Below are 57,588 nucleotides of genomic sequence, written 5' to 3'. Positions count from 1 at the left end.
TAGGCATAAAAAAAGCAGCCATAAGGCTGCTTTTTAGGGACTATAACGTCATTACTTAGTATGACGGTATTGTTGGATAGTACGTAGACGAGCTACCGCTTCCGCCAATTCAGCCGTTGCACGGCTGTAGTCCAAATCAGATTGTTGCTGATTCAACAGATCTTGAGCATGTTTCTGTGCTTCAAGTGCTGCTGCCTCATCAAGATCGTCCGCGCGTACAGCGGTATCTGCTAAGACAGTTACACGGTGTGGCTGCACTTCTAGGAAGCCGCCAGATACGAAGATAACTTCTTGCTCACCGTTTTGCTTAATCACACGAACAGGGCCTGGTTGCAACGTAGTCAACAAAGGCGCGTGACCAGGGTAAATACCTAGGTCGCCATAACTACCTGCAGCCACAAGAGTCTCAACTAAACCTGAGAAGATCTCTTGTTCAGCGCTTACGATATCGCATTGTACCGTGATAGCCATAAGTTGCCTCTTTCAAGTCAGGCGTTGTCAGCGAGCCAAGGCTCGCCGACACTGCGTGGATTATTAAAGTTTCTTAGCTTTCTCAACAGCTTCTTCGATGCTACCGATCATGTAGAACGCTTGCTCTGGAAGGTCGTCGAATTCGCCGTTTAGGATGCCTTGGAAGCCACGGATAGTGTCTTTCAAAGAAACGTATTTACCTGGAGAACCAGTGAATACTTCCGCTACGAAGAAAGGCTGAGACAAGAAACGCTGGATCTTACGAGCGCGGTTTACTGTCTGCTTATCTTCTTCAGATAGCTCGTCCATACCTAGGATCGCGATGATGTCTTTCAGCTCTTTGTAACGCTGAAGAACCATCTGAACGCCACGCGCTACGTCGTAGTGTTCTTGACCGATTACTAGTGGGTCAAGCTGACGAGAAGTAGAGTCTAGTGGGTCGATCGCTGGGTAGATACCCAAAGACGCGATGTCACGAGACAATACAACTGTTGCATCCAAGTGCGAGAACGTTGTCGCTGGAGATGGGTCAGTCAAGTCATCGGCAGGTACGTATACCGCTTGTACAGACGTGATAGAACCAGTCTTAGTAGACGTGATACGTTCTTGAAGTACACCCATCTCTTCTGCAAGAGTTGGCTGGTAACCTACTGCAGAAGGCATACGGCCTAGTAGGGCTGATACTTCAGTACCCGCTAGTGTGTAACGGTAGATGTTGTCGACGAAGAATAGTACGTCACGGCCTTCATCACGGAATTTTTCCGCCATAGTAAGACCTGTTAGTGCTACACGTAGACGGTTGCCTGGTGGCTCGTTCATCTGACCGTATACTAGAGATACTTTGTCGATTACGTTCGACTCAGTCATCTCGTGGTAGAAGTCGTTACCCTCACGAGTACGCTCACCTACACCTGCGAATACAGAGTAACCGCTGTGCTCGATCGCGATGTTACGGATAAGCTCCATCATGTTTACGGTTTTACCTACACCGGCACCACCAAACAGACCAACTTTACCACCTTTCGCGAACGGACATACAAGGTCGATTACCTTGATACCTGTTTCTAGCAATTCACTGCTGTTCGACTGATCAGCGTAAGATGGAGCTGAACGGTGGATAGACCAACGCTCTTCTTCACCGATTGCGCCTTTCTCGTCAATTGGGTTACCTAGAACGTCCATGATACGACCTAGAGTCTTAGTACCAACTGGTACAGACACTGGCTTACCAGTGTTTTGAACTTCTAGGTGACGCTTTAGACCTTCAGTAGAACCCATGGCGATAGTACGTACGATACCGTCGCCTAGCTGTTGTTGAACTTCCAACACTAGCTCTTTACCCTCGATAGTGAGGGCGTCGTATACTTTTGGCACGTTATCACGTGGGAATTCCACGTCGATAACCGCACCGATAATCTGTACGATTTGTCCGCTACTCATGTTCGGATCCTCTTAATACCTAAATACCTTAAACCGCTGCCGCGCCGCCAACAATCTCAGAAATTTCCTGAGTAATGGCTGCCTGACGTGCCTTGTTGTACACCAACTGCAATTCATTAATGATTTCGCCCGCGTTGTCCGTTGCGTTCTTCATAGCCAGCATTCGAGCGGCTTGTTCACACGCAATGTTTTCAACAACGGCTTGGTATACCTGAGACTCAATGTAACGAACCAAAAGATCGTTTAAGATCTCGACTGCGTCTGGCTCGTAGATGTAGTCCCAGTGGTGCTTCAGTTCTGCATTTTCTTCTGCTTGTAGCGGCAAAAGTTGCTCGACACCTGGTTTCTGAGTCATGGTGTTAACAAATTCGTTAGACACCAAAACTAGACGGTCGATGCGACCTTCATCAAACGCATCCAACATAACTTTTACGCTACCTACCAAACGCGATGCTTCTGGAGCATCACCTAGGCCAGTAACGGCTGCAGCTACTTTACCACCGTAGTTTTTGAAGAAAGACACAGCTTTTGAGCCGACTGCACAGATCTCAACTTCGACCCCTGCTTCAACGTATTGCTTCATGTCTTTAATCGCAGCTTTGAACACGTTTACGTTCAAGCCACCACACAAACCACGGTCACTGGATACGATGACGTAACCAACTCGCTTGATTTCACGCTCGGTTAGGTAACGGTGCTTATACTCAGGATTCGCGTTAGCCAAGTGACCAATCACTTGACGAATGCGATCTGCATACGGACGAGAAGAGGCCATACGATCCTGAGCTTTACGCGTCTTACTCGCTGCTACTTTTTCCATAGCACGGGTAATTTTTCGCGTATTGTTAATGCTCCCAATCTGAGCGCGTATCTCTTTTCCGACTGCCATATTAGACCTGCCCTTGTGAGAATGTTAATTCACAAACTGCAGAGATGATTGGTGGCTGGCGAGCCAGCCACCAAGTCATTACCAAGTTTGTGTCGCTTTAAACTTCTCAATCGCTGACTTAAATGTACCAGCGATTTCGTCGTTGTAGTTACCAGTCTTGTTGATGTCTTGCATCATGGCAGCGTGTTCGCTGTTCATGTAGCTCAACAATGCACTTTCAAAACTTGCAACTTTGCTTGTTTCAACATCCGCAAGGTAGCCTTCGTTGGCAGCGTAAAGGATTACGCCCATGTCACCTACTGACATTGGACTGAACTGACCTTGTTTCATCAATTCAGTTACTTGCTTACCGTGCTCAAGTTGCTTACGAGTCGCATCATCAAGGTCAGAAGCGAACTGAGCAAATGCTGCCAATTCACGGTACTGAGCAAGAGCAAGACGGATACCGCCACCTAGCTTCTTGATGATTTTCGTCTGCGCTGCACCACCTACACGAGATACCGATACACCAGCGTTCATTGCAGGACGGATACCCGCGTTGAAAGCACTAGTTTCAAGGAAGATCTGACCGTCGGTGATAGAGATTACGTTCGTTGGTACGAACGCAGATACGTCACCACCTTGGGTTTCGATGATAGGTAGAGCAGTCAAAGAACCTGTTTGACCTTTAACGGCACCGTTAGTGAACTTTTCTACGTAGTCAGCGCTTACGCGAGACGCACGCTCTAGAAGACGAGAGTGCAAGTAGAAAACGTCACCTGGGTATGCTTCACGACCTGGTGGACGACGTAGTAGCAATGAGATTTGACGGTAAGCCCAAGCTTGTTTCGTCAAGTCATCGAATACGATCAATGCGTCTTCACCGCGGTCACGGAAGTATTCGCCCATAGTACAGCCAGAGTAAGGAGCCAAGAACTGCATTGCTGCAGGATCAGCGGCACCCGCTACGACAACAGTGGTGTATGCCATTGCGCCGTTTTCTTCAAGCTTACGTACTACGTTCGCGATAGTAGATTGTTTCTGACCGATCGCAACGTACACACACTTAATGCCAGAGCTTTTCTGAGCGATGATAGTGTCGATTGCTAGAGCGGTTTTACCGATCTGACGGTCACCGATGATCAACTCACGCTGACCACGGCCGATTGGCACCATTGAGTCAATCGCTTTGTAACCAGTTTGTACTGGCTGATCAACGCCTTGACGAGCGATTACGCCTGGTGCAACTTTTTCAACTGCATCAGTAATTTTCGCGTTAACAGGACCTTTACCGTCTACTGGGTTACCAAGCGCGTCAACAACGCGGCCTAGTAGCTCAGGACCTACTGGTACTTCAAGGATACGACCAGTACATTTTGCTTTTTGACCTTCTACAAGGTCTTGGTAGTTACCTAGTACTACGGCACCTACAGAGTCACGCTCTAGGTTCAATGCCATACCAAAGACACCACCAGGGAACTCAATCATTTCCCCGTACATTACGTCAGCTAGACCGTGGATCAATACGATACCGTCTGCAACGCTGACAATTGTGCCCTCATTTTGGGCATCTGAAGACACATCAAGTGACTCGATGCGCTTCTTAATGATCTCGCTGATCTCAGATGGATTCAGTTGCTGCATGCTAAATTCCTCAACCCTGGTTTCACAGATGAAACCTTAGGAGTTTATCGCTTCGGCCAGTTTCGCCAGTTTTCCGCGTACTGAACCGTCGATGATTAAATCACCGGTACGGATTACCACGCCACCAATAAGGCTTGCGTCTGTTTCACTGGTTAAATTGACTTTACGGTCCAATTTTTTACCAAGTGAAGCGGCCAGTGTTTGCTCTTGTTCTGCTGATAGCGCAAAAGCAGAGGTAACTACTACATCTACTGCTTTTTCGTAATTCAGTTTGAACTGCTCAAATAACTCAGAAATCGCTGGAAGAAGCGTAAGTCGCTTATTCTCTGCAAGGCTTAGCAAGTAAGCTTTGCCCGCATCAGTGACCACTTCGTTACACACTTCCGCTAGAGCCGTTGCCTTCTCTTGCGCACTAAAAGCTGGGTTCTGAAGCGCTACGCTTAGCTTTGGCTCTTTTGTAGCAGTAGCCAATATGCTTAGCATATTGGCCCACTCAGCTACTTGGCCTTGCTCACGAGCGACTTCAAAAGCTGCTTTGGCGTATGGTCGCGCGACTGTTTTTAATTCAGCCATAGGACCCTCGCTTATAGCTCTTTGGCGAGTTGTTCAACGATCTCGCTATGTGCTTTTTCGTCAACGCTGGCGCCCAAAATCTTCTCAGCACCGGCAAGAGCTAGAGCTGAAACTTGAGTGCGTAGTGCTTCTTTAGCACGTACAACATCTTGTTCAATCTCTGATTGAGCTGCTTCACGTAGGCGTTTGCCGTCCGCTAGCGCTTGCTCTTTCGCTTCATCAATGATTTGGTTAGCACGTTTGTTGGCTTGTTCAATAATCTCGGCCGCTTGTTCCTTGCTTTCACGTAGTGTCTTAGTCGCTTGCTCTTGAGCTAGCTCTAGATCACGTGAAGCACGGTTAGCTGCTTCCAAACCGTCTGCAATTTTCTTGCTACGCTCTTCGAGCGCAGCAATCACTGGTGGCCACACGAACTTCATGCAGAACCACACAAAAATAGCAAACGAGATAGCTTGGCCTATTAGTGTGAGATTAATATTCACGCAAATATCCTCGCTCTAGTCGTTCAAAATTAATAAATCACTTTTCGTCAAAGCGAAATATTAGCCAGCAACCTGAGCAACGAATGGGTTTGCGAAAGTGAAGAACAATGCAATACCAACACCGATCATTGTTACAGCGTCAAGAAGACCTGCTACGATGAACATTTTAACTTGCAGCATTGGAACCATTTCTGGTTGACGCGCAGCGCCTTCCAAGAATTTACCACCAAGTAGACCGAAACCAATCGCAGTACCTAGGGCACCTAGACCGATAAGAAGGGCTACAGCAACAGCGGTTAGACCAACTACAGTTTCCATTTTAACTCCTAATTTTCACAGTTTTTAAGATTTCAAGGTTTAAAAAAATCGTTTTACAACGCGATCTTAGTGATCTTCGTGCGCCATACTCAGGTAAACGATTGTCAGCATCATGAAGATGAATGCTTGCAGTACGATTACTAGAATGTGGAAGATCGCCCAAGGCACAGACAACGCCCATTGAATGCCCCAAGGCAAGATCGCGATCAAGATGAAGATCAATTCACCAGCGTACAAGTTACCGAAAAGTCGTAGCGCTAGAGAAACAGGTTTAGCAAGCAGGCCTACACCTTCCAACAATAGGTTGAAAGGAATCATCCACTTACCGAAAGGTTGTAGCGTCAACTCACCAACGAAGCCGCTCACGCCTTTCACTTTGATGCTGTAGTAAATGATCAAAATGAAGACAGAAATCGACATGCCTAGAGTTGCGTTCAAATCAGTAGTCGGAACCACACGGAAGTATGGTACGCCTAGCAACGATGCTAGATGCGGTAGGAAGTCTACCGGTACCAAGTCCATTGTGTTCATCAAGAACACCCAAACAAAGATGGTCAACGCCAACGGCGCGATTACTTTGTTACGACCGTGGAATGTCTCTTTGACACTCTTGTCAACGAATTCCACCATTAGCTCAACGAAGTTCTGTAGACCAGAAGGCGTGTCAACCGACACTTTCTTCGCCGCTTTACGGAATAACCAAAGGAACAGGATACCCAGGCCGATCGAGAACAACATCGTGTCCAGGTGAATCGCCCAGAACCCCATTGCCGCAGCTTCTTCAGCACCGTGAGCAATACCCCACGTACCATCAGGATGTTGACCGTAGGTCAAATTCTGAAGGTGGTGCTGTATGTAGCTTGACGCTGTGAGATTTTCACTTGCCATATTTACATCCACACTCTTTCAATGATTAAAACCGTCCCCATCTACTACTTAGTATCAGTATTTAAGCAGTAGCGGGCTGAGCCAATGGCTCAAAATCGCAATTCCGAAGCCAGCGAACAATGCGCCAGCAGCAATAGGCTTGATCAAAATAAACACGGCCGCTAATAAAATCGCCGTGAGCACAAGCTTGCCTGCTTCACCTCGGTAGAAGGACCGAACTACGTCTTTCGCAGCGCGTGTCCCAGCATGTCCGAATACTCGCCATGCCATGTAAAAACTTGGAAGTACGCTGGCCAAAGCACCTGCTAAAAATGAGTAGGCGTGTAGACCATCGTAAATCACATAAATTCCAGCACTAAGGCAAAAAACTAGCACGAGTTGTATTGCAATAAAGCGAAACACGGCACGTTTTTTCGCGGCTAATAAAGCACTCGCCTTCAGCGGTTTGCTATGAGCCATCAATTTCCCCTAGCTTGATGCACCATTTCAATGCGTAAAAATACGCACACAATGTGATCAAATTTAAAATCCGACGCATTATATGGGTTATGCCAAAAGGGTTCAATACAAACACGGCATAGAAAGTGCACTATTAGCCTAATGTCTACCATATTCCGGTGCTATCGCACCAAATTGGCAATTAAACGCCAAAAAGCTCACTCATCATGGCCTCTAAATGGGCCTGATCACGGTACTCAATGACGAGTTTACCCTTGCCTTTCGCGCTTGGCTGAATATTGACTTTAGATTGAATCTTGTCCGAGATTCTCGATGCATGAGCAGAAAAATCAGGCAACGCTGGCGGTTCTGGTTTCGCCTCAGGATTTTGATAGGTTTTCACCAGTTTTTCCGTTTCTCGAACCGATAACGATTTGGTGATGACCTGCGATGCCGCCTGCGCCTGATGCTCAGCGTCAAGAGCCAACAAAGCACGTGCATGGCCCATTTCAATGTCGCCATGCTCTAACAAACGACGGACATCAGGGGTTAAGTTGAGAAGACGCAAAATATTGGCGACTGCGGAACGAGATTTACCGACGGTGTCAGCCACTTGCTGTTGCGTCAGACTGAATTCTTCCACCAAGCGTTGCAGCGCCATGGCTTCTTCCACTGGGTTAAGATCTTCTCGTTGAATGTTTTCGATCAGCGCCAACACCACAGCGTCGGAATCTTCCACATGGCGAATGATCACCGGCACCTTGTCTAGGCCGGCAATTTTCGCCGCGCGCCAACGGCGCTCACCAGCGATGATTTCGTAACGTTGCTCGCCTAATGGACGCACCACGATCGGTTGCATGATGCCTTGATTACGGATCGAATTGGCCAGATCGTCCAGATGACTCGGGTTCATATCACGACGAGGCTGGAATTTGCCTTTACTTAACCAGTCAACAGGCAAATATGTCAGTCCTTGAATCGTATTCTCAGGCTTAGCATTACTGCCTTCACCGGCGTCTGTCATATCCTGAGCTGGTGCCGCTTTAGGCGCCAATAAAGCATCTAAACCGCGACCTAATCCGCGCTTTTTCATCGTCATTCCAATCAACCTTTATTTTGCATCGGGCGTTACGCAGCCACGGCGCGTTTACGAATAAATTCTCCGGCGAGGGCAAGATACGCCACTGCACCACGGGACTGCTTTTCGTAATGCAGCACCGGCAAACCGTAACTTGGGGCTTCCGCTAAGCGAATGTTACGCGGAATCACCGTATCAAAGACTTTATCGCCAAAATACTCGACCAGCTGAGTCGACACATCATGGGTCAAACTCGGACGAGGATCGTACATGGTACGCAGAATCCCTTCGATGGCGAGGGCTGGATTCAAAGCCGTCGAGATGGTCTCAATGGTCTGCAGCAAGGCGGTTAAACCTTCTAGGGCGTAGTATTCGCACTGTACTGGAATCAACACCCCTTGTGCTGCGGCTAACGCATTAACGGTTAGCATATTTAGCGATGGCGGACAGTCGAGCAGGATGTAGTCAAAATCGTTTTCGACTTCATACAGGCCTGCACGCAAACGGGTTTCTTTGCTCGGCAAATCCAGCAGTACCACTTCGGCCCCCGTCAGATCACCGTTGGCCGGCAGTACTGTGTAGCCCGCCGTTTCACTGTAGGTCATGGCCTCTTTCACACCATGGGTACCGACTAGCACATCAAACACAGATTTATCGAGTTCTTCTTTGTGCAAACCACTGCCAGTGGTCGCATTTCCCTGAGGATCGAGGTCAATCAAAAGTACGCGGCGCTTCATAGCGCCTAATGAAGCAGCCAAGTTGACACAGGTTGTCGTCTTGCCAACACCACCTTTTTGATTGGTCACTGCGATGATTCGCGCCATAGTTTTACTATCCTTTGCGGGTCATGATCACCATATGACGTTCAGCATCAATGGTGGGAACACTCAATGGTTGGATCTCTTGTACCGTTACCGTGTCCGGAAGTTGCTCCAGTTCATCGTGCGGATACACGCCTTTCATGGCTAGGAAATTACCACTTGCCGACGGTAATGGTAAGCACCAATTAATCATGTCTTCCAAGGAAGCAAACGCACGTGAGGTCACATGATCGTAGACCCCTTGATGGGCGTGGTTTTCCACTCGTTCATTGGCAACGGTGACGTTTTTTAGACCCATTTCCATTTTCACTTGGGTCAGAAAACGTGTCTTTTTGCCATTACTGTCGAGTAAGGTAAAGTCATGGTCCGGTAAACAGATTGCTAAGACCATGCCAGGTAAACCTGGACCTGTGCCCACATCAATGATTTTTTTACCGGTAATGAAAGGAAGTGTCGCTAAGCTGTCCAATAGGTGCAAAGACACCATCTTGTCAGCGTCGCGAATGGCGGTCAGGTTGTAGGCCTTGTTCCATTTTTCCAGTAGACCTAGATATTGAACAAGACGCTCAACCGTCTCATCAGAAAGCGCGATGCCCATGTCACCGGCACCACGCTTGAGGGTATCAAAATAACTCACAATGATTCCTAGAAATGCATACTATTGGATGCTGATTCTAGGCACTTTTGCTGCTTATGGCACGTTTTTTCAAGTGAACCAACAGTAAAGATACCGCCGCAGGCGTCACACCTTGGATACGCGAAGCCGCCGCCAAAGTTGCAGGACGTGCCTCGCTTAACTTCTGTTTCACTTCGTTCGACAAGCCATCAATCACAGAGTAATCAATGTTCGCTGGTAACGGCGTATTTTCTTGACGACGTAGACGCTCAATGTCTTCCGCCTGACGTGAAATGTAACCCGCATATTTCACCGAAATTTGTACCTGTTCCGCCACTTGCTCAGGCACTGGCTGTTCTGGTGCATTTTTCAAGTTCGCCACATCAGCGTATTCCACATTTGGACGTTTCAACAGATCTAACAGACTGTATTCATGGCTAATCGGCGTTTCAAGCTTCGGATTGATCGCCTCCGCTTCTGGCGTGTTCGGTACAATCCAAGACGACTTCATACGCTGAGTTTCTTGTTCGATTGCTTCGCGTTTTTCGCAAAAAGCGGCCCAACGCTGTTCCGATACCAAGCCCACTTCATGCGCTTTTTCAGTCAAACGCATATCCGCGTTGTCTTCACGTAAGATCAAACGGTACTCCGCACGGCTAGTAAACATGCGGTACGGTTCTTTGGTGCCCATGGTGATCAAATCATCGACCAATACGCCCAAGTAGGCTTCGTCACGGCGTGGCGTCCAAGCGTCTTTGCCTTGGGCTTGCAAAGCCGCGTTCATACCGGCCAACAAACCTTGTGCACCGGCTTCTTCATAGCCAGTAGTACCGTTAATTTGTCCAGCAAAGAACAGGCTTTCCATGTGTTTGGTTTCCAGCGAGTACTTCAGATCCTGTGGGTTGAAGTAATCGTATTCAATGGCGTAACCCGGGCGCGTAATGTGGGCATTCTCCAAACCTTTCATGGAGCGGATCAAATCCAACTGCACATCAAATGGCAACGACGTAGAGATACCATTTGGATACAGCTCATGGGTCGTTAGACCTTCTGGCTCGATAAACACCTGATGGGAATTCTTGTCGGCGAAACGCACAATCTTATCTTCAATCGATGGACAGTAACGTGGGCCAACCCCTTCAATCACACCGGCATACATGGGCGAACGATCCATACCCGAACGAATAATGTCGTGGGTTTGCTCGTTAGTATGGGTAATAAAACAGTTAATCTGCTGTGGGTGCAATGCACGACTGCCCATGTAGGACATCACAGGAGTAACATCATCGCCTGGCTGCGTTTGCATTACTGAAAAGTCTACCGTACGGGCATCGATACGCGGCGGTGTTCCGGTCTTCAAACGGTCAATACGGAATGGCAGCGCACGTAACTTCTGCGCTAAGCCAATTGACGCTGGGTCACCCGCACGACCGCCAGAATAATTCTGCATTCCTACGTGGATAATGCCACCAAGGAAGGTACCGGTCGTTAATACCACGGTTTTACCTAAAAAGCGGATACCACTTTGTGTCACCACACCACGCGCAGCGCCATCTTCGACAATCAGATCTTCACAAGATTGTTGGAACAACCATAGGTTCTCTTGGTTCTCCAACATATGACGAATCGCCGCTTTATATAAAATACGGTCGGCTTGGGCACGAGTGGCGCGCACCGCAGGTCCCTTGCGGCTGTTTAGTGTACGAAATTGAATCCCTGCCATATCGGTAGCCAAAGCCATGGCGCCATCTAAAGCATCAATTTCTTTGACTAGGTGGGACTTCCCAATGCCACCGATCGCAGGGTTACAAGACATTTGCCCCAGCGTTTCAATATTGTGAGTAAGAAGAAGGGTTTTGACACCCATACGTGCTGCAGCAAGAGCGGCTTCGGTACCAGCATGGCCACCGCCGACTACAATCACATCAAAGCGAGTTGGGAAATCCACACAAACCTCGGTAATGAATAAAAAACGAACAGTTGATTTAACAAGGGCGCTAAGTATATCGGGTAAATTCCAAATTGAAAGAGACGCTCCACCCCATTTTCCCGGTCATCAAAAATAAAATAAGAAGTATATATAGTGTTTATTTATGTTTGAGTTATTTATATACCAAGCCAAATTCTGTTATTAACTAAAAAAAACTTATATATTTCATTATCTTATGCGTATAAGAACTTGTTAAACAATAGCCTGTATTCCTGTAGTGTGGATAACCTAAGCTTGTGCATAAAGGTGTGAGTTATACAGGCTCGGTTTTTACGCATGAAATTGTCCCAACCTGTGCAAAACTTCTTATGCACTTATTACCGTCTTTGTCCACAAGCATAACCTAAAAAAAATAACTGTATAACCAATTGAAATTGTTAATAATTATGTCTTTTTTTGGTTATACATACAGGTAAAATCTAAAAAAATAATCCACAGACGGAAAGTTGGATTTTTTTTCATCTTCCGCCATTTATCTCAAAAAAATTGTGAATAAAATTTCTTGACAGATCGATTGCTAGTTAACCTACATTGTGAATAAAGCAAGAAAGCCACTTTTCTCGTCTTCTGTGGATAGCTTAAGCGCCTGATTACTTGTGCTTTTGTGCACAACTGCCTATTTTTAGACGAGTGGTCTAAAAGTGAGGTGATGAATGGACGCTGGACAACCCCGTCGCGGACGACCAAAACAAAACGATTTGAATTATTTCGATACACGTGAGGCGCTATTACAGGCTGGAGTGGTTTGGCTGACACAATCGGGCTTTCAAGGCACAGGGCTAGAGCCCATGTTACGTTCGGCGCAGGTACCCAAAGGCTCTTTTTACCACTACTTTGATAGTAAAGAAGCGTTTGCGTTAGCCGTGTTGCAGCGTTATCGCGATTACTTTGAGAACAAGCTGGATCGCCATCTATTAGATGAACAATTGCCGCCGTTGACACGCTTACGCAATTTTATCGAGTCGGCCAAAGCGGGTATGGAGAAATACGCGTTTAAGCGTGGTTGCTTAGTGGGCAATTTGGAACAGGAAGCGACCGCATTGCCTGAGGCCATGCGCCAAGCGGTGTTAGCCACCTATCAAAGTTGGCAAAACAAGGTGGCGCAATGTCTGACGCTCGCTCAACAACAAGGCCTGTTGAGTGCCGATGCCGATGTGGCCGCCCTAGCTCATGTATTTTGGGTTGGTTGGGAAGGTGCCGTGGCGCGTGCTCGTTTGATGCAATCGAGCAGTCCCTTGGTGCAGTTTGAGAAATTTTACTTAGCGGGTTTGCCGCGCTAAGCATCTGTCTAGTTTTAGACACTTGCCCTGATGAGGAGAACGTTATGTTTAACGCAGTGGTCATTAACAACGATGAACAAGGCTATCATGCCAATCTGAGCACCGTCTCAGAGCAGGATTTACCTGAAGGCGATGTACAAATCGCCGTCCAAGCCAGCACCCTAAATTACAAGGATGCGTTGGCCATTACTGGAAAATCGCCTGTAGTACGTCAATTTCCCATGGTGCCAGGTATCGATTTAGTCGGTGAAGTGATGTCATCGAGCAGCGATCGCTTTCAAGTGGGCGATCAAGTGTTATTAAACGGCTTTGGCGTGGGCGAAACCCATTGGGGCGGCTTAGCTGAGCGTGCCAATTTAAACAGCGATTGGCTGATTGCTTTGCCTAGTGCGTTTACGCCAGAGCAAGCCATGGCCATTGGTACCGCAGGTTACACCGCGATGTTGAGTGTGATGGCGCTTGAGAAGCATGGCCTGAGCCCTGCCCATGGGCCGATTTTAGTGACAGGCGCTAATGGTGGTGTGGGTAGCTATGCGGTGCGTTTACTGAGCAGGTTAGGTTTTGATGTGGTGGCCAGTACTGGACGTTTAGAAGAAACGGACTACCTAAAAAGCTTGGGCGCTAGCGAGGTGATTGATCGCGCTGAGCTCAGTGGTACAGGCCGCCCCCTTCAAAAAGAGCGTTGGGCCGGTGTGGTCGATTGCGTTGGTAGTCATACCTTGGTGAATGCCTGTGCCAGCACTCGTTATGGTGGCGCTGTAACGGCCTGTGGTCTAGCACAAGGAATGGATTTTCCCGCTACGGTAATGCCTTTTATCCTGCGTGGCGTGACTTTATATGGCATCGACAGTGTGATGCGCCCGCTGGTAGATCGTGAAATGGCTTGGCAGCGTTTGGCGGAGTTATTGACGGCGGCTGACTTGGATAAAATCAGCACGACGATCAGTTTAGCGGAGAGCTTGGATTACGCAGAACAGCTGATTTACGGCAGTATTCGCGGACGTGTCGTAGTGAAAATGTAAGATTCACAACATGATACGAAAATGCCCACATGTAGTGGGCATTTTGCGTTATTTACCGATACAGAAGGAGCCAAAGATGCGTCCAAGCAGATCATCACTGGTGAATGCCCCTGTGATCTCGCTTAACGCTTGTTGTGCTTCTTTTAAGTCTTCTGCCAATAACTCCCCAGCGCCATAGCCATGTAGCTGTTCAAAGCCAGCGTCTAGGTAACGATTGGCCTTTTGCAGTGCTTCAATATGGCGACGTCGGGCGATAAAGCCACCTTCGGTGGTGCTGTCAAAGCCCATGATGCTCTTCAAATGGCTCTTCAGCGCATCGACACCATCATTGGTTTTCGCGGATAAAGAAATCACCGGTAAGCCGTTTACGTCTTCGTAGCCCGTGCTTTCCTTAGTCAAATCCACCTTATTACGCACCAAGGTTAAGTGATCTTGGGCGGTTAGCTGGCTCATAAATTCTGGCCAGATCTCATTGGGATCATTGGAATGAACCGATTGGCTATCCACCATCAAGAGAATGCGATCGGCTTTGTGAATTTCTTCCCAGGCGCGCTGAATACCAATGCGCTCGACCTCGTCTGGGCTATCGCGCAAACCGGCGGTATCAATGATGTGTAGCGGCATACCGTCGATATGGATGTGTTCACGCAAGACATCGCGCGTAGTACCTTCGATCGAGGTGACAATCGCTGAGTCCTTACCGGATAACGCGTTCAAAAGGCTCGATTTGCCGGCGTTGGGACGCCCTGCAATCACCACGCTCATACCTTCACGTAGCAAGGCACCTTGGTTGGCTTCTTTCATCACACTGTGCAGTTTATTGCGGATCTCTTCTAACTCTGCTGCCACCTTGCCATCGCCGATAAAGTCGATTTCTTCTTCGGGAAAGTCGATCGCGGCTTCGACGTAAATTCGCAGGTGAATCAAAGACTCAACCAGCTCGTCGACGCGTTTTGAAAACGCTCCTTGTAGCGAGCGCAGCGCACATTTTGCCGCTTGCTCAGACGATGAGTCGATCAAATCGGCAATGGCTTCCGCTTGAGTCAGGTCCATCTTATCGTTTAAGAAAGCCCGCTCTGAGAACTCACCAGGACGCGCAAGACGTGCGCCAAGCGCCATACAACGGCTTAGCAGCATATCGATGATCACCGGACCACCGTGGCCTTGTAATTCGAATACGTCTTCACCGGTAAACGAGTTAGGGCCTGGGAAATACAACGCGATCCCCATATCTAGCTGCTCGCCTGCGGCGTCTTTAAAAGGAACGTAATGGGCGTAACGGGGTGTCGGCTCAAAACCTATGATGGCTTTGGCAATTTCGAGACTTTTGGCGCCCGAAAGGCGCACAATGCCAACCCCGCCGCGACCTGGTGCGGTTGCCTGAGCAACGATGGTATCTTGGTCAATGAGCTGTTGAAAATCTGACATAACGACCTGTGCAATCGAATAAAAATTAAAGCTTAGTGTAAGACGTTCATAGCAAAAAGGCCTCCCGAAGGAAGCCTTTTTCGAACATTTAGCCGGCTAGAATGCTTAGCCCTGGCCTTTTTCGATGTTCTTAGTAATCACGTACTGCTGGATGATAGACAGCGTGTTGTTGACTACCCAGTACAGTACTAGACCTGCAGGGAACCACAAGAAGAAGAAGGTAAATGCGATTGGCATAATCTTCATGATGCGGGCTTGCATTGGGTCTGGCGGAGTTGGGTTCAACGCTTGCTGACCTAGCATACTTAGACCCATTAGGATCGGCAGTACGAAGTATGGATCCATCGCTGAAAGGTCATTGATCCATAGCATAAATGGCGCATGACGCAGCTCAACCGATTCCATCAATACCCAGTACAGAGATAGGAATACTGGCATTTGTACTAAGATTGGAAGACAGCCACCTAGAGGGTTGATCTTCTCTTTCTTGTACAGTTCCATCATCTTCTGTGACATGGCTTGACGGTCATCGCCGTGTTGTTCACGTAGACGCGCTAGTTCTGGTGCGAACTTACGCATTTTCGCCATTGAACGGTAACTTGCGGCAGACAGTTTGAAGAACAATGCCTTCACACAGACTACGATTAGGATGATCGCTACACCCCAGTTCACAACAAACGATTGAATCGCTGTTAGTAACCAGAACAGTGGCTTCGCCAACCACCATAACCAACCGTAATCTACGGTTAGATCTAGGTTTTCTGCTGTTGCCGCTAGGTGATCTTGTAGTTTAGGACCGACGTAGAAAGTTGAGCTTAGTGTGCCTTGCTGACCTGCTGGGATTTCAACGGCTTGGCCAGTGAAGCCAATTAGGTTGAAGCCATTATTAGAACGCGCTTGCAGGGTTACTTTCTGACCTTGCTCAGGAATCCAAGCCGAGACGAAGTAGTGTTGTAGTAATGCTACCCAGCCTTTGCTAGTGATTTCTTTAACGGGTTCGTCTTCCATATCAGAGAACGATACCTTGCGGTATTTGTTGTTTTCATCTGACACGGCACCGCCTAGATAAGGCTGTAGGCCCATGTTAGTCGCGGTACTTGGGTCTTCTGAACCGTCACGTTTGATCTGTGCAAACAGGTTACCGCGCCAAGTGTCAGCGCTGCTGTTGTTTACCGTGATCAATTGACGAATGCTGTATTCGCCTTTGGTGAAGCGGAACGTTTTGGTGTAGCTCACGCCTTTAGCATCAGTGAAGTAAAGGTTCACATCAAGTGTGTCCTGACCTTCTGCTAGGGTGTAAGACGTCTGCTCTGTGCTGTAGGTTGGGCGCTGGCCACTGGCATCTGGGCCGTCACGACCGATCAGACCACTTTGCGTTACGTAAATGCGCTCATCGCCATTATCCAAAATCACGAATGGCTCTTTGCCTTCGAGGGTTTTGTAGTATTGCAATAGAGAAGCTTCTACCAAGTCACCACCCACTGGGTTGATGGCCACATCAAGCGTATCTGTCTTAACGTGAATCAACTGACCTTTGGCAACCGGTGTTGCTTGGTCCGGAATGTCGGCATTGCTTGCCGCCAGAGTGGTATTGCCAGTGCTTGGAAGATCGGAATCTGCATTAGCAGCGACAACTGTTTCGCTTGAAGTGCCTGCAGTTTGAGCCGTTGCAGCAGTGCCGTAGTCTTGGTTCCACTGCAGGAACAGCAGGTAGCCACTGACAAACAGCGCTCCCCATAAAAAGTAACGTCTGAAATCCATGGTATTCAACTAGTTTGTTTGGTTGGACAATGGAGGTGAAAACACCCTTTTAAAAATCACGCCGTATTAAACCAGTCTTTAGCTGAATTTTCAGCCTATTTCTGCTTTGAGTTGCGTTGTTTTTGCTCAGAATTTGGCTTTTGGGCTTTCTTCGCTAACTGCTTCCACGCTTTTTCTAAGCGTTTGTGCAGTTCAGGGTTGTCGACTTCACGAATTCCTTGGCGGGCAAGGAAAATGATATCAAGACCTACTAATAGCTCTTGATGATGGCGAAACGAATCGCGTACCACACGTTTAATGCGGTTACGTCCAACGGCTCTCTTGTCGGTTTTTTTCGACACTATTAAACCCAAACGGCCATCGTCGGCATGTTTGCGTGCTAATAGGAGGAATTCGCCTGCGAAGACTTTAGAGGAGGTGTCGTTAAAGACGGATTGGTAATCCCCGGCATTCAGGAGTCTGACCTGCCGGGGAAAATTAAAGCGTGACATCAAAGATTACGCGCTTAGAACCTTACGACCGCGAGCACGGCGAGCCGCCAATACTTTACGACCGTTTTTAGTTGCCATGCGTGCACGGAAACCGTGTGTACGCTTACGTTTTAGTACGCTAGGTTGGAAAGTTCTTTTCATTTCTATATCTCACTGAATCAGTGTCTAAGTGTGAGGGTTAGCGTCCGCCAAGCCTCTTGGTTTGATTACAAAATCAGGGCGCGGATTTTAGAGTGTTTGCCAGCACAATACAATCAGGTGGGGACGCTTTTCTGTGAAAAATTTAACCAGCAAATTCACTCATACTTTACTCACAACCTTATACCGCAACTGTGAGTAAAAAACTAAGTGCCCTCTTTAAATTATACACAGTCAAATGTGTAAAGTTAAAAATGTTATTTATTAACAATGCCTTACGAATATAAATATGTGTGAATAAAAATATTTCAAAGACGCTGTTAATATGTGTGTAACTAGGTGTTTTATGCACAAAATAAAATTTTCATTCACTGCTGTGGGTAACTTATTTTGTTATTAACATTTTTTGATCTCAATAAATTAGCGTGGATAACATATTTTTTTGTGGATAACTGCCCACCCTCACGCTAAAATCCCCCTCTTGCTTAAAATTTATCGAATTTAAAAACTCAATCAGGGAGAGCGTTTATCGTGTCTTTGCAGTATTGGGAGCGCTGTCTTGTTACTTTGCAGGAAGAGTTTTCCACATCGCAATTCAATACATGGATTCGTCCGCTGCAAGCGGAGGAGGAGTCCAATGGCGATCTGTGTCTGTATGCTCCAAATCGTTTTGTGCTCGATTGGGTCACTAATAAATACCAAGCGCGTATTAAAGAGCTGTTGTCAGAGTTTGCGGGTAACGAGCCAGCACCTAACTTAGTGCTGTCGGTACGTCAGGCGGGTTTTGTCAAACCCACCCCACCGCCACCACCTCCGGCCCCAGCTCCGAAAGCACCAGAACCGGCGCCACGTGTGATACCTGCTGAGCCAGTGTTTGAATCGGGTTACAGTCCTGGCTTTAGCTTAATGGACGACGATCATGATGGTCCGGAAATTGAGTTTGAAGCGCCATTAAGTTTGGCTGATCACTACGTGCGTCCTGAGCCGGAGCCTTACGAACAAGGTCAGTTACCACTTACTCCACCGAATCGTAAGGTGGAAGTTGAAGGGGGTATCAACCACGGCGCTAACTTGAATAATTCGTTTACTTTCGAAAACTTTGTCGAAGGTAAATCGAACCAACTTGCCCATGCCGCGGCGCAACAGGTGGCGGAAAACCCAGGTGGTGCCTACAACCCGCTGTTTATCTACGGCGGTGTTGGTCTAGGTAAGACCCACTTAATGCAAGCGGTTGGTACTGAGCTGATGCGTCACAATCCGAATGCCAAGGTGGTGTACTTGCATTCGGAGCGTTTTGTGGCGGATATGGTGAAGGCGTTGCAACTTAACGCGATCAACGATTTTAAACGTTACTACCGCTCGGTGGATGCGTTACTGATTGATGATATTCAGTTTTTTGCTGGTAAAGACCGTACTCAGGAAGAGTTTTTCCACACCTTTAACGCTCTGTTAGAAGGTGGTCAGCAGATGATTTTGACCTGTGATCGCTATCCAAAAGAGATCCAAGGTCTGGAAGATCGCTTGAAGTCCCGTTTTGGCTGGGGCTTAACGGTTGCGATCGAGCCGCCTGAACTGGAAACGCGCGTCGCAATTTTGATGCGTAAAGCAGAAGAAAGCGGTGTTAAATTATCTTATGATTCGGCATTCTTTATCGCACAGAAAATTCGCTCCAACGTCCGTGAGTTAGAAGGTGCATTAAAACGCGTGATAGCCAACTCGCACTTTACTGGCCGTTCGATTACGCCAGATTTCGTGCGCGAGTCGTTAAAAGATTTATTGGCCTTGCAGGACAAGTTGGTGAACATTGATAATATCCAGCGCATTGTCGCTGAGTATTACAAAATTAAAATCAGCGACCTGCTGTCGAAACGTCGTAGCCGCTCGGTGGCGCGCCCACGTCAAGTGGCTATGTCTCTAGCGAAAGAGCTGACCAACCATAGCTTGCCCGAGATCGGTGAAGCCTTTGGTGGTCGTGACCATACCACGGCGTTGCACGCGATTCGCAAGATTAAAGAATTGCAGGATACGGATTCGGATATCCGTGAAGATTACAAACAATTGATGCGCATACTGACCACCTAATTGGTCTAAAACATTGAATTAACGAGGAAAAGAATGAAATTTTCAGTCGTCCGCGAAACGCTACTAAAGCCACTACAATTGGTTGCCGGTGTCGTCGAGCGTAAACAAACGATGCCAGTGTTGGCCAATGTTTTGGTAGAAGTAAAAGATCAGACTCTCACTTTGACTGGTTCTGACCTAGAAGTGGAATTGGTCGGTCGTGCGCCACTAGATGAATGCCAAGAAGGCCGTGTTACCGTACCAGCACGTAAGCTGATGGACATCTGTAAGAGTTTGCCAGACAGCGCCGTGATCGAATTCTCGCTAGACGATCAAAAAGCCGTGATCCGCTCTGGTCGTTCACGTTTTACGCTCTCGACCTTGCCTGCAGAAGAGTTTCCGAACATTCAGGACATGCAAGGCGACTTGGTGGTTAATATTCCTCAAGGCAGTGTACGTAAGTTGATCGACCGTACCGGTTTTGCCATGGCCAACCAAGACGTACGTTACTACCTAAACGGTATGCTATTTGAAGTAGCCGATGGTCAATTGCGCGTGGTGGCAACTGACGGTCACCGTCTAGCGACGGCGATCGAAGATGCGCAAGTGAAAGGAGACTTAACGCAAGTGATCGTGCCGCGTAAAGGTGTACTGGAACTGAACCGTCTTTTGAACGATTCAGATGACGAAGTAGAGCTAACCATTGGCTCGAACCACATCCGTGCCAAAGTGGCTGACTATACCTTCACTTCTAAGCTAGTTGACGGCAAGTTCCCTGATTATCACCGCGTAATCCCGCGCAATAATGAGAAAGTAGTCGCAGCGGATCGTTTGGAACTGCGTCAAGTATTCCTACGCGCGTCGATCCTATCAAACGAAAAATACCGTGGTGTGCGCCTAATTTTGTCGAACGGCATGTTGCAAGTGTTTGCCAACAACCCAGAGCAAGAAGAAGCAGAAGAATCGGTATTGGTGCAGTACCAAGGTGACAACCTAGAAGTCGGCTTCAACGTGGGTTACCTACTTGACGTGCTAGGGGTGATCGATTCACAAGAAGTGCGTATTTCGTTGAACGATGCCAACAGCAGTGCCTTGATCGAAGAAGGCCAAGGTCACGCGTCTCAGTACGTTGTGATGCCAATGCGTCTGTAATCGAATCTAAGAGGGTGCATCAGCACCCTCTTGTTTTCCTAATAAGCCTCACTTATGCCACTGGCTCGCCTCGACATTTCCCGTCTGCGCAACCTCACCCATGTCCGTTTTGAACCCTCGCCTCAGGTCAACATCATTGTTGGTGAAAATGGCAGCGGCAAAACCTCGGTGTTGGAAGCCATCTATTTGCTGTCGTTTGGCCGCTCATTTCGCAGCCATAAGCACAAAACCTATATCCAGTATGAACAACCGGAATGCGTAGTGTTCGCTCAAGTTGAACAAGGTGCTCAGCACTTGCCGGTGGGTATTAAACGAACTCGTGAAGGTGCGGTAGAAGTCCGTATCCAAGGCCGTGCCGCTCAGTCAGCGGTAGAGCTGGCAGAATGCTTGCCGGTTCAGTTGATTAATCCCGATGCGTTTCGCTTATTGGAAGGTTCACCCAAGATTCGTCGCCAATTTGTCGATTGGGGGGTGTTCCATTTTGACGAGCAATTTATTAGTGCGTGGCGAGATTGGCAAAAAGCGTTAAAACAGCGGAATAGCTTGCTCAGACGTGGTAAAATATCGCCCAATTTACTGGCGGCGTTTGATCAAGAGTTGATCCGCTTAGGTGAGCAGGTGAATCGCGCTCGCAAAGCCTATGTGGCAGCGTTAACGCCCCATTTTGAAGCCGTGTTACAGCAGCTTGCGCCAGGCCTTAATGTACAACTTGGCTTCTTCCAAGGCTGGGATGCCCAGCGTATTTTGAGCGAGGCCATTGAGCACAGTTACCAGCGAGACATAGATGTTGGTTACACCAACACAGGCCCGCAGCGCGCTGATTTGCGCCTTAAAACGCCCACCGGCGATGCTTTGGATACCTTATCTCGTGGGCAACAGAAACTGGTGGTGTCGGCGCTGAAAATTGCCCAAGGGCAATTGCTGATCGAACGTGGTCGACAGTTGGTGTTTTTGGTGGATGACTTACCCGCCGAATTGGACGCTAACCACCGTCGTAAACTGTGTCAGCTGCTGGAATCACTGGATAGCCAAATTTTTATTACAAGCGTTGGGCCAGATAGTATGGACTTTACTTGGTCTGATCAGATAGATGTTCGTCACTTCTCCATGAGACAAGGCGAATTGTCCCGAAACGCACAGGAGAGTTAAATGAGTGAAAATAGTTACGATTCGTCCAGTATCAAGGTGCTTAAGGGGCTAGACGCTGTACGTAAGCGCCCAGGCATGTACATTGGTGATACGGATGATGGTACCGGCCTACACCACATGGTGTTCGAGGTGGTGGATAACTCCATCGACGAAGCGCTGGCTGGTTACTGTGACACCATCAAAGTCATCATTCACCCGGATGAATCGATTTCCGTGTCGGACAATGGCCGTGGTATTCCGGTTGAGATTCACCCTGAAGAAGGTGTCTCGGCAGCCGAAGTTATCATGACGGTACTGCACGCCGGTGGTAAGTTTGATGATAACTCTTACAAGGTTTCTGGTGGTCTGCACGGTGTAGGTGTGTCGGTCGTAAACGCCCTATCTGAAACCGTGACCCTAACAATCCGTAAAAACGGCAAGATCTACGAGCAAAACTACGCGCACGGTGTGCCACAAGCGCCTTTGGCGGTAGTGGGCGAATCCGATGGTAAGGGTACTACGGTACATTTTAAGCCTTCGGCAGCGACTTTCTCCAATATCCTATTTGTCTACGATATCCTAGCGAAACGTCTACGTGAGTTGTCCTTCCTAAACTCTGGCGTGGCGATTCACCTGAAAGACGAGCGTAGCGGCAAAGAAGAATTCTTTAACTACGAAGGTGGTTTGAAGTCTTTCGTTGAGCACTTGAACACCAACAAGCAGCCGATCAACGATATCTTCCATTTCATGTGCCAGCGTGATGACCTAGAAGACGGCATCGCCGTTGAAGTGGCGCTGCAGTGGAACGAAGGCTTCCAAGAAAACATCTACTGTTACACCAACAACATCCCACAGCGTGATGGCGGTACCCACTTAGCGGGCTTCCGTGGTGCGTTGACGCGTACGCTAAACAACTTCATCGAAGCCGAAGGCCTAGCGAAGAAGCAAAAAGTGGCGACTACGGGTGATGACTGCCGTGAAGGTCTAACTGCGATCGTATCGGTAAAAGTACCAGATCCAAAGTTCTCTTCGCAGACCAAAGATAAGTTGGTGTCTTCAGAAGTGAAAACCGCCGTTGAGCAAGAGATGAGTAAGCGTTTCGCGGAATTCCTACTGGAAAAACCAAACGAAGCGAAAACCATCGTTAACAAGATGCTGGATGCGGCTCGTGCTCGTGAAGCGGCTCGCCGAGCCCGTGATATGACGCGCCGTAAAGGCGCTCTAGACATCGCCGGTCTGCCAGGTAAATTGGCTGACTGTCAGGAGAAAGACCCAGCGCTTTCTGAAATCTACCTAGTGGAGGGTGACTCTGCGGGGGGGTCTGCGAAGCAAGGTCGTGACCGTCGCACGCAAGCGATCCTACCGTTGAAAGGTAAGATCCTAAACGTGGAAAAAGCTCGTTTCGACAAAATGCTAGCGTCTGCAGAAGTCGGCACCCTAATCACAGCACTTGGCTGTGGTATAGGTCGTGACGAATTCAACGCGGATAAACTGCGTTACCACAGCATCGTGATCATGACCGATGCCGACGTCGACGGTTCGCACATTCGTACCCTGTTGCTGACCTTCTTCTTCCGTCAAATGCCGGAAATCATCGAACGTGGTCATATCTTTATCGCTCAGCCACCGCTGTTTAAGATTAAACGTGGTAAGCAAGAGCAGTACATTAAAGACGAAGCGGCACTGGAGCAACATTTGATCGAAGTGGCGCTGGATGGCGCACAGTTCTTTGTCAATGCTGATGCACCAGGCATCCAAGGCGAAGGTCTGTCTAAGTTGGTACGTGATTACATCCGTATCGAAGAAGACATTGATCGTATGTCTCGTGTGTATCCAAAAGATGTGATGAACAAGCTTTTGTACTGCAAAGAGCTGACGGTTGAACAGCTTTCTGACGAAGCGACGGTAAAAACGTGGGTTGATGCACTGAGCGCACAAATGCCAGTGGACGTTCGTACCGGTTTCCGTTTTGACTTCGGCGTTGAGAAAGATTCTGAACGTAACCAGTACCTACCTGTGGTCGACATCATGTCCCACGGTGTGAGCACCCGTTACCGCTTTGAATCGGCATTCTTCACCTCGGCGGATTACAAACGCATCGTGGCGATGGCGCAAACTATCGACGAATTGTTTGAAGACGGTTCTTTCATCCAACGTGGTGAGCGTAGCGAACCTGTGACCACTATTGAAGGCATGAAAGCTTGGTTGATGAAGGAAGCGTCTCGCGGCCTAACCATTCAGCGCTACAAGGGTCTAGGTGAGATGAACCCAGAGCAACTTTGGGAAACGACCATGGACCCAGATGCCCGTCGTATGTTGCGCGTGACCATCGATGATGCCGTGGCAGCGGATCAGATGTTTACGACCTTGATGGGTGACGAAGTAGAGCCTCGTCGTAACTTTATCCAAGACAACGCTCTATCGGTAGCCAACTTGGACGTATAAGCCTCAAGCTTATCTAACGTCTCAAAGCTCTCTTAAAAAGCCAGTGTCGATGACACTGGCTTTTTTATTGGTCAGCATCTTTGTTTAAGTCGTTGGCCATAGCTGATTCAGAGAGCGTTTGTTTAGCCGCTAAATGCGGACAGTTAGCGCATTCCTTGGCACCCTCACAGCGATAAATCAAACAACAGGTTTTACGTTGAAAGCTTTCCTCTTTGACGAGTAAGCGTTGTGCGGTTTTTGGCACCTTAAGCTCCATCAACTGACACCATTTTTGACCTTGTTGATAGATCCATTTGGCTTTATTAGGTACAGATAGAGTGACTATCTCCTGATAGGCTAATCGTTCTAGGCTGACAAACAGGGTATCCGCGAGTACGGCCATTAACGATGGCGCACGGGCCTGTGTTTGCTCGTTCAGCGCTGCAGCATAGCGTTCACAGAGTTGTTTTAAGGCAGGTGCGAGTGATTCTATGGCCGCATCCGTGCTGGTATGGCGAAAGAACTGGCTGTCTCTGGGCAGCTGAAAGCCCAGTGCGTAGCTCTGTTGTTGCTGTAAGGCGATACGGTCGAGCGAATCGAGACTGATTTTTAGATGGTAGGCACTGAGTAGCGCCAGTGATACTGGTTGCCAGATCAGCATGCCCCAGCTGCGTAAACGCCAAAACTGCGCCCCAGCTTCTGGTGTGCTTTGTGCAATGGCGTGCGCCAATTGAGCTATGCCTTGCTGCGGTCGTTCAGCATCAATATAAGCGCTCTCTTCGATCTGCTCCACTTGGGTAAAACCCGACACAATAGTGTTTGTTAGGTTAGTAAGTGCTTGCATTATTTCTTGCACATTTTCCTTGCAAGCGGTATCACTCGACATGGTCACAGACATAAAAAAGGCTTGGTTATCTCATCATATTTTTTAATGAAAATCATTATCAATAAAATATGTGCGAATGCCAAGCCTGTTTTGATCGATGTTAAAGCGCTAAGGCTTTATTCGACCAGAGATCTATTAAGACAGAGCGACTTTGATGCTGTCCTGAATCGATGTTGTTGGACGACCAATGAGCTTCGATAGGGTTTTGCTGTCATCAAACAAACCGCCTTTTGACGCGCCCACATCAGAGTCCGCTAGGATGTTGGCGAAGCCTTCTGGTAAACCGACTTCTACCAATACTTTGGCGTATTCCGCTTCAGGAAGATCTTGGTAGACCACCTCTTTGCCGCTGATCTTAGCAATGTAAGCAGCGTATTGCGCTAGTGTGAAGGCTTCATCGCCAGCAAGCTCGTATACCTTGCCCGCTTGATCTTGTGATGTGACCGCCACAGCAGCGGCTTCGGCGTAGTCTGCACGAGCGGCAGTCGAGTATTTACCCTCGCCTGCACTACCCAATACTGCACCATGTTCGACTGCCATGCCTGCACTCATGGTGTAGTTTTCTGAGTACCAGCCGTTGCGAAGTAGCACGTGTGGTACGCCTGATGCTTTTAGCGCGGCTTCGGTCGCCACGTGCTCTTCTGCTAGGGCCAATGGCGATGTGTCCGCGTGAAGGATACTGGTGTAAGCAATCAGCTCAACGCCTGCTTCTTTAGCTGCTTCGATAACGTTTTGGTGTTGTACGGCACGTTGGCCAACTTCGCTAGACGAAACTAGCACGACGCGTTTAACACCGCTCATTGCAGTTTTAAGAGACGCTAGGTCGGTGTAGTCGGCTTTACGCAAGACCACGCCCTGTGCTGTTAGCGCGCTGGCTTTTTCTGGGCTACGTACCGCGGCCACGATCTGGTTTGCCGGAACGCCTTTTGCTAATAAGCTGTTTACTACCAAGTTACCTAGTTGGCCTGATGCGCCTGTTACTAAAATCATACTGCACTCCTTTGGATTGGTTAGTGAATGAAATATAGGCTAGACTATAAGCTTACTTTTGGTAAGTACGTACAAAAAGGTAAGTATGAAAAAAACAGATTTGAGCGCAAATGACCACATTGAGATCACATTTGATCGTGGTGATGTGTTTTCTGATAAGTGCCCTTCACGAGAAATTTTGCGCCATGTGACTGGACGTTGGGGCATGCTGGTATTCTTTGCCCTGCGTGAAGGTGAGCCGAAACGCTTTAGCGAATTACGCCGTACCATTAAAGGGGTCAGTGAAAAGATGCTGGCGCAGACGCTACAGCAGTTAGAAGGCGACGGCTTTGTGAAGCGCATCGTTTACCCTGTGGTACCGCCCCATGTGGAATATCAACTCACGCCTTTAGGCGTGGAATTTGGTCAACGAGTGATTGATTTGGTGGGCTGGCTGGAAGAGAACCTGCTCGATATTCTCGATCAGCAGCAGGTCTCTGCTTAGAGGTACACTTTGCTACTGATATTTATGTAGCGTTGCGATGGCGAAGGCTGCCAAGTCAGTGTAAATATCAAAGTAGAAATCGATTTCCTTATACTGAGTATCACGGCCTTTACCCGTTAATACCAATACCGGCGCACAGCCACGGGCTTTACCTGCTTGCAGGTCACGTAGTGAGTCACCTACCATAATCGCTGGCGTTTGAGTGAAGTCGACGCCCAGTTTTGCTTCGATGGCTTCGATCATACCGCTCTTAGGTTTACGGCAGTTACAGGCATCGTCAGGACCGTGTGGGCAGTATTCGATGCCTTCGACACGACCGCCTTCCGCTTCTAAAAGTCCGAGCATTTTTTCATGCATGGCATGCAGTGTCGCTTCATCGTAATAGCCACGCGCAATGCCCGATTGGTTGGTGGCGATAAAAATCTGAAAGCCCGCTTTACTCAATGCGGCCATGGCTTTAATACTGCCAGGCAAAGGGATCCATTCATCCACGGATTTTACATACGCATCAGAGTCTTGGTTGATAACGCCATCACGGTCGAGAATGATAACGGGCTTGTTATTCGCCATAAAAGTGTCTACCTCAGATAAATGAACTGCATTAAGTGGTAGTATAATGGTTTCAGGTTGGCTTGGGTGAGTTTTCACGTGAAACAATGTGTTGGCCGCCGACCGTTATGTTGAGCCAATTTTCTTGAGTGAACCAATTAAGTAGGTGTTATGTCCGATCAAGTTTCCACCTCTCCAATGACTAAGTTAATCAAAGCCATGGGGAAACTCCCGTTTCCACTGGTCCGCAGTATGGGACGTTTTGTTGGGTTATTGGGGTTGCGCTTTGATCGTCGAACACGTCGTGCTATTGATCGTAATCTCGAGCTTTGCCTACCTCATTTGGATAAAGAACAGCGTACCCGTTTGCGCAATAGTCGACTTCGACATATGGGCCAAACCTTTGCCGAAATGGGTCACCTGTGGACCCGTGATGTAAAGTTTATCCTCGACCTGTGTCACGAAGGCGAAGGTGCCCAAGAACTAAAACAAGCGGTGGAAGGCAAAGGTGGTGTGATCGTGCTAGCGCCTCATATCGGTAACTGGGAAGCCGTAAACGTCTACGTTAGCGCTATCCGCCCGATGACGGCTATGTACCGCCCAAATAAAGACGAAAGCCTAGATGCTTTTATTCTTGCGGCACGTAACCGTGCTGGTGGTGATTTGGTGCCCACTAACCGTCGTGGTGTGATGCAGATTGTGAAAGCACTGAATGCCGATGGTGTCGTGGGCATGTTGCCTGATCAGGTACCGCAACAAGGCAGCGGTGAGTTTGCGCCCTTCTTTGGCCATCAAGCCTACACCATGACGCTGGCAGGTCAGCTAGCTCTTAAAACCGGTGCTAAAGCCTTTGTCGTGGGCTGTATTCAAACTAAGAAAGGGTTTGAAGTTACGGCCTTTGAAGTGGATCCGCGTTTCTACGATGAGGATCCAGTGACCTCGCTAACGGGACTGAATGCCTCGATTGAGCAGCTGGTACAACGTGCACCAGGTCAGTATCAGTGGGAATATAAACGTTTTAAATTACAGCCACACGGTGCTTTGAATCCTTATAAAGAACACCAGCATCTGTAAGCTCAATTGAGCAAACGAGAACACATAAAAAAGGGGCTAAATGATTTAGCCCCTTTTTTGTTATTGCTCGGCAATATCTGAGAACACGGTTTGGCGACACACCGCCGCCAAATCTTGTGGCGCGAGACCAATATCAAAGCCGCGCTTACCGCCACTGACATACATCTTAGCTAAGGCTTCGGCACTGCTGTCAATCACCGTCACCAAAGCCTTCTTTTGCCCCACAGGGCTAATGCCGCCAACGATATAACCTGTTAAACGCTCCGCGTCTTTGGGCTCGGTCATGCGTAGCTTTTTCACTTTCAGTGCGGCCGCAGTACGCTTTAAATTGAGTTTGCCTGTCACTGGCACAATCGCGACAAACACATCTTTATCATCCGTCACCAGCAAGGTTTTAAACACTTCCTCTGGCGCTAGGCCAAGCTTTTCAGCGGCCTCTTGACCAAAGTTCTGGCAGTTCGGGTCATGATCGTATTCGTGCTGTGTGAAAGCGATCTTACGTTTTTTTAGCGTTTGTGTAGCGGGTGTCATTGGTCTTTCCTTGCTTATTTCTGCCAGAACATCGGCGTGAATAATACCAGCAAGGTGAATACTTCTAAACGCCCCAGCAGCATGGCAAAACACAGCATCCATTTCGATGGATCATTGATTGATGCGAAATTCGCGGCTACTTCACCAAGACCTGGACCTAAGTTGTTGAGTGTTGCTGCCACTGCTGACCAAGCGGTGACTTGATCGATGCCAGTGGCCATCAAGCCAATCATCAGGATCACGTACACCAACAGGTAAGCAGAGAAGAAGCCCCACACAGCTGAGACCACTCGCTCCTGAATTGCTTTGCCACCGATCTTAACCGGAATCACCGCGTTGGGGTGTACCAGACGTTGAATCTCACGGAAGCCCTGTTTCAGGATCAACAGGATACGGATGACTTTCATACCACCACCGGTTGAACTGGCACAGCCACCAGCGAAGGAGGTCACGATCAATAGGAATGGTAGGAAGTGCGGCCAGACCGAGAAGTCAGAGGTACTAAAGCCCGCTGTGGTGGCAATCGAAACACTCTCAAAAATCGCGTAGCGCAGCGACGTTTGCCAATCGAAGGTAGAGGTTAGAATCAGTACCAAGGTTGACAATGAAATTGCACTTCCTAGTAGAAAGAAGAAGAAACGTGCTTCAGGATCTCGGAAGTAATGCCAAACGCTACGAGTGCGCCAAGCATAGAAATGCAGGCCAAAGTTCAACGCAGAAATCACCATAAATACGGTACAGATGATTTCAATGGTGACACTATTAAAGTAACCAATACTGGCATCATGGGTCGAGAAACCACCGATGGCCACGGTTGAGAAACTGTGACACAAGGCATCAAAGAAGCTCATGCCTGCGATCCAAAAACCTAGGGTACAAACTACCGTAAGTGTTGCGTAGATATACCAAAGCGCTTTGGCGGTTTCGGCAATACGTGGGGTGAGCTTGGAGTCCTTAACCGGCCCTGGTGTCTCGGCACGGTAGAGCTGCATGCCACCGACGCCCAGCATCGGCATGATGGCGACGGCTAATACGATGATACCCATACCACCCAACCACTGTAGCCATTGACGGTAGAACAGAATCGACTCAGGCAGAACGTCAATGGACGTTAGGATTGTCGCCCCGGTGGTGGTCAAACCGGACAGAGATTCAAACAACGAATCGGTAAAGCTTAGGTGTGGGTCGGTGGCGAGGAAGAATGGCACCGAACCGAATAAGCCCAGCGTTGACCAGAACAGCACCGTCACCAAGAAACCATCACGTATTCTGAGATCACCGCGGTGGTTGCGAAATGGAAACCAAATCACCAAGCCACTCACCAAGTTGATAAGCAAGGCGGAGAGGAACGCTTGCAACGCCCCGTCTTGATAGATCAAAGAAACAATGATCGGCGGTAACAGCGTTAAGCTGAAAATCATGATAAGCAAACCGATAACGCGCAGGATTATCTGAATATGCATGCACTGGCCTTATGAAAAAAATGTCCCAGCCGAGGCATGGGACGTTAGTAAAAGAAAGTCTGTTGGATCCTAGAAGAAGCTTAAGCCGACCTGGAACAACTGCTCCACGGCGGGGATTTGCTTCTTATTGGACACGAAAATAATCACGTGGTCTTCTGCCTGAATCACCACATCACCGGTGGCTAGGATCACTTCATCGCCGCGCACAATCGCACCTATGGTAGCCCCCTCTGGCAGATTAATGTTGGCAATGGCGCGTCCCACTACTTTGGAAGAACGGTAGTCACCGTGAGCTACGGCTTCGAGTGCTTCCGCTGCTCCTTTACGCATGGTATGCACGTTCACTACATCGCCTCGGCGAATGTAGCTTAGTAAAGAGCTGATGGTGGTATGTTGCGGCGATACGGCGATATCGATCATGCCTTCTTGAACAATGTCTACGTAAGCAGGGTTATTGATGATGGTCATAACCGTACGTACCCCCAATACCTTGGCCAGCATAGACGACATGATATTGGCTTCGTCGTTGTTGGTGATGGCGCAGAATACATCGGTCGATTCGATGTTCTCTTCCAGCAAGAGTTCTTGTTTCGAGGCGTCACCGTTCAAAACAATCGTGTTGTTCAAGGTTTCCGATAAGTAACGGCAGCGCTCTGGATCACGTTCGATGATCTTAACGCGGTACTCTTTCTCAAGGCTCTGGGCCAAACGTTCACCGATGTTACCGCCACCGGCAATGATGATACGACGGTATGGGGTATCCAATGGACGTAGCTCACTCATCACGTCCATTACGTCACGTTGGGCGGTCAAGAAGAACACTTCGTCGTTGGCATGAATGCAGGTGTTACCATCTGGCTTAATCGATTGACCGTTACGGTAGATGGCTGCAATACGGGTTTGGATCGATGGCATGTGTTCGCGTAGATAGCTGATTGGACGATCGATCAGTGGGCCGCCCTTTTCTGCTTTCACTACCACTAGCTGTACTTTGCCCTCGGCAAATTCCATTACCTGCAGTGCGCCTGGGTAACGAATTAAGCGACTTAAATGTTTGGTGACTTCTTTTTCTGGACTGATACGAACGTCCATCGGTAAGGCGGTATCGGCGAAGATCTTAGGGTATTTAGAGTAGGCGTTGGAGCGGATACGACCGATCTTGGTGGGTGTCTTAAATAAAGTGTAGGCCACCTGACAGGCGATCATATTGGTTTCGTCTTGGTTGCTCACCGCGATCAACATATCTGCGTCGTTACAACCCGCTTGGTCCAACACGTCTGGGTGGGAGCCACTACCATGTACTGTTTGAATATCGAGGCGATCCTGAAGCTCACGTAAGCGTGTGGAATCGGTATCTATTACGGTAATGTCATTGTCTTCGTTCGCTAGGTTTTCCGCTAGCGTTGCACCCACTTGGCCTGCGCCAATTATTATGATCTTCATGGTCAGCCTTAGAGCTTTGCGCTCATCCCACGTTTAAGAACGTCCCCAAAAGTATAGAGGTCAATAGTGGCTAATTCTAAACGTGAACGAAGAAAGATTTAATGCTGTTTGTGCGAATAATGCATATATTTTGATGCAATACGACATCCCTATTTTTTATAGGTGATGTCGTACTGTGTAGGAATTGGCTAATAGCAAATGCCGTTAGCGCTTTTGCAGTAGGCAGTAGTAGAAGCCATCTTGGCCATCTAGCGTAGGAAAGATCTGTACCCCATGGCTGACGGATTTTCCGAAGCTTAACGGTAGCTCTGGCGCTAGCGTATTCAATGGCAGTTCCTTGGCATCTTCCGTACGGGCCAAGAAGCTCGCCATCTGTTGCTCGTTTTCTTCTGGCATCAAAGAACAGGTTGCGTACAGCATGTAACCGCCCTGTTCTAACGTTTGCCAAGTGGCATCGAGAATGTTTGCTTGGATCTCTACTAAAGCGGCAATATCGTCTGGCTTTCGGTTGATCTTAATATCTGGGTTACGACGAATCACACCGGTTGCGGAACACGGCGCATCCAACAAGATCTTGTCGAAGGCTTCACCGTTCCACCACTCTTCAGGCTTGCTGGCATCACCACAGATCAGTTCGGCAGACACACCCAGACGCTCTAGGTTGGATTCGATTCGAGCTAAACGCCAAGGTTCCAATTCCACCGCGGATAGCTCTAACTCAGATGCTAGCTCTAGCAGATGACCTGTTTTACCTCCCGGTGCCGCACAAGCATCCAGTACTCGCTCGCCAGCTTTTGGTGCCAGCAGGCTAGCCGCTAACTGTGCCGATTCGTCCTGTACGCTGACATGGCCTTCGGTAAAATTAGGTAACATAGAAACCGATACAGCAGATTCTAGGTACAAACCTGATACTGAAAAGGCTGTTTCACGTGAAACAGTGCCTTGTTCCGCTAACTGTTGCTTGTATGTTTCACGTGAAACACGAGACTCGTTCACGCGAATACACATAGGCGGATGCGCATTAGTCGCTTCAACAATTGCGTCGAATTCAGTGTCCCAATGTTTCTTGAAACGTTTCACCAACCACTTTGGCAAGTTGCTAGCCATCGATGGTTGAGCAGACAGATTCTCAAGAATGTCATCACGTTCGCGCTGGTAACGACGAAGTACCGCATTCATCAGTTTGGTCGCCCACTCTTTATCAAGTTGACGACACAGCTCAACTGACTCATGCACTGCGGCATGGTCTGGCGTGCTCATGTGCTCGATCTGATAAAGCCCCATCAGCAAGGCGGCATACAGATCGAAGTCTTTGTCTTCAAACGGTTTGCTTAGCAAACTTAAAGCGATGGTGTTGAGTTGTGGGTAGTAACGGCAAACGCCAAAGCAAAGCTCTTTAGCTAGGCCCTGCTCGTCGTAATCCACCTCGGCAATTTGCTTGCTGATTTGTGTCGACAAGGAGCCACGTTGCAATAGCACCTGCTCAAGGATTTTGGCACTGACTAAGCGAGCGGGTTGGCTCATGCTTCACTCCCAAGCAATTTGCCAACTTGAAGTTGGTCTTTGAATTTGCCGTTTAAAGCGTCTTGCACCGACATGCGCTTGCCGCCTGGGAATTGCAACTCGGTAATCAAGATTGAGCCTTTACCTGCCGTCACGACAATGCCGTCTTTGCTGACCATGGTGATCTCGCCACATTCGAAATCTTGATCGTCAGTGTCCAAAAGTTTCGCCGCATGGATCTTCATCACGCCGGCTGGCGTATTAGTGTAAGCGCCAGGCCATGGCAGTAGACCACGAATACGACGACTGATCAGCGTTGCATCTTGTGTCCAATCCACTTCCCCTTCTTGCTTGGTCAGTTTCTCGGCGTAGCAAGTCAGTTCTTCGTTTTGCTTTTCTGGTGTCACCTTACCCGTGCGGATGGCTTCTAAACCTTCGATCAGGGCTTCGCCACCTAGTACTGCTAAACGGTCATGCAGAATGCCTGAGGTGTCCTCTGGTTTAATATCGCACTCTTTCTTCAGCAACATATCGCCAGTATCTAGACCAACATCCATCTGCATGATGGTGATACCAGTAATGCTATCGCCCGCGATCACGGCACGGTGAATCGGAGCGGCCCCACGCCAGCGAGGTAGCAAAGAGGCATGCACGTTAATACAACCCAACTTAGGGGTATCCAATACCGCTTTGGGCAGGATTAAACCGTACGCCGCCACGATCATGATATCGGCATTTAAATCCGCCAAGATTTGGCGATCTGCTTCGTCTTTAAAATTAAGCGGTTGGTAAACAGCAATGTCATGCTCAAGTGCCAACTGTTTTACTGGGCTAGCGACTAGCTTTTGCCCACGACCCGCAGGGCGATCCGGTTGCGTGTATACCGCGATGACTTGGTAGTTATGTTGTTCTGCGTTGTCGAGAACAGCTTGAAGGCTTGCGGCAGCGAAGTCTGGCGTGCCAGCAAAAACAATACGGAGTGGAGCGTTTGCAGTATCAGTCATGGTGTTGTTATCTGTCTTATGTAACGAAAAAATCAGGCCGTAGCCTGATTTTTTGAATGCTCATGGTGGGAGATGTGTGTTCGGCTTGCGTTGCAATCTCCGTGGCGAAACATGCTTAGGCACGTTTCTTTTGTGCTTTCTGCAACTTAGTCTTGATGCGGTTACGCTTCAATGGCGATAAGTAATCCACCATCAGCTTGCCATCAAGGTGGTCGATCTCATGTTGCACACACACCGCCATTAGCTCGTCAGTATCCATTTCAAAAGGTTTACCGTGACGATCTAGGGCTTTCACGCGTACTTTTGCTGCGCGGTAGATATGCTCGTAGAAACCAGGAACAGACAAGCAGCCTTCTTGGAATTCATTCGGCTCATCGTCAAGCACATCAAACTCAGGGTTGATGAAGACGATGGGTTCGTTGCGTTCTTCCGAGAAATCCATCACGACTAAACGGTAATGGAAGTCCACCTGCGTCGCCGCAAGGCCCACACCATTTTCGTCGTACATGGTTTCGATCATATCGTCGATCTGAGTTTGCAGAGCGTCGTTGAACTCAGTGATCGGTTCTGCCACTTTACGCAAACGCGGATCTGGATACTCTAAAATTGGTAATACAGCCATATGCTTTCATGTCTCTCTTAATCGATGCCTGACTGATAAATCTGGGTCAGTCGGCTGAATTTCAATGTCCTTATTGTAACCCATTAATGTGCAAATGCGTGTACGTAGCTGGCTAAATTTTATGCAATATGCTTAAATACATCGCAATTTTTAGGTGCTAACACGCCCTGCTTTTGCTTTATTGCTCTAATTTCCTATGCTCGCAAAGGATTGCCGCATGAACGCTCTTCACAATGGATTTTCGCAACGGGACTGGCTGGCGCTGAGTTTTATGCCAGGTATTGGTCCTAGCCGCTTAGCCAGTCTTTGGACTTACTTATCTGCTTGGTCGGAAGATCAGGAACATCATGATCTATTCACCACGACAAACAGTTCGTTAAGCGCAGCGCAAAGTGTCGATTATCAAGTGCTACGGGCTTTAGGCTGGTCTGAACGTACCGCTCGTGCGGCGCTGTTATATCTGCAAAAGGGCAAGCTTCCTTACGATGTTGAAGACAACTTTATCCTCACTGAACATTGGTTAGAGAAAGCGGATCAGCAGGTCATTTTCCGCGACGATCCTGATTACCCAGCTTTACTACAAAACATCGCCGTGCCGCCGACTTGCTTGTTTGTTAAAGGTAACCGCAAGGCCTGGGCGAATCCCTGTCTAGGCGTCGTCGGCGCACGCAATGCCTCGGGTTACGGTAAGAAAATCGCCGAAAGCTTCTCTCAACAACTGGCTGAGGCGGGCTACAGCGTCTGCAGTGGCGGTGCCAAAGGCATTGATAGTTACGCTCACCAAGGTGCTTTAGCCGCACATAAGCCAACCGTTGCCGTGATGGGAACGGGCTTGTTAAACCTTTATCCAAAACAAAATACTAAGCTGTTTGAGCGTATTCTAGCGACGGACGGAGCTTTGATCAGCGAGTACCCACTTACCACTGCGCCACGGCCACAGCTGTTTCCGCCACGTAATCGTATTATCAGTGGTATGAGTCATGGGGTGCTGGTGGTGGAAGCTTCCGAAAAAAGCGGTTCCTTGATCAGCGCACGCTATGCACTAGAAGAGAACCGTGAAGTGTTTGCTATCCCTGGGCGTATTGGCGACCCGCAAGCGCAAGGAAGCAATCACCTGATTCGTCAGGGAGCCACGCTGGTTACGAGTGTAGACGACATCATCTCAGAATTACCACGAGCACTGCGTCAGGCTTCTTTTGAGCCGACTTTAGAAGAAACGAGTCATCTTAATACTTCAAGCCTTTCTCGCTCGGCTACGGGCTTACTCGATGTGCTAAGCCGTGAGCGTGTGGCGTTTGATTTTGATGCACTGATCAGACGTACTGGCATGGGCGCCGCAGACTTATCACAGACCTTAATGGAACTGGAACTTTCGGGGATGGTGGTCAATGCTCAGGGGCAGTATCAATTTGCCCCTTAAGCAGCGTGTCGATGGTAACGGATAACGCTTAATATGAGCTGAAGATATCGCGTTTGAGTTGCTTGATATCGCGACGCTCTTTCTTGTTTGGCTTGTGATCGGCCATGATGCGACCACCAAACGATTTGTGCTCTGCGGCACGTCGTTCACGCTTCTCGACTGAGTCTTCTGTCTCGGCGTACAGCAATTGTGCTTCGGGTGCGCCACGGCGTTGCTCGCTTAACCCTTTCACTTCGACCGTGACTTCATCCCAACCTTTACGGATGGTAATCAAGGCGCCCATTTCCACCGTGCGTGCGGACTTACCCTTGGCACCGTTGTACATCACTTTGCCGCCATCGATAGCTTCCTTACAAAGCGTACGGGTTTTAAAAAAACGCGCTGCCCAGAGCCATTTATCTAATCTTACTGCTTGTGATTCTGACTGTTTTTCTGCTTTACTCATAAGTTAGACACACGATAGATGAAACGAAAGAATTAGTACCATTATGATGGATGTAAGTCGTCACCCTACTTTTCAGGCACTTCAACAAATAATACACGATGCCGCGGATGCAATCATGGAGATTTATCAGAAAGCCGACCTTGGCGTCGAGCATAAATCTGATGATAGTCCTGTGACAGCAGCCGATATCGCGGCCAACGGTATCATTATGGCAGGCCTTCGAGCGCTCACTCCAGAGATCCCTATTCTCTCGGAAGAGGCCGTGGTGCCGTTTGAAGAACGCAAGTCCTGGACGCAGCTGTGGGTGGTGGATCCGTTAGATGGGACCAAAGAGTTCATCAAGCGAAATGGTGAGTTCAGCATCAACATCGCCTTGGTGCGTGATGGCAAACCGATTCTGGGGATTGTCTACCTGCCAACCACCCAAGAAGGTTACTTTGGCGTCACCGAAAGCTGGCATGATATTGAGCCCTGTGCGGTGAAATGGCACTTGGACGAGTACGAACCGATCTCCATTCGTGAGCCTCGTGAGCCGATTGTTGCCATGACCAGCCGTAGCCATGGCCCTGCGCTACCAGCCGATTTAAAAGAAACCCTAAAAGAAACTTACGAGCAAGTACGTGAACTTCCTAAAGGCAGCTCCATCAAAGGCTGTCGTATTGCCGAAGGCATTGCCGATTTGCACCTACGTCGTGGTCCAACCAGCGAATGGGATACCGCCGCTCAGCAAGCCATTATCGAAGCCGCTGGTGGTCAGCTGGTCGCGCCGAGTGGCAAACCGTTCCGCTATAACCAACGTGCTACCCTGCTGAATGGCCATTTTATCGTTGCGGGCCCAGAAATCACGCCAGTGGTATTGGACTGGTACAAGCAAAGCGATGAAGACAACTAAGAGCGTAAGCGATGCTTAGCAGATATGAAAAAGGCAGCTCAATGAGCTGCCTTTTGCGTTTTAAACTTGCGTGAATCCCAGCCTAGGCTGGCTATCCCATCATCTTATTCGGTAACCAAGTAACCAATTCTGGGTTGAACATCACGATGATCAATACCAATAGCTTGATCAGTACGAACGGTGTGACCGAACGGTAGATGTCCAACATAGTGATGCCTGGAGGCGCGATCCCTTTTAGGTAGAACAGAGCGAAACCGTAAGGCGGTGTTTGTACCGCGATTTCGATGTTCAGAATCATCAAGATACCAAACCAAATTGGGTCAAAGCCTAGGGACACAGCAATCGGTGTGAAGATCGGCGCACACATCAAAACGATGATGAATTCGTCGATGATAAAGCCCAATAGCAACATGATGACTTGGAACAGCACGATCACCATCATTGGCGGTAAGCCTAGGTCTTCAGTAAAGCCCGCGACCATGTTCTGAACGCCCATCAATAGGTGGAAGTTACTGAACACCGTCGCACCGAAGATGATCCACATCGCCACACTAACCAGTACCGCAGCACGAAGGCCAGCACTCTGTACCATTTTTGGCTTAAAGCGTTTGAAGAAGATCGCTAGGATAATCGCACCCACAACACCGATGGCACCGGACTCTGTTGGCGTTGCAATACCCATGATGATACTGCCTAGTACGGCAACGATCAGTAGCAATGACAAACCGCCGTCACGCAACGTTAGAAGCTTCTGCTTCGGTGTTTGTGGTACTTCTGGCACTTTATCAAGCGGTGCTTTCTTCGGGTTTAGCTTACAAGAAATCACTACGTAGGCGATCAGCATGACGATGGTAATCGCCGCTGGCACCAAGGCACCGATAAACATACGACCTACTGAGTTTTGTGTAGACGATGCGAACATGATCATTGGGATACTTGGTGGAATCAGGATACCTAGACCACCACCGGCCATGATCACGCCTAGTGCTAGACGCTTATCGTAGCCACGCTCAAGCATAGGACGCAGTGCGATACTGCCCGAGGTCATGATACCGGCACCGATGATACCCACCATGGCACCAATCATCGAACAAACGATGATTACACTGATGGCCAAAGATCCACGAACCCTACCGATGATCAATTGGCTGGCGCTGAACATGGCATCACCGATGCCAGAGCGCGTCAGCAGCTGTCCCATGTAGATGTACAGCGGAATGGCTAACAAGATAAAGCTGAAGTAAGTGCCTTCTAGGGTGGTAGGAATCACGTTAAACAGTGCATCCCCCCAGGTAATGTAGCCTACCGCCATGGCGATACCGCCTAGGGCAAGACCAACCTGCGCACCTAGGGCGAAGCTCACTAAAATACAAACCAGCAAGACGCCAGTTAATACTTCGATACTCATCATTATGCGTCGTCCTCGTCGTCGAAATTGTATTCTGGTAGTAGACGCTTACCAGTAATCAGGTGAACTGCGTCGTCTAACCAATCGCTGGAAAGTTGTGCGATCAGTAGCGCGCTAGCAATGGAAATCATGACCCAGAAGTGGTGCATATGAGGGGCCCACTCACTTTGACGACGGTAGTTAAACTCTAGAGCTTCTTCAAATTTACCAATGCTCATTTTACACACGATCACCAAGAAGAAGATGCCCAGCGCAAATGAGAATAGGTTAAATAAACTACGGATTCGTGGAGAGACTTTGTTGTATAGGATATCAACGTTGATATGGCCACGGCGTTGCTGTGCGTAAGCACCACCCAACGCGGCAATGTAGCCGAACATAAACAAAGATAGGTCATAAGCCCAAATGGTCGGCTTATTTAGGAAGTAGCGAGAAAATACTTCGAAAGCTACGACAAACGCCAAGGCTGGCATGACATAAGAAACGGATTTACCGACGAATTCCACCACATGGTGAACCGCACGGCAATAAAGCCTCATCGCAGTCAATAACATGGAAATGTACCTCGAGGTTAAACAAAAAAGGCGAGCGCGTGAGCGCTCGCCTCTATAGGGAGAGTCGATTACTTCTGTTCTGCACGAAGTACATCGATTAGACGTTTGCTGTACTCATCAGAGGCAGCGTATTCGTCCCAAAGACCCGCACCGGCTGCTGCCCATGCTGCTTTGTCAGCTTCGCTTGGTTCTGGAGACCATTGCAGGCCTTTCGCTTCCATTTCAGCAACTGCTTCAGCTTCCCATTGCTTAGACTTCGTTAGCTGTTCTTCAGCGTGAGTCTTAGTCGCCGAACGAACTGCTTCTTTCTGTTCGTCAGTTAGTTTGTTCCACGCGTTACGGTTAACAACGATTGGCAATACTTGTGCGCCTGCTAGAGGTAGGCGGTACATGTATTTCGCCACTTCTACGTGGTTACCGTCACGGTGGTCGATCATGTTAGAACCGATCGAACCGTCGATTACACCCGTTGATAGAGAGGTGTAGATCTCTGACCAAGCTAGAGATACCGGAGAAGCACCTAGGTTACGTAGGAACTTACCGTATGCGCCTGGCGCACGGATTTTCAAGCCTTTAAAGTCTTCAACAGAGTTGATTGGCTCTTTAGTGATGATGTAAACCGGTGGTTGGATGTATGGGTCAAGCCATACTAGACCTTGAGAGCCGTAAGCTTCAGTCAGGATTTTGTCCCAGCCTTTGTCGTAGAACAATTCGTGTAGCTCATCAGTATCTGCAGTACCGCCAGGTAGACCGATCTCAACCACACCTGCAGGAAGTTCACCCGCGTGCATTGATTGGAATGGTGCGCCCATGGTTACTAGACCTGATTTCACTGCACCTAGGATACCTGTCGTACCCACACCTTCACCTGAGTAAAGTACTTGAACGTGTACTGCACCGTTAGTGTTGGTTTCGATGTTCTTAGCTAGGTTTTCGTAGATTTCACCGAATGCTGTACCGCGACCGTATAGGTTGGCAAAACGCCAATTTTGATCAGCAGCCTGAGCTGAAGTTGCCACTGCGCCAGCGCCTAGAGCGATAGCAAGAGAACTCGCAACTAAATGTTTTTTTACTTTTTGTAGAGTCTTTAACATGAGTAACCTCTTGAATGAGAGTTGCTAATTTAGCCACGTCCTCCCCGACGGTGGCGGCTAGGCAATGGATACTTCCAAAAAGCTTGCACAAATTAAACCGTACAAAATCCACCTAAAGTTTTGTCGCGATCAAACAAATCCAGCTTTTTCAAAAGTCTTTATAAATCAGAAGTATAGTTTATCTAATTGCCTACGAATGCCCTATATTGGGGCAAAAATATGTCACATTCGTGATGCATAGATGAACATCTAGTCATCTGATTATTAAAGCATTTTCTCGAAGTGCTTAGGAAATGATTTGGTTAAAAATTGTTCTAGAGTGTTACGGTAGATTTTTGCACTAAAGTAGTGCAATAAAGGTAAGAAAAAGGGAAGCTATGCTTCCCTTTTGTTAACCCGATTCATTCTAAAAAATGAATGACTAATTAATTTCAAATTGCGCGATTTGTCGTGTGAGGCCTGAAACGCTGTCATGAATCTCTTGGCCCGATGATTTGATGTTGTGCGTCGCGTTGTAGTTATGCTCGATACTTTGGGCGATATCGTCCATGTCTTTGGCCATGGTCTGAGTGGTCAACACCACCTCTTGAATGGCAGAGGAAATGGTTTGTGTATGCTGCGCCGCGTCCAAGGTTAGGTGCTCTACTTGGCGAATGGTTTGTACCGCACTTTCACCTTTTTGCTTACCCTCTTCCACCTGTTTTAGGCTGGTGGCCATGGCCGCAATCACCTGCTGAGTTTCCTGTTGAATACCTTCAATTTTGCTGGTGATGCTGCTGGTTGCCTGAACTGTTTGCTCGGCCAAAGTACGTACTTCATCGGCTACCACAGCAAAGCCACGACCGGCTTCACCCGCGCGAGCGGCCTCAATAGCAGCATTCAATGCCAATAAGTTAGTTTGCTCGGCCACACCAACGATCAGGTCAATCACCGAGTCGATTTCTTTCGAGCGCTCGCCTAACTTAGCAACGATACCATGGGTGTGTTCAATCGAACCGGCCACCGCTTGAATTGAGTTAATAGCATCACCAATCACTTGCGCGCCCGCTTGTGCTGATTGGTGGGCATGATTGGTGGCGTCGTTCACCTGCTGCGTCATATTGCCCACATCTGCAGCTGTGTGTGAGATCTCTTCTGTTGCTGTGGCCAGGGTATTACTGCGATCGCGAATCTGTTCACTGCTTGAAACAATGGTAAACGCATCATCACTTAAACGATCCGCTGTGCTGACTAAGATCTCGTTACTAGCACGAAGCTGACCAACCAACTGGCTCAAGCTATCGGTCATGGTGTTTGACGTAATCAGGATCTGATCCATTTCGTCATTGCGGTTCAGACCGTTCTCACTGTGACGTAACAGTTTGCCCGCCGCGACTTCTTGTAAACGCTTCAGAATGGTCTGAATCTTCTGACTTAGGTTATGAATCATGGTCGCGATGATTGCGCCGATCAATAACGTTAGGACGATGCCGCCAATAATCAGATTGAGACGAGCATTGTTTGCTGTTGTATCGGCCTCAAGTTGAGCTTGTTCTAACAATGGGCTTCGCAAATAAGCGGTGGTATCGCCCAAGATTTTTGAGTTCTGCTCGCGTACTTGGACCAATTGATTGCCGAGCTGTTGCAGCGCCAAAGCATGTTCGGCCACTGGCATAGCCGCACTGCGGTATTGCTCTAACAGAGGGCCAAAGACATCGCCAAAACCAATTTCATTCACATTGCTGACTAGAGTGTCTAAGGCAGCAAACCAAGCGGTTTGGCTGTCCGCACTGGTGTACGCTAGGAAGTCTTTTTCTCGGGTGCGCACTTCTTTAAAGCCGGAAGCAAAGCGTGCCAGTAACTTCAGCTTTTCTTCTGCGTTCGCAGCTTCTTGGTTCAGTACTAGCAGTGCGCCGGATTGGTTATTGATGCCTAATTGCTGCATCAAATCTAAAGATTGCTTCATGCTGTCCAAATAGCTTGGCAAACTTTCTTGCATGGCGCGTACATTCTGTTTCGCCGTATTGTCTAGGAACGGATTGGCTAGAACTTGTTGTAATGCATCCTCTTGATTCAATGCTTCAAGCTCTTGGTATAAGTTGATCATGCCTGACTGTTCAGGGTTATCGGCGTGGCGCTCAAACTTAAGTAAGGTGATTTCTAAGTTGCTCAATTGAGCGTAGGCATCCGCAATACTGTTGGCTTTTAGGCCGGCTTGCTGCATTTGTTGGAAGTTCATCACAGCGTATAAGCCAAAGCCTGCGAACCCCATACAAACCAGTACTAAAATAGCGATCAGCTTTTGACGTACAGAAAGTTTTAGCGACACAACAACTCCTAAATCAGAGATTAACATTGAGGAAGCAAACTATATCAGCTTTGTGTAAAGATGATTAAAAAAAAAGCCCGAGTATGACTCGGGCCAGAAGAAAGTACGAAGATTCTCAATTAAGAAGCATGAAAGGGGTCTTCTTAACAATACTGAAATGGATCAATCAGGGTGATGCCATTCATGCATTTCAGGCTTGGAACAATAGAGAAGTCGAGCTCTGAATGAAACGCCAGTGTCTAAACCTAAAGTTAGGCATTGACCAAACTAAGTCCTTAGGCACAATAAATAAGGCGGGACAGGACAAGCAGTTAGCCATGTGGCTGATGTGATAGATCGGATATACTGAAGTGAGATAAAGCGTAAGCTGAGCCGTTAGGGGGCGTAATGAGTGCGAACAATTACTCGCTTGGACAAGTAGGCGACTATGAGATCAAGCAACTAAAAGTGTTTAAAACCGTGGTGGACTGCGGCGGTTTTTCAGCAGCGGAGACCATGTTAAACATTGGTCGTTCGACCATTAGTTTGCACATCTCCAACCTTGAATCGCGCCTGAACCTGACCCTCTGTAAACGTGGTCGTGGTGGCTTTTCGCTGACTCAAGAAGGGGAAATCATCTACCAGATGACGGAAACGTTATTGGAGTCATTGGATGCCTTTCGCATTACGGTCAACAACCTCAATGCCAGTTTAACCGGCCGCCTTCGCATTGCCCTCTCCGACTCAGTGAGTCTAGACCCCCGCTGTCGTATGCCAGAATTGATCGGCGACTTCACCGATCGTGCCCCCGAAGTGACCTTGAATACCAATGTCTCTTCCATGGCACAAATTGAGCGCACCATTCTCAATGATGAAGCGGATGTGGGGTTTATCCCCTACCATCGCAAACTGGACGGCTTGGAATACATCCATTTGTACAGCGATGCGTGCCATATTTATGTGGCGAAAAATCACCCGTTAGCCAAGCTCAATGAAGAGCAGCAAGAGCAAGAAGTCGACAACTTCCCTGCTTCTCACGCTGGTTTAAAGCCCCATGAAGGCGTCTCAGAACAGATCTCGAATATGAATCTCTCGGCGATCTCCTACTTCTACGACACCCGTTTAGCCTTGATTCTGTCAGGACGTTATATTGGCTTCTTGCCGGAAAACTACGCCAAAGACTATGTCGAGCGTGGTGAGATCGTGGCAGTGGCCACTAAGCATCGTCACTACACCCTAGGCATGGCGGTGATTTATAAGAAAACCGCTCAGCCGAATAAACCCCGCGAGCTGTTTCTGCAAGTACTACGCGAGCATCTCGCGCAAGTTCGATCTGAGTCTGCTCCTTACTAATCGCCCTTTTCTGTATCCATAAAAAAGCCCCTATCCAAAGTTGGATAGGGGCTAAAAGTACAAGACAGACTACCTAGGAGGGCGTGTCTTGCGAACGGAAGTCTAGGTGGACTAATCCGTTAAAACTGAAATCTTAAACAAGCTCTTTGAAGATACGCTTGAAGATTTCCATACCTTCATCGATGATTTCCATTTCGATCGTCAATGCTGGTAGGAAGCGGATAACGTTACCGCGGATACCACAAGAAAGCAGTACTAGACCGTTTTCTGCTGCTTTTGCAGATAGGTTTTTCGCTAGTTCTGGGTATGGCTTGCTTACGTCACCGTCTTTTACGAATTCAACCGCGATCATGGCGCCAGCGTTACGCACGTCGCCGATGATTTGTGGATATTCCGCTTGCAGACCTTTTAGATGCTCAACGAAACGAGCGCCAACTTGGTTAGCACGGTCACATAGACCTTCTTCTTCGATTACGTCGAATACAGCAAGACCTGCCGCACAACCCACTGGAGAACCACCGTAAGTACCGCCTAGACCACCAGGGATTGGTGCGTCCATGATGTCTGCTTTACCTACTACTGCAGCGATTGGGAAACCACCCGCGATACCTTTAGCAGCGGTCATAAGATCCGCTTCGATACCTGCTTGTTCGTGGCAGAACATAGTACCTGTACGTGCGAAACCTGCTTGGATTTCGTCTAGGATCAATAGGATGCCGTTGTCATCACATAGCTTACGTAGTTTCTGTAGGAAGCTTGCAGAAGCCATGTAGAAACCACCTTCACCTTGTACTGGCTCGATGATGATTGCAGCCACGCGAGAAGGCTCGATGTCACAAGTAAAGCGCATTTGCAGGTCAGCAAGTGCTTGCTCTTCAGTGATGCCTAGATATTCATTTGGGTATGGAATGTGGTAAATGTCGCTTGGGAAAGGACCGAAACCTACTTTGTAAGGGTTTACTTTACCTGTTAGACCCATGGTCATGTTAGTACGACCGTGGAAGCCACCGTTGAACGCGATGATACCTGGACGGCCAGTGTAAGCACGTGCGATTTTCACACAGTTTTCAACCGCTTCTGCGCCAGTAGTAACGAAGATAGATTTCTTCGGCGTGTTACCTGGTGCGGCAGCGTTTAGTTTTTCTGCCAGAGCAACAGCAGACTCGTATGGGCTTACCATCACACAAGTGTGTGTGAAACGTTCAAGTTGCGCTTGTACAGCCGCTTTTACTTTCGGGTGGTTATGGCCCGTGTTCACTACCGCGATACCAGCACCGAAGTCAATGTGACGTTTGCCTTCAACGTCCCAGATTTCAGCGTTTACGGCGCGGTCTACGTACACTGGAGCCATGTTACCTTGGCCACGTGCAATGGCTTTTACTTTACGTTCTTGTAAGCTAGCGTTGTTCATTTGTCTTGTTCTCTCTGAATTAGAAAGCAGACACGCTAGAGCCACACTCCAGCATGTCTTGTGTTGCGAAAAGTCGGCTTATTTAATGCCGCCCATGCATAGATATTTCACTTCCACGTACTCGTCGATACCGTACTTGGAACCTTCACGGCCACTGCCAGACTCTTTCACACCACCAAACGGTGCCACTTCGCTGGAAATAATGCCTTCGTTAATGCCTACCATGCCGTATTCCAAACCTTCAGAAACACGCCAGATACGGCCGATATTTTGGGAATAGAAATAAGATGCCAAACCAAATGGGGTATTGTTTGCCATCTCTACTGCTTCTTCTTCCGTGCTGAAACGGAACAACGGAGCCACAGGACCAAAGATCTCGCTAGAGAAGATAGTCATGTCTGGCGTCACACCCGTTAGGATGGTTGGCTCGAAGAATTGCTCGCCCGCTTGTGTTGCTTTCGCGCCACCGATCAAAGCTTTCGCGCCTTTGCTCACCGCATCGTTAACAAGCTCTTCAACCTTGTTAACCGCTGCTTTGTTGATCAAAGGACCAATGTTGACGCCTTCTGCGAAACCGTTGCCTGTTTTGAACTCTGCTACGCGTTTTGCCAATTTCTCAGCGAACGCATCGTAGACAGCGTCTTGTACAAGAATACGGTTGGCACAGACGCACGTTTGACCAGCGTTGCGGTATTTGGAAGCAATCGCGCCTTCTACTGCCGCATCAAGATCTGCGTCGTCGAATACGATGAAAGGTGCGTTACCGCCTAGCTCCATGGAGGTGCGTTTTACTGTTTGCGCACATTGAGATAGCAACAATTTGCCCACTGGCGTAGAACCAGTGAAACTCAATTTACGCACGATTGGGTTGCCAGTTAGTACGCCGCCTATCGCCTTAGCGTCCGTACCGACTACCACGTTTAGAACACCTGCTGGGATACCTGCTTGATGCGCTAACTCGGCAAGCGCAAGAGCACACAATGGTGTTTCTTCAGATGGTTTGATAACAATCGTACAGCCCGCAGCAAGAGCTGGACCAGCTTTACGAGTGATCATGGCAATTGGGAAGTTCCAAGGAGTGATCGCTGCAACAACGCCCACGCCTTGCTTGATAGTTAGTACACGCTTATCGTTCGCGAAAGATGGAATCACATCTCCGTACAAACGACGTGCTTCGTCAGCAAACCAGTCGATGAAAGACGCGCCGTACAGCACCTCTCCTTTCGCTTCTGCAAACGGTTTGCCCTGCTCTAGAGTCATCAGCTTAGCTAGGTCTTCTTGGTTATCAAGAATTAGCTGGTTCCACTTACGAAGCAGCGTTGCACGCTCTTTCGCTGTTTTACCTTGCCATGCTTTTTGTGCTGCATTAGCCGCTTCCACAGCGCGTGTTGTTTCGTCCGCTGCAACGTCAGCTACGTCAACAATGTGCTCGCCCGTAGCCGGGTTGATCACCGCGAAAGTTTTACCAGAATCAGCCGCTACCCACTCACCGTTCACGTAAGATTGGTTTTTCAGTAGGTTTGGTTGAGCTAATGTTACTTGCATAAAAACTCCAGACTCATAATGAGATATTTATGTTCGAACACTTTTTGTTCGTAATGGTTGGATAGTAGGAGATCGATACACAGGAAAAAATGTGAAGCTATCAATGCTTTGTTTGATGTGACTCAAACATTAGAAATCCCTACTGCGTGCATACAAATATAGACCCTGCTGAACGCAGTTTTTCAGTTGTGCTAGACGTCAGGTCGATAATTTTAAAGTGAGCGATAGGAATGAGTGAGAGCAATTGATATAAATGAAAATAAGTTTCATTTATATCAATTCTTTTACGTAAGGACGTTCTATGATTTCCCGCTTGGTGTTGCGTTGTTTAGCGCTAGGTTTCGCATTATTGGTGCAGATGGCATGTGCTCAACCCCCAACTTCCGTTCAACAGCATGCGTTAGAGTTAACTGAACAACCCAAACGTATTGTGGCGCTTGAGCTATCGTTTGTGGACAGTCTTGCCGTGTTAGGAATTTCTCCTATTGGCATTGCGGATGACAACAATCCAAACATATTGCTGCCTGAGGTGAAGGCGCGTATTGCTCCTTGGGTGTCGTTAGGCCTTAGAGCTCAGCCTAATTTGGAGCAGATTGCAGCACTTAAGCCAGATCTAATCATTGCCGATTCCGAACGCCACAGGGCTGCCTATGATGGCCTCGCCAAGATAGCACCGACGCTGCTGTTGAAAAGTCGTGGGGAAACGTATCAAGAGAATCTGGTCACGGCCCAGCAGATCGCTAAAGCGGTAGGTCGAGAACCACTGATGGCGCAGCGATTAGCAGAGCATAAGCGCAGTATGACGCAATATCGTGAAAAGCTTGCCCCCTACGCTAATCAAGCCACCATTCAATTCGCCATCGCGAGTGCTCGCGGTGTTTGGCTACACGGACCGACTTCCTATGCCGCAGGTGTCTTAGAGACGTTGGGTTTTCCTAGCTCAATGGCGGCCTCACCTGATGCTCCCTATGTCCAAACAAGTTTAGAAATGTTGCTCGGCTTGAACCCAGATTGGCTGTTGATTGGCGCTTATGGTGAGCATACGGCACTTGATGACTGGCGTGAAACGCCTTTATTTTCAGTCTTAAGCGCCGTGCAACAGCAACAGGTTGTGCCAGTCTCGCCAGCATTGTGGTCATTAAATCGCGGCATTCTGGCTGCGGAAGGCATTGCGGCCGATTTAGAGCGTATTCTCAAGACTGGGGCAAAGAATAATAAGAATATTCTCTAATGAAATTGATAATGATTATCAAATATGGTTCTATTTCTCGATTGAAAAACAAGGCGTTGCGTAAACTGCAACATCGTTCAAGTTCTAGATATGGAATCCATGCAAAATGGGAATCAAAACCTTCTTAGCTACACCTGTGGCTGCAGCGATTGCGATGTCGTCGGCTTCGCTGTACGCACAGGAAACTTCTACGTCAGATAGCCAAAACATGGTTATCCCAATCACAGTACAAGGTTACAAAGGCTATGCGCAGGAGCTGCCAACCTCGGGCAGTAAGACTGATGCGGAGTGGCTGGATGTGCCGCAGTCGGTCTCCGTGGTAACGGATACCGAGATGCAGGATCGCGGAGCGGTGCGTTTGGTGGACGCTCTGGATGGTGTTGCAGGGGTAAACAATACCCTAGGGGAAGGCAGTCGAGATCAATTTGTGATTCGTGGTTTTGATGCCATTCGCGATGTTTACCGCGACGGATTACGTGACGATGGTAATTTGCAGTCCTACCGCAGTTTGGCCAATGTTGAGCAGGTTGAGGTGGTAAAAGGCCCTGCTGGCGCTTTATATGGCCGTGGCTCTGCCGGTGGCATAATTAATTTGGTGACCAAACGTGCCAATGGTGATGAGTTTACTCGCTTAGGCACCAGCTACGGCAGTCACAATCAAATGACGGGCTCGATCGACAGTTCTGGCAAGCTCAGCGATACTGTCAATGCGCGTATCAATGCGGAAATTCGTCAGTCTGATTCGTATGTTGATCATGTGGATTCTGAAGATTACTTCATTGCGCCAACGCTGCAATTTAATCCATCGGCAGGTCATGTGGTGAATCTTGATTTGGAATTCATGCATCAGGAGTTAGTACCCTACCGTGGTATTCCTTCTAAAGATGGTAAACCTGTGGATGTGTCCAGAAGTACTTATTTTGGTAGCCTAAATGACTATCAAGAATCCGATAGCGCGCGTATCGCCATCGAAGATGAATTGGCGCTGATGCCGGATGTGACTTGGCATAACCGCGCGGTTTACAACCGAGTGACATTGGAACAAAGAGGTACACGTCAAGCAACAACGCCTGTTTCAGATACAAATGAAGTGCTGCAAACGGTGAATACCTTTGGCTACGACCCACGTACCACCCAAACGCTACAATCGGAGCTGGAGTGGCAATTGGATAACCATCAATTGCTGTTCGGTGCCGATTACAACCAGATTGATATCGACTTAAATCTGGCGCGTACGAACTTGCCAAATAAAGATATTTACAACCCTATTGCGGCCAACTCGCCTGATCCGGGCTTCCCTGCGTTTCGCGAAAACACCACAAAAACATTAGGCTTATACCTGCAGGATATGGTCACTGTGGGAGATTGGTCGTTCACTGGCAATGTGCGCCAAGATCGCATGGAGCTGGATCAAACCACCGCCGCTGGCGTGCAGAGCGGCAATGATGACAATAAAACCAGCTATCGTCTGGGAGCGGTTTACCGTTTGAGCGACGATATGTCTGCCTACACCACCGTAGCGAAATCTTGGCAATTGCCCTATGGCGGCAGTTTTGTCAGTCCCACACAAGCGGAGTTTTTCTCCACTGAGTTAATCGAAATTGGTACCAAAGCGTATTGGCTAGATGATGCTTTGATGCTCAATGCCGCTGTGTTTCAAATCGATCAAGAGCAGCCTCAAACCAATGCTGACGGCTTTATTGTGGCGAAAAACCAAGCTCGTCACCAAGGCATTGAGCTAGAAATGCGTGGCCAAATTACTGAGCAATTAAGTGCCACGGCAAGCTACACCTATATGGATGCAAAAGACCGCGATACCGGTAAAAAGCCTAACGATGTCTCCGACCAGCTAGCGGCATTAGGGGCCACTTATCAGCTGGACGATGCTTGGCGTTTTGGCGCCAGCATCAAGTATGTGGGTGATCGTTTTGCCGGCAACAATGAAGCCGTTGCCCTAGGCGATTACACCTTAGTCGATGCCATGGCCTCTTACCATGTTGGTAAACATCGTATTCAGCTGAATGCCTATAACCTGTTCGATGAAGAATATTACCTAGGCTCTACTGATGGTACATCGGGTGTGAATTCCATTGGTTACGGTGCTCCCGCAGAGTTCATGGTGAGTTATCACTACGAACTTTAATGTCTTTCCAATCCTCGTTAGCAAAAGTATAGGTTTCTTTTATGTCTAGTTATTACAACTCGCCGCAGCTTGCCGCAGTGCTACGTGTTTCGGTGCTGGCTTACGCCATGGCTTATGGTGTATCGGCGACAGCGGCCAGTGAAGCGGTACAACTAAATACCCTATCAGTACAATCCAGTGTGATTGGTTCATCGGAAGAAAAGGACGTGGCCAAGTACCCTGGCAACCGTACGGTTCTGAGCCAAGAGCAGTTAAAGAAAACCGCTGCCACATCGATTGATGGCGCATTACAGCATGTACCAGGTGTCAAAGTACAAGATGAGACAGGCACAGGCGTATTGCCGAATGTTTCGGTGCGTGGCCTGAGCGGTAGCCGCAGTGAGCGGGCACAGTTTTTAATGGATGGCGTACCCTTAACCTTGGCGCCTTATGGTCATACGGGCCAGTCCGTGTTCCCTGCTACCTTTAATACTCTAGATCGCATTGATGTCGTACGTGGCGGTGCGGCGGTGCAATATGGCCCAAATAACGTGGGTGGGGTCATTAACCTAGTTACCAAACCGATTCCACAGCAATGGCAAACGCAAATGAGTAATCGGATCAGCGCTTATGAAGGCTCTGATAACCTGATGAACAATCTTTATCTGCGTTCTGGCGGTTGGTTAAGCGATGATTTTGGGATTCAGTTTTCAGCCAATACATTAAATGGTGACAGTTATCGAGAGCACTCCGACACGGATGTGACCAACTTTGATGTCAAAGCGAACTGGCTGATGTCCGATTCCCAAGAGCTAGAAGCCTTTATCCAGCGCTACGATGCCGATATGGAAATGCCGGGTGCTCTGTCGCCTCAGGCCTATAGCCTTGATCGTCAACAATCTCAGCGTTTGTATGATGACTATGAAGCGAGTGCCACCCGTTGGCATTTGAAGTATTTACAAGACCTAGATTGGGGCAACAGTGCGCAGCTAGAAGTCCTGACCTTTGGTCATCACGATACCCGTAACTTTATTTGGGGCTTTAATACGGCGGGAGGCCATTGGGCAGATCCGGCACAGCCGTCTACGGATATTCGTAATTCCCCGCGCGAGTTTGACGTTTATGGAGTGGAGCCTAAATTGTCGGTGTCGTTTGGATCGCAAGATACGCTGACGCAAAACCTGATTCTTGGTATGCGCTATGTTTACGAAGATGTGGACTACCGTTTACACCAGACGAATATCGCCACAGGCGCGGCCTCTGTACCACGAGATTGGGGGCTGAAAACTGATGCTGTGGCGGCGTATGTCAGTGATGAACTAGGTTTTATGGATGGCCGTTTAAAGGTAACGCCGGGTGTGCGTTTTGAGTCGATTCATATGAACTTTGAAGATCGTAACTCAGGGGCTACTGACTCCAACCAGATCAATGAAGTGCTGCCTGGACTCACTGCTGCTTATAACGTGACCGATGAATGGGTGGCCTACGCCAATGCTCAGAAATCCCTGCGTGCGCCGCAGATTGCCCAAGTGCGTGGTGCGGGCAAGGAAGAAGGGGAAGTGTCTTGGAACTACGAACTAGGGGCACGTTTTACCCAAGGTCAAAGCAGCTTTAACGCAGCCCTATTCCAAGTCGATTATAAAGATCAACTGCAATGGCAAAGTGCCACCCAAACCTTTGATAATATTGGTGAAACTCGCCACCAAGGGATTGAATTGGCAGGGCGTTATGCCACGTCAAACGTACCGGGTTTGAGCCTAGGCTTAGCCTACACCTACCTAGATGCAACGTCTGAAGAAGAGGGGCCGAATAAAGGTAATGAACTGCCATATGCATCTAAGCATCAAGTCTCTTGGGATGCGACATACGACTTCTCTGGCTACCTATCGACGTTATCGGGTTTCTACTACAGCGACGCCTACTCGGATAATGCCAATACGGCAGAGGAAGATGCGACCGGCGCAACTGGGAAAATTCCGTCGTACACGGTTTGGAATGTTAACGTGAGCAAAGAGCTGTATCAACAGGACAATACCACGCTCAGTGTCGACTTCTCAGTCAATAACCTCTTTGATGAGGAATACTACTTCCGCGGCGTAGACACCAGCCCAGTCGGCCGCTACCCTGGTTTAGGTCGTTCCTACAACGTGACGGCGAACTTAACCTTCTAAGTTGCAGCCAATTGTCCCCTAAAAGCCCTGCTTGTCTGTCTTAGATAAGTGGGGCTTTTTCTATTTGGATTTTTTCCCATTGGTTTTCGGTATAATGTGCGAGTGCAATCCGTGTTGGTGGCCATATTTACGCACAAGTAAATACCGCGCGACCCAACCATCAGACTAGGGGACTCTGGGTGATTAAGAAAAGATCTGTGGTACGTCAAAGCCTGCCGGATGTGATCGTTGCCGACTTACGTCAGCGTATTCTGTCTGGTGATTTAGAAGAAGGAGCTTTGATTCGCCAAGAAATGCTCGCGGAAGAATACGATGTTTCGCGTATGCCAGTGCGTGAAGCACTGAAACGCTTGGATGCCGAAGGCCTTGTCGTATTTCAGAATAACCGTGGTGCCACGGTGACCAAGCACACCCTAGAAGAAATTGCCGAGATCTTCGATCTGCGTACCCTACTAGAAGTGGACTTATTCCAGCGAGCGATTCCGAAAATGACCGAGCAAGACTTTGCCGAGTGTGAGGACTTGCTAAAACAAATGGACGCCTCTTATAACGCGGGTGCCGTGGCAGATTGGGGACCTTTGAATACCTTGTACCACCAATGTTTATACCGTGCCGCGGGGCGTCAGCTGACTGAACAGCTATTGGAGCGCGTGACGTTGCAGGCGACTCGTTATGTGGGACTGCATATCGACATTACCAACCAGCGCGAGCAAGCGCGCCAGGACCACCAAGCCCTCTTCAACTACGCCAAAGACCGCGATGTGGCCGGTGCCACGGAAATGCTACGCTCTCATCTGATCAATACCAAACATCAGGTATTGCAATGGGTACAGAAAGGGCGCGAACAGGTTTAACTTCAGATTACAGCCGCCAAAAACAATTTTTAGCTCTACGCGCAAGCGCTAGAAGTCGCTGAAAAATTGTTTTGGTGGCTTCCTCAAAGTACTACAGGGCATTCATGTATTCTGAGTAGAGAAGCAAAACCTCTTTCCCTCCGTTCCCCATTTTCATTTATTTACCCTTGTATCACTCGCTGATTTCGTCAACAATTAAATTGGATACAAAATACAAATATTGGAACTAGGGAGTGCTCTATGACGTTCAATCCTCACGGTAAATGTCTCATTGCGGGTCAATGGGTAACGACAGACGATAGTTTTGAATCCGCACCAGCGTACGGTGCCCCTGCGAGTTATTCAAAAAGCCGAATTGAGGATGTGAATGCCGCTGCCACGGCGGCAGAAGCGGCCTTTCTCCCTTACAGTCAGACCTCTCGACTAGACCGAGCAACGTTTCTGCATACCATCGCCGATGAAATTGAAGCTCGTGCCGAGCAGATTACCGCCATTGGCTGTGCTGAGACCGGTTTGCCGGAAGCTCGTTTGCAAGGTGAACGTGGCCGCACTAGCGGTCAATTACGTATGTTTGCCGAATACATTTTGTCAGGCACTTATCTCGATCGTCGTTCTGATGACGCTTTGCCGTCCCGTACACCCTTGCCTCGCCCAGAGTTAAAGCTGATGCAGCAGCCGATTGGTCCAGTGGCGGTGTTTGGTGCGTCCAACTTCCCATTAGCCTTCTCTACCGCGGGAGGCGATACGGCATCCGCTTTAGCGGCAGGTTGTCCGGTGGTGGTCAAAGGTCACCCTGCTCATCCGGGCACGGCTGAAATCATTGCTGAAGCGATCCATGCAGCGATTGAGAAATGTCAGATGCCAGCGGGTGTGTTTTCTCTGTTACAAGACAGTGGCGCAAGCTTTGCCATTGGCGAAGCTTTAGTCACACATCCTTTGATCAAAGCAGTTGGTTTTACTGGTTCATTAAAAGGTGGTCGTGCCTTATACGATTTATGTGCCGCGCGTCCTGAGCCGATCCCATTCTTTGGTGAACTGGGCTCGATAAACCCTATGTTTATCTTCCCTCATGCGTTGGCCAATCGCTGTGAAGCGCTGGCACAAGGCTGGGCCAACTCACTGACCATGGGCGCAGGCCAGTTTTGTACCAATCCAGGCGTAGCCGTAGTGCTCAAAGGCCCTGAAATGGATAAATTTGTCACCACAGTAAGTTCATCTTTGGCATCTGTACCTGCTCAAACCATGCTAACTCAAGGTATCGCCGAGGCGTATCGTGCCGGACAACAACGCATAGCTGCCAATGATCAGGCCGCGGAAATCCTTGCCACCGAGTGCCAAGGTCGCACAGCAACGCCATACTTGTACCAGACCAGCGCTCAACAGTGGCTTGCCGACCCAGATTTAGCGCATGAGGTATTTGGCCCATTAGGGGTTTTGGTGGTGGTGGAGAATCTTGAGGAATTCAGTCAGATTGCAGCGCAGTTAGACGGCCAACTGACCACCACTTTGCAGATTGATAAAGCGGACTATCCGGCGGCGAAGACGCTAATGCCGCTTTTAACACGTAAGTCAGGGCGAGTACTAGCAAATGGTTTCCCGACCGGTGTGGAAGTGTGCGATAGCATGGTGCATGGTGGGCCTTACCCTGCGTCCACCAACTTTGGTGCCACATCGGTGGGTACCATGGCGATTCGCCGTTTCCTACGTCCTGTCTGTTTCCAAGACATTCCCACCGAGTTGCTACCAGAAGACCTCATTTTCGCGTCATTAGACTGATTTTTCGACGACGTTAGGGATAAAAAACAAAAGGCGCGCTTTCTCTAGTAGAAAGCGCGCCTTTTAATTCCACTTAGACTTTGAGCTTTAAAAGGTCTTCATACAAGGCTTTAGGGATCTCCAAGGCGTTGCGTTCAAGGTTAAACGCTTGTGCTGCTTGGCGACGCTGCGATGGCAAGCGTGCTCCTTGATCAATCACATCGGCAAACAAGCGCTCTGCGCGCTCGTTGTTTTCCGCCACACGGCCACCGCTTAACAAATTCGGATCAAACGCCAGAATGATCTCGCCATGATAAGGCGCTTCTGGTTTGCCTTCGGCAAAGGCCATGCTTTCTTTGCTGGTCAGGTCGTCAATCAACGGCCCTGCCATCAATTCAATCATCAGTGACAGCGCTGAGCCTTTATGACCGCCAAAGGTCAGCATGGCGCCCTGCATAGCTTCTTCAGCATCAGTAGTGGGCTTGCCGTCTTTATCGACTGCCACGCCTTCTGGTAAGGGTTTTCCTGCGCGGCGATACAGTTCAATTTCGCCGCGGGCAAACTGACTGGTGGCAAAATCAAAGGTAAACGGCGCTTTGCCTTGGCGTGGCCAGCTAAAGGCGAACGGGTTAGTGCCGAGCAAGCCGCGTTTACCGCCAGCAGGCGCCACCCAGGCATGGCTTGGTAGCATGGCCATGCCGGCCAAGCCTGCTTCGGACAGCTTTTCTACTTCAGGCCACAGCGCTGAGAAATGAAAACAGCGATTGATCGCCAAGGCAGCTATGCCATTGGTTTTGGCTTTTTCGATCAACAAGGGCATAGCGGCCTGCATCGCCAGCAAGGAAATACCGTCATTGGCATTAGCGCGAACGACGGCAGGCCCCGCGTCAATAATGGTGGGCTCGGCGGTACCGCTAGCGCGGCCGGAACGGATGCTTTCGACACACATAAACAGGCGGTACAAGCCATGGGAATGGCAATCGCCCAGCTGGTTGGTGTAAATGATGTCAGTGATGGCGTGGGCATGGGCTTGGTTAAAGCCATTGCTGGTGAGTACGGCTTCACTCAGTTGGCGAACTTGGTCCAGCGTTAAAGTAATGTTCTCGCTCATCTCTTTTCCTTAAAGCGTTGTGCCGAAAAAGGCGTGATATCAATAGACGGTGTGCGCTGATGCAGTAAATCGCTGACGATCTCTGCGGTGCCAGCGGATTGGGTCAAGCCCAAATGCCCATGACCAAAGGCGTACACCACGCGGTCGGAGCGGCTTGATGGGCTGATTACCGGCAGGCTGTCCGGCATTGACGGGCGAAAGCCCATCCACTGCTCGCCACCCTCGGTTTTAAGGGCAGGCATAAAGCGTTTGGCTTTCTCCAGCAGCATTTGTGAGCGTTGATAGTTCGGTGGAAGTGTTAAACCGCCCAACTCCACGGCACCACCGACACGAATCTGATCGCCCACCTTGGTGACCACAAAGCCATGATTACTAAAGGTAATATGGGTTTTTAAGTTGAAGGCACCAGCAGGTAAGGTAGTGTTGTACCCACGCTCTGTCTCCAATGGCAAACTGTCCCCCATTGAGGCGGCTAATGGCTTGGACCAGGCCCCCGCTGCGATCACGACTTGTTGTGCGTGATAGTTACCATGTTGCCCTACCACTAATGCGTAATTGTCTTTTATTTCAATCGCTTGTGCGTGATCGTGGCATACGTGTCCAGTACCACTTAAGAAGGCTTGAGATAAGTGCGTTAGCCATTGGGCAGGATGTACTGTGTTCTTCCATTCTGGGGTGAAGCCTGCGTGGGTAAAGCTGCTATCCAAGCCAGGTTGAATCGCAGCAATGGCTTCTGGGCTGTCGAGTAGCGCAAACTTTACGCCATGCTGTTTGCGGGTTTCCCAGCTTGGAAGAGATGCTTGAAACTCCTTTTCCCCTTGATACAGCTGCAGCTGCCCTTCGCGGCGAATAAGATGTTCCGCACCAGTGCTTT

51 protein-coding genes (1 of these 51 cut by a window edge) are annotated in these 57,588 nt (G+C 48.7%); 16 read left to right on the top strand and 35 right to left on the bottom strand.

Going from position 1 to position 57,588, the window contains the following annotated elements; all coding sequences use genetic code 11:
- Positions 1-51: 51 nt before the first annotated feature.
- From ACOSVP_RS14930 to mnmG, 13 genes are all read right to left on the bottom strand, one after another.
- Positions 52-471, bottom strand: a complete 420-nt coding sequence (locus tag ACOSVP_RS14930; RefSeq protein WP_487348288.1) for a F0F1 ATP synthase subunit epsilon — start codon at positions 469-471, stop codon at positions 52-54.
- A 63-nt stretch (positions 472-534) separates the two neighbouring features.
- Complete coding sequence (gene atpD / locus ACOSVP_RS14925; protein WP_487348287.1) at positions 535-1,911, bottom strand: F0F1 ATP synthase subunit beta; 1,377 nt, start codon at positions 1,909-1,911, stop codon at positions 535-537.
- A gap of 28 nt (positions 1,912-1,939) precedes the next feature.
- Positions 1,940-2,800, bottom strand: a complete 861-nt coding sequence (gene atpG / locus ACOSVP_RS14920; RefSeq protein ID WP_487348286.1) for a F0F1 ATP synthase subunit gamma — start codon at positions 2,798-2,800, stop codon at positions 1,940-1,942.
- A gap of 78 nt (positions 2,801-2,878) precedes the next feature.
- A complete protein-coding gene (atpA, locus tag ACOSVP_RS14915) occupies positions 2,879-4,423 on the bottom strand; it encodes a F0F1 ATP synthase subunit alpha (RefSeq protein WP_487348285.1) in 1,545 nt (514 codons plus the stop codon).
- A gap of 36 nt (positions 4,424-4,459) precedes the next feature.
- The gene (locus tag ACOSVP_RS14910) at positions 4,460-4,996 is read right to left on the bottom strand and encodes a F0F1 ATP synthase subunit delta (RefSeq protein WP_487348284.1); all 537 of its coding nucleotides are present in this window, start codon (positions 4,994-4,996) and stop codon (positions 4,460-4,462) included.
- 11 nt (positions 4,997-5,007) lie between these two features.
- The gene (locus ACOSVP_RS14905) at positions 5,008-5,478 is read right to left on the bottom strand and encodes a F0F1 ATP synthase subunit B (RefSeq protein WP_487348283.1); all 471 of its coding nucleotides are present in this window, start codon (positions 5,476-5,478) and stop codon (positions 5,008-5,010) included.
- A gap of 60 nt (positions 5,479-5,538) precedes the next feature.
- Positions 5,539-5,796, bottom strand: a complete 258-nt coding sequence (atpE, locus tag ACOSVP_RS14900; protein ID WP_067035513.1) for a F0F1 ATP synthase subunit C — start codon at positions 5,794-5,796, stop codon at positions 5,539-5,541.
- Between the two features lie 66 nt (positions 5,797-5,862).
- Positions 5,863-6,684, bottom strand: a complete 822-nt coding sequence (atpB, locus tag ACOSVP_RS14895) for a F0F1 ATP synthase subunit A (protein ID WP_487348282.1) — start codon at positions 6,682-6,684, stop codon at positions 5,863-5,865.
- A gap of 54 nt (positions 6,685-6,738) precedes the next feature.
- On the bottom strand, positions 6,739-7,143 hold the full coding sequence (locus ACOSVP_RS14890; protein WP_487348281.1) for an ATP synthase subunit I: 405 nt from the start codon (positions 7,141-7,143) through the stop codon (positions 6,739-6,741).
- A 181-nt stretch (positions 7,144-7,324) separates the two neighbouring features.
- A complete protein-coding gene (locus ACOSVP_RS14885) occupies positions 7,325-8,221 on the bottom strand; it encodes a ParB/RepB/Spo0J family partition protein (RefSeq protein ID WP_487348280.1) in 897 nt (298 codons plus the stop codon).
- Between the two features lie 29 nt (positions 8,222-8,250).
- Positions 8,251-9,024 carry a ParA family protein gene (locus ACOSVP_RS14880; RefSeq protein ID WP_487348279.1) on the bottom strand — a complete coding sequence of 258 codons (774 nt, stop codon included), beginning with the start codon at positions 9,022-9,024 and terminating at the stop codon, positions 8,251-8,253.
- A 7-nt stretch (positions 9,025-9,031) separates the two neighbouring features.
- Complete coding sequence (gene rsmG, locus ACOSVP_RS14875) at positions 9,032-9,658, bottom strand: 16S rRNA (guanine(527)-N(7))-methyltransferase RsmG (RefSeq protein WP_487348278.1); 627 nt, start codon at positions 9,656-9,658, stop codon at positions 9,032-9,034.
- A 37-nt stretch (positions 9,659-9,695) separates the two neighbouring features.
- Complete coding sequence (gene mnmG / locus ACOSVP_RS14870) at positions 9,696-11,585, bottom strand: tRNA uridine-5-carboxymethylaminomethyl(34) synthesis enzyme MnmG (RefSeq protein ID WP_487348277.1); 1,890 nt, start codon at positions 11,583-11,585, stop codon at positions 9,696-9,698.
- A 695-nt stretch (positions 11,586-12,280) separates the two neighbouring features.
- Between mnmG and acuR the strand changes: the two genes are divergently transcribed.
- Together acuR and acuI are read left to right on the top strand one after the other, a co-directional pair.
- Positions 12,281-12,907, top strand: coding sequence for an acrylate utilization transcriptional regulator AcuR (acuR, locus tag ACOSVP_RS14865; RefSeq protein ID WP_487348276.1), 627 nt, complete (start codon positions 12,281-12,283; stop codon positions 12,905-12,907).
- Between the two features lie 44 nt (positions 12,908-12,951).
- Positions 12,952-13,929, top strand: coding sequence for an acrylyl-CoA reductase (NADPH) (acuI, locus tag ACOSVP_RS14860; RefSeq protein WP_487348275.1), 978 nt, complete (start codon positions 12,952-12,954; stop codon positions 13,927-13,929).
- Between the two features lie 48 nt (positions 13,930-13,977).
- Here acuI and mnmE read toward each other — a convergent pair whose 3' ends face one another.
- The 4 genes from mnmE to rpmH all read right to left on the bottom strand — a co-directional run bounded on the left by mnmE (position 13,978) and on the right by rpmH (position 17,750).
- Entirely contained in the window at positions 13,978-15,357 is a 1,380-nt protein-coding gene (mnmE, locus tag ACOSVP_RS14855; RefSeq protein ID WP_487348274.1) for a tRNA uridine-5-carboxymethylaminomethyl(34) synthesis GTPase MnmE, read from the bottom strand.
- A 105-nt stretch (positions 15,358-15,462) separates the two neighbouring features.
- Positions 15,463-17,118 carry a membrane protein insertase YidC gene (gene yidC, locus ACOSVP_RS14850; protein ID WP_487348273.1) on the bottom strand — a complete coding sequence of 552 codons (1,656 nt, stop codon included), beginning with the start codon at positions 17,116-17,118 and terminating at the stop codon, positions 15,463-15,465.
- A 95-nt stretch (positions 17,119-17,213) separates the two neighbouring features.
- Complete coding sequence (rnpA, locus tag ACOSVP_RS14845; RefSeq protein ID WP_487348272.1) at positions 17,214-17,609, bottom strand: ribonuclease P protein component; 396 nt, start codon at positions 17,607-17,609, stop codon at positions 17,214-17,216.
- Between the two features lie 6 nt (positions 17,610-17,615).
- Complete coding sequence (gene rpmH / locus ACOSVP_RS14840) at positions 17,616-17,750, bottom strand: 50S ribosomal protein L34 (protein ID WP_072242069.1); 135 nt, start codon at positions 17,748-17,750, stop codon at positions 17,616-17,618.
- Positions 17,751-18,278: 528 nt separating this feature from the next.
- On the opposite strand from rpmH, the gene dnaA reads away from it, so the two are divergent.
- Genes dnaA through gyrB form a run of 4 tightly spaced genes read left to right on the top strand, consistent with a single transcriptional unit; the run spans position 18,279 to position 24,533 of the window.
- On the top strand, positions 18,279-19,829 hold the full coding sequence (gene dnaA, locus ACOSVP_RS14835; RefSeq protein WP_487348271.1) for a chromosomal replication initiator protein DnaA: 1,551 nt from the start codon (positions 18,279-18,281) through the stop codon (positions 19,827-19,829).
- A gap of 33 nt (positions 19,830-19,862) precedes the next feature.
- A complete protein-coding gene (gene dnaN / locus ACOSVP_RS14830) occupies positions 19,863-20,960 on the top strand; it encodes a DNA polymerase III subunit beta (RefSeq protein ID WP_487348270.1) in 1,098 nt (365 codons plus the stop codon).
- A 54-nt stretch (positions 20,961-21,014) separates the two neighbouring features.
- Entirely contained in the window at positions 21,015-22,109 is a 1,095-nt protein-coding gene (gene recF, locus ACOSVP_RS14825; protein ID WP_487348269.1) for a DNA replication/repair protein RecF, read from the top strand.
- Positions 22,110-24,533, top strand: coding sequence for a DNA topoisomerase (ATP-hydrolyzing) subunit B (gyrB, locus tag ACOSVP_RS14820; RefSeq protein ID WP_487348268.1), 2,424 nt, complete (start codon positions 22,110-22,112; stop codon positions 24,531-24,533).
- A 64-nt stretch (positions 24,534-24,597) separates the two neighbouring features.
- Here the strand turns inward: gyrB and ACOSVP_RS14815 are convergent, their stop codons facing one another.
- Positions 24,598-25,356 (bottom strand): (2Fe-2S)-binding protein, encoded by a 759-nt coding sequence (locus tag ACOSVP_RS14815; protein ID WP_487348267.1) that lies wholly within the window; start codon positions 25,354-25,356, stop codon positions 24,598-24,600.
- A 177-nt stretch (positions 25,357-25,533) separates the two neighbouring features.
- Positions 25,534-26,388: an SDR family oxidoreductase gene (locus tag ACOSVP_RS14810; protein WP_487348266.1), complete on the bottom strand. Its 855-nt coding sequence runs from the start codon at positions 26,386-26,388 to the stop codon at positions 25,534-25,536.
- 85 nt (positions 26,389-26,473) lie between these two features.
- Between ACOSVP_RS14810 and ACOSVP_RS14805 the strand changes: the two genes are divergently transcribed.
- Complete coding sequence (locus tag ACOSVP_RS14805) at positions 26,474-26,872, top strand: winged helix-turn-helix transcriptional regulator (RefSeq protein ID WP_487348265.1); 399 nt, start codon at positions 26,474-26,476, stop codon at positions 26,870-26,872.
- Between the two features lie 12 nt (positions 26,873-26,884).
- Here ACOSVP_RS14805 and gmhB read toward each other — a convergent pair whose 3' ends face one another.
- Entirely contained in the window at positions 26,885-27,442 is a 558-nt protein-coding gene (gene gmhB, locus ACOSVP_RS14800; RefSeq protein WP_487348264.1) for a D-glycero-beta-D-manno-heptose 1,7-bisphosphate 7-phosphatase, read from the bottom strand.
- Positions 27,443-27,592: 150 nt separating this feature from the next.
- Here gmhB and ACOSVP_RS14795 point away from each other — a divergent pair, with 150 nt between their 5' ends.
- Positions 27,593-28,495, top strand: a complete 903-nt coding sequence (locus ACOSVP_RS14795) for a lysophospholipid acyltransferase family protein (protein WP_487348263.1) — start codon at positions 27,593-27,595, stop codon at positions 28,493-28,495.
- 60 nt (positions 28,496-28,555) lie between these two features.
- Here the strand turns inward: ACOSVP_RS14795 and ybaK are convergent, their stop codons facing one another.
- The 6 genes from ybaK to def all read right to left on the bottom strand — a co-directional run bounded on the left by ybaK (position 28,556) and on the right by def (position 35,061).
- Entirely contained in the window at positions 28,556-29,026 is a 471-nt protein-coding gene (gene ybaK / locus ACOSVP_RS14790; protein ID WP_487348262.1) for a Cys-tRNA(Pro) deacylase, read from the bottom strand.
- 14 nt (positions 29,027-29,040) lie between these two features.
- On the bottom strand, positions 29,041-30,489 hold the full coding sequence (locus tag ACOSVP_RS14785; protein ID WP_487348261.1) for a TrkH family potassium uptake protein: 1,449 nt from the start codon (positions 30,487-30,489) through the stop codon (positions 29,041-29,043).
- A 69-nt stretch (positions 30,490-30,558) separates the two neighbouring features.
- On the bottom strand, positions 30,559-31,932 hold the full coding sequence (gene trkA / locus ACOSVP_RS14780) for a Trk system potassium transporter TrkA (protein WP_487348260.1): 1,374 nt from the start codon (positions 31,930-31,932) through the stop codon (positions 30,559-30,561).
- A gap of 204 nt (positions 31,933-32,136) precedes the next feature.
- Positions 32,137-33,456 (bottom strand): 16S rRNA (cytosine(967)-C(5))-methyltransferase RsmB, encoded by a 1,320-nt coding sequence (gene rsmB / locus ACOSVP_RS14775; protein WP_487348259.1) that lies wholly within the window; start codon positions 33,454-33,456, stop codon positions 32,137-32,139.
- Positions 33,453-34,439, bottom strand: coding sequence for a methionyl-tRNA formyltransferase (gene fmt, locus ACOSVP_RS14770; RefSeq protein ID WP_487348258.1), 987 nt, complete (start codon positions 34,437-34,439; stop codon positions 33,453-33,455). The genes rsmB and fmt overlap by 4 nt, the downstream gene beginning before the upstream one ends.
- Positions 34,440-34,554: 115 nt before the next feature.
- Positions 34,555-35,061, bottom strand: a complete 507-nt coding sequence (def, locus tag ACOSVP_RS14765) for a peptide deformylase (protein WP_487348257.1) — start codon at positions 35,059-35,061, stop codon at positions 34,555-34,557.
- A gap of 217 nt (positions 35,062-35,278) precedes the next feature.
- Here def and dprA point away from each other — a divergent pair, with 217 nt between their 5' ends.
- Complete coding sequence (dprA, locus tag ACOSVP_RS14760) at positions 35,279-36,481, top strand: DNA-processing protein DprA (protein ID WP_487348256.1); 1,203 nt, start codon at positions 35,279-35,281, stop codon at positions 36,479-36,481.
- A gap of 28 nt (positions 36,482-36,509) precedes the next feature.
- On the opposite strand, the gene ACOSVP_RS14755 is transcribed toward dprA, so the two are convergent.
- Positions 36,510-36,926 carry an RNA-binding S4 domain-containing protein gene (locus ACOSVP_RS14755; protein ID WP_487348255.1) on the bottom strand — a complete coding sequence of 139 codons (417 nt, stop codon included), beginning with the start codon at positions 36,924-36,926 and terminating at the stop codon, positions 36,510-36,512.
- Between the two features lie 43 nt (positions 36,927-36,969).
- Here ACOSVP_RS14755 and cysQ point away from each other — a divergent pair, with 43 nt between their 5' ends.
- A complete protein-coding gene (gene cysQ, locus ACOSVP_RS14750; protein WP_487348254.1) occupies positions 36,970-37,818 on the top strand; it encodes a 3'(2'),5'-bisphosphate nucleotidase CysQ in 849 nt (282 codons plus the stop codon).
- Positions 37,819-37,909: 91 nt separating this feature from the next.
- Here the strand turns inward: cysQ and ACOSVP_RS14745 are convergent, their stop codons facing one another.
- The 4 genes from ACOSVP_RS14745 to ACOSVP_RS14730 form a co-directional block, all read right to left on the bottom strand.
- Positions 37,910-39,229, bottom strand: coding sequence for a TRAP transporter large permease (locus ACOSVP_RS14745; protein WP_487348253.1), 1,320 nt, complete (start codon positions 39,227-39,229; stop codon positions 37,910-37,912).
- Positions 39,229-39,780: a TRAP transporter small permease subunit gene (locus ACOSVP_RS14740; protein WP_487348252.1), complete on the bottom strand. Its 552-nt coding sequence runs from the start codon at positions 39,778-39,780 to the stop codon at positions 39,229-39,231. The genes ACOSVP_RS14745 and ACOSVP_RS14740 overlap by 1 nt, the downstream gene beginning before the upstream one ends.
- Positions 39,781-39,848: 68 nt before the next feature.
- On the bottom strand, positions 39,849-40,874 hold the full coding sequence (locus ACOSVP_RS14735) for a TRAP transporter substrate-binding protein (RefSeq protein WP_487348251.1): 1,026 nt from the start codon (positions 40,872-40,874) through the stop codon (positions 39,849-39,851).
- 421 nt (positions 40,875-41,295) lie between these two features.
- The gene (locus ACOSVP_RS14730) at positions 41,296-43,182 is read right to left on the bottom strand and encodes a methyl-accepting chemotaxis protein (RefSeq protein ID WP_487348250.1); all 1,887 of its coding nucleotides are present in this window, start codon (positions 43,180-43,182) and stop codon (positions 41,296-41,298) included.
- 387 nt (positions 43,183-43,569) lie between these two features.
- Between ACOSVP_RS14730 and ACOSVP_RS14725 the strand changes: the two genes are divergently transcribed.
- Positions 43,570-44,514 (top strand): LysR family transcriptional regulator, encoded by a 945-nt coding sequence (locus ACOSVP_RS14725; RefSeq protein WP_487348249.1) that lies wholly within the window; start codon positions 43,570-43,572, stop codon positions 44,512-44,514.
- A gap of 133 nt (positions 44,515-44,647) precedes the next feature.
- Here the strand turns inward: ACOSVP_RS14725 and gabT are convergent, their stop codons facing one another.
- Both gabT and ACOSVP_RS14715 read right to left on the bottom strand, forming a co-directional pair.
- Positions 44,648-45,925, bottom strand: a complete 1,278-nt coding sequence (gabT, locus tag ACOSVP_RS14720; protein ID WP_487348248.1) for a 4-aminobutyrate--2-oxoglutarate transaminase — start codon at positions 45,923-45,925, stop codon at positions 44,648-44,650.
- A gap of 78 nt (positions 45,926-46,003) precedes the next feature.
- On the bottom strand, positions 46,004-47,470 hold the full coding sequence (locus tag ACOSVP_RS14715) for an NAD-dependent succinate-semialdehyde dehydrogenase (RefSeq protein WP_487348247.1): 1,467 nt from the start codon (positions 47,468-47,470) through the stop codon (positions 46,004-46,006).
- Positions 47,471-47,771: 301 nt separating this feature from the next.
- Between ACOSVP_RS14715 and ACOSVP_RS14710 the strand changes: the two genes are divergently transcribed.
- The 5 genes from ACOSVP_RS14710 (at position 47,772) to ACOSVP_RS14690 (ending at position 55,624) form a co-directional block, all read left to right on the top strand.
- Positions 47,772-48,701, top strand: coding sequence for a Fe(3+) dicitrate ABC transporter substrate-binding protein (locus ACOSVP_RS14710; protein WP_487348246.1), 930 nt, complete (start codon positions 47,772-47,774; stop codon positions 48,699-48,701).
- 106 nt (positions 48,702-48,807) lie between these two features.
- Positions 48,808-50,844, top strand: coding sequence for a TonB-dependent receptor (locus tag ACOSVP_RS14705; RefSeq protein ID WP_487348245.1), 2,037 nt, complete (start codon positions 48,808-48,810; stop codon positions 50,842-50,844).
- Between the two features lie 41 nt (positions 50,845-50,885).
- Entirely contained in the window at positions 50,886-52,994 is a 2,109-nt protein-coding gene (locus ACOSVP_RS14700) for a TonB-dependent receptor family protein (RefSeq protein WP_487348244.1), read from the top strand.
- A gap of 179 nt (positions 52,995-53,173) precedes the next feature.
- On the top strand, positions 53,174-53,848 hold the full coding sequence (locus ACOSVP_RS14695; RefSeq protein WP_487348243.1) for a GntR family transcriptional regulator: 675 nt from the start codon (positions 53,174-53,176) through the stop codon (positions 53,846-53,848).
- A gap of 240 nt (positions 53,849-54,088) precedes the next feature.
- Positions 54,089-55,624 (top strand): aldehyde dehydrogenase (NADP(+)), encoded by a 1,536-nt coding sequence (locus ACOSVP_RS14690; RefSeq protein ID WP_487348242.1) that lies wholly within the window; start codon positions 54,089-54,091, stop codon positions 55,622-55,624.
- 73 nt (positions 55,625-55,697) lie between these two features.
- On the opposite strand, the gene ACOSVP_RS14685 is transcribed toward ACOSVP_RS14690, so the two are convergent.
- On the bottom strand, positions 55,698-56,714 hold the full coding sequence (locus tag ACOSVP_RS14685) for an Ldh family oxidoreductase (RefSeq protein ID WP_487348241.1): 1,017 nt from the start codon (positions 56,712-56,714) through the stop codon (positions 55,698-55,700).
- Positions 56,711-57,588: the 3' portion of an NAD(P)/FAD-dependent oxidoreductase gene (locus ACOSVP_RS14680; RefSeq protein WP_487348240.1), read on the bottom strand. 391 nt of this gene lie beyond the right edge of the window; the window shows 878 of its 1,269 coding nt (coding positions 392-1,269); its start codon lies beyond the right edge, outside the window — the gene reads right to left on this strand; it ends in the stop codon at positions 56,711-56,713. The genes ACOSVP_RS14685 and ACOSVP_RS14680 overlap by 4 nt, the downstream gene beginning before the upstream one ends.

The organism is Marinomonas sp. HM11-D, from assembly GCF_057626615.1.
The sequence above is the reverse complement of the archived record's forward strand: the minus strand, read 5'-3'. Positions and strand labels throughout refer to the sequence as shown.

Bases quoted from the DNA above. Each gene is read 5' to 3' on its own strand.
- ACOSVP_RS14930 (WP_487348288.1), bottom strand. From the start codon at position 471: ATGGCTATCACGGTACAATGCGATATCGTAAGCGCTGAACAAGAGATC.
- ACOSVP_RS14795 (WP_487348263.1), top strand. From the start codon at position 27,593: ATGTCCGATCAAGTTTCCACCTCTCCAATGACTAAGTTAATCAAAGCC.
- ACOSVP_RS14690 (WP_487348242.1), top strand. From the start codon at position 54,089: ATGACGTTCAATCCTCACGGTAAATGTCTCATTGCGGGTCAATGGGTA.
- mnmE (WP_487348274.1), bottom strand. From the start codon at position 15,357: ATGTCAGATTTTCAACAGCTCATTGACCAAGATACCATCGTTGCTCAG.
- ACOSVP_RS14710 (WP_487348246.1), top strand. From the start codon at position 47,772: ATGATTTCCCGCTTGGTGTTGCGTTGTTTAGCGCTAGGTTTCGCATTA.
- ACOSVP_RS14805 (WP_487348265.1), top strand. From the start codon at position 26,474: ATGAAAAAAACAGATTTGAGCGCAAATGACCACATTGAGATCACATTT.
- atpB (WP_487348282.1), bottom strand. From the start codon at position 6,684: ATGGCAAGTGAAAATCTCACAGCGTCAAGCTACATACAGCACCACCTT.
- ACOSVP_RS14725 (WP_487348249.1), top strand. From the start codon at position 43,570: ATGAGTGCGAACAATTACTCGCTTGGACAAGTAGGCGACTATGAGATC.
- ACOSVP_RS14810 (WP_487348266.1), bottom strand. From the start codon at position 26,388: ATGATTTTAGTAACAGGCGCATCAGGCCAACTAGGTAACTTGGTAGTA.
- dprA (WP_487348256.1), top strand. From the start codon at position 35,279: ATGAACGCTCTTCACAATGGATTTTCGCAACGGGACTGGCTGGCGCTG.
- ACOSVP_RS14885 (WP_487348280.1), bottom strand. From the start codon at position 8,221: ATGACGATGAAAAAGCGCGGATTAGGTCGCGGTTTAGATGCTTTATTG.
- rnpA (WP_487348272.1), bottom strand. From the start codon at position 17,609: ATGTCACGCTTTAATTTTCCCCGGCAGGTCAGACTCCTGAATGCCGGG.
- ACOSVP_RS14910 (WP_487348284.1), bottom strand. From the start codon at position 4,996: ATGGCTGAATTAAAAACAGTCGCGCGACCATACGCCAAAGCAGCTTTT.
- ACOSVP_RS14745 (WP_487348253.1), bottom strand. From the start codon at position 39,229: ATGATGAGTATCGAAGTATTAACTGGCGTCTTGCTGGTTTGTATTTTA.
- ACOSVP_RS14685 (WP_487348241.1), bottom strand. From the start codon at position 56,714: ATGAGCGAGAACATTACTTTAACGCTGGACCAAGTTCGCCAACTGAGT.
- yidC (WP_487348273.1), bottom strand. From the start codon at position 17,118: ATGGATTTCAGACGTTACTTTTTATGGGGAGCGCTGTTTGTCAGTGGC.
- ACOSVP_RS14785 (WP_487348261.1), bottom strand. From the start codon at position 30,489: ATGCATATTCAGATAATCCTGCGCGTTATCGGTTTGCTTATCATGATT.
- ACOSVP_RS14890 (WP_487348281.1), bottom strand. From the start codon at position 7,143: ATGGCTCATAGCAAACCGCTGAAGGCGAGTGCTTTATTAGCCGCGAAA.
- atpD (WP_487348287.1), bottom strand. From the start codon at position 1,911: ATGAGTAGCGGACAAATCGTACAGATTATCGGTGCGGTTATCGACGTG.
- gabT (WP_487348248.1), bottom strand. From the start codon at position 45,925: ATGAACAACGCTAGCTTACAAGAACGTAAAGTAAAAGCCATTGCACGT.
- atpG (WP_487348286.1), bottom strand. From the start codon at position 2,800: ATGGCAGTCGGAAAAGAGATACGCGCTCAGATTGGGAGCATTAACAAT.
- def (WP_487348257.1), bottom strand. From the start codon at position 35,061: ATGGCTGTATTACCAATTTTAGAGTATCCAGATCCGCGTTTGCGTAAA.
- ACOSVP_RS14735 (WP_487348251.1), bottom strand. From the start codon at position 40,874: ATGTTAAAGACTCTACAAAAAGTAAAAAAACATTTAGTTGCGAGTTCT.
- rsmB (WP_487348259.1), bottom strand. From the start codon at position 33,456: ATGAGCCAACCCGCTCGCTTAGTCAGTGCCAAAATCCTTGAGCAGGTG.
- ACOSVP_RS14740 (WP_487348252.1), bottom strand. From the start codon at position 39,780: ATGTTATTGACTGCGATGAGGCTTTATTGCCGTGCGGTTCACCATGTG.
- ACOSVP_RS14880 (WP_487348279.1), bottom strand. From the start codon at position 9,024: ATGGCGCGAATCATCGCAGTGACCAATCAAAAAGGTGGTGTTGGCAAG.
- recF (WP_487348269.1), top strand. From the start codon at position 21,015: ATGCCACTGGCTCGCCTCGACATTTCCCGTCTGCGCAACCTCACCCAT.
- fmt (WP_487348258.1), bottom strand. From the start codon at position 34,439: ATGACTGATACTGCAAACGCTCCACTCCGTATTGTTTTTGCTGGCACG.
- ACOSVP_RS14755 (WP_487348255.1), bottom strand. From the start codon at position 36,926: ATGAGTAAAGCAGAAAAACAGTCAGAATCACAAGCAGTAAGATTAGAT.
- ACOSVP_RS14815 (WP_487348267.1), bottom strand. From the start codon at position 25,356: ATGCAAGCACTTACTAACCTAACAAACACTATTGTGTCGGGTTTTACC.
- ACOSVP_RS14700 (WP_487348244.1), top strand. From the start codon at position 50,886: ATGTCTAGTTATTACAACTCGCCGCAGCTTGCCGCAGTGCTACGTGTT.
- ACOSVP_RS14715 (WP_487348247.1), bottom strand. From the start codon at position 47,470: ATGCAAGTAACATTAGCTCAACCAAACCTACTGAAAAACCAATCTTAC.
- atpE (WP_067035513.1), bottom strand. From the start codon at position 5,796: ATGGAAACTGTAGTTGGTCTAACCGCTGTTGCTGTAGCCCTTCTTATC.
- acuR (WP_487348276.1), top strand. From the start codon at position 12,281: ATGGACGCTGGACAACCCCGTCGCGGACGACCAAAACAAAACGATTTG.
- cysQ (WP_487348254.1), top strand. From the start codon at position 36,970: ATGATGGATGTAAGTCGTCACCCTACTTTTCAGGCACTTCAACAAATA.
- dnaN (WP_487348270.1), top strand. From the start codon at position 19,863: ATGAAATTTTCAGTCGTCCGCGAAACGCTACTAAAGCCACTACAATTG.
- atpA (WP_487348285.1), bottom strand. From the start codon at position 4,423: ATGCAGCAACTGAATCCATCTGAGATCAGCGAGATCATTAAGAAGCGC.
- acuI (WP_487348275.1), top strand. From the start codon at position 12,952: ATGTTTAACGCAGTGGTCATTAACAACGATGAACAAGGCTATCATGCC.
- ACOSVP_RS14705 (WP_487348245.1), top strand. From the start codon at position 48,808: ATGGGAATCAAAACCTTCTTAGCTACACCTGTGGCTGCAGCGATTGCG.
- rpmH (WP_072242069.1), bottom strand. From the start codon at position 17,750: ATGAAAAGAACTTTCCAACCTAGCGTACTAAAACGTAAGCGTACACAC.
- trkA (WP_487348260.1), bottom strand. From the start codon at position 31,932: ATGAAGATCATAATAATTGGCGCAGGCCAAGTGGGTGCAACGCTAGCG.
- gmhB (WP_487348264.1), bottom strand. From the start codon at position 27,442: ATGGCGAATAACAAGCCCGTTATCATTCTCGACCGTGATGGCGTTATC.
- gyrB (WP_487348268.1), top strand. From the start codon at position 22,110: ATGAGTGAAAATAGTTACGATTCGTCCAGTATCAAGGTGCTTAAGGGG.
- ybaK (WP_487348262.1), bottom strand. From the start codon at position 29,026: ATGACACCCGCTACACAAACGCTAAAAAAACGTAAGATCGCTTTCACA.